This is a genomic window from Niallia sp. FSL R7-0648 (assembly GCF_038007005.1).
Classification (GTDB): Bacteria; Bacillota; Bacilli; order Bacillales; family Cytobacillaceae; genus Niallia; species Niallia circulans.
Genome location: NZ_JBBOWE010000002.1, coordinates 650,172 through 707,842 on the forward strand (window position 1 = coordinate 650,172; position 57,671 = coordinate 707,842).

Consider the following 57,671-nt stretch of genomic DNA (forward strand, 5'->3'; position numbering starts at 1 on the left):
AGCTTCTGTTAAAGAAGAGAAAGAATTGTATCAGGCACAATTAGATATTTTCTTAGATCCAAATGACCCAGAAGTAGTGAAGGAAGCGAAAAAAGAAGGCATCCCAATGGATTGGATTGAAGCGGCGCAGCAATCTCCATTATATAAAATGATCATCGACTGGAAGATTGCTTTACCATTACACCCTGAATACCGAACAATGCCAATGGTGTGGTATATTCCACCACTTAGCCCAGTTATGAATATGATAGAAGGAAAAGGCAGTCAAGCAGATACAGAAGATATCTTCCCGGCTATTGACGAAATGCGCATTCCGATTGAATATCTAGCTAATTTATTAACTGCTGGGGATACGGCTCATATTCGTACTGTATTAAAGAAAATGGCAGTTATGCGTAGCTATATGCGGGCCGAACAAACAGGGAAATCCTTTGATGTCTCTATTATTGAAGAGCTGGGGCTCGAGGAAAACGACATTAGAAAGATGTACCGACTGCTAGCTATTGCCAAATATAATGATCGCTTCGTTATTCCTAAAAGCCATAAGGAAGATATAGCAGATCTTTATTATGACCAAGGCGCTTGTGGATTGGATTTTGCTGGCGGGCCTGGCGCCTGTGGCGTCTTATCTTGATAAATGGTTCCACCCTTTCACGAGGAGAATAAATGATTAGAGCAAATATGAATGAAGGGATTTGCGTGGGGAAACCACAATCCTAGGAATCTGTAGCTGCTAGAATTTCGCGGGAAAAGCATAAGCATAAGCTGGGACAGGGCGCAACAATCTATAGCAGCGCCCGCCCAATTCGAGATAGGCAATGGATTACTAGCCACACAATAAACCTGCTTTGCGATAATAAGTAACCTGACAAAAAGGATGAACAAACATGAAACAAACAGAGCTTTATCAAATGCTAGCATTTTTATTACGCTATCCAAATGAAGAATTTAGGCAGATTCTACTTGGATTAACAGCAGAAATACAGGAAGTGGGCGACACGAGAATTCGTCAAAAACTACTTCAATTTATAGAGCTGGTAGAGCAAACACCATTGGATGATTGGATTAACCATTATGTAAGCCAATTTGACTTCGACCGGAAAACGAATCTTTACGTTACGTATTTCAAAAATGGTGAACAAAAAGAGCGAGGCCTAGAGCTTCTAAAACTAAAAAAATTTTATCAAGCAGCCGGCTTTGACATTGTTGAAACAGAACTGCCAGATTATATACCGTTAATGCTTGAATTTTCTGCACAGGTTTCAGCTGATATCAGACAAGAGCTTTGGAAAATGCATGAACAAGCAATTTGGGAAATTAGAGAATCTCTCTTATCAATTAAAAGCTTTTATAGCTTACTTTTTGATGTTTTGATTCAGCTGTTTGAACAAGATGGCCTCGAGCATCATCTGACAGCCGAAAAGCAAACTCCTATAACAAATTTAGAAGATCAAGCTATTCTTGCAAAGATGCGAGATCAATTAATTAAGAACCAGCTAGGATAAGAGATATTAGCTGGAAGAAAAGGAGTAACCAATATGAACTCACTCAATTTATTACTTTGGGGAGTTTTCCCTTATATTGTCCTGACCATTTTTATTGGCGGTTTAATTTATCGTTATCAAAAGGATCAATTTGGTTGGACAACAAAGTCTAGTGAAATTTTTGAAAAAAGGAGACTGCGAATTGGATCGCTCATGTTCCACTGGGGATTATTTTTTGTCTTGGGCGGCCACTTTGCAGGGCTGATTGTTCCAGTGTCTTTCTATAATGCATTTGGTATTTCCGAGCACTTTTACCATAGAATTGCCCTAATCTTTGGTTTACCTGCAGGAATTGTTGCTTTTATTGGGATTCTGTTGCTTGCCCACCGCAGGTTTAGTGTGAAACGTATTAAAGCGACCTCTTCGATTGGCGATTGGGTAGCATTAATCTTGGTCATCATCGTTATTTTTACAGGGTTATTAGCAACAAGCATGAACGTCGATTCACAAGGATTTGATTACCGGACAACGATTGCACCATGGCTAAGAGGTTTATTCGTTTTTCGTATGCAGCCTGAGCTAATGGCTGAAGTACCCATTTGGTTTAAAATCCATATTTACACAACATTTGCTTTATATGTTTCTTGGCCGTTTACTCGATTAGTTCATGCATTTAGTTTTCCGCTTCGTTATTTAAGTAGAAATTATGTGATTTATAAACGAAGAGTTCAACGTAAGGCTGGATGAGATGGGAAGCACCTATCATAGTGAAATAATTTTACAAATAAGGTTGGGATGAGGATGAACCATCAGGACATTCTTTTATTGGGGGCAGAGCTCGATAAAACACTCCAAGAGAATAACATGGCACAAGCAAAAGATATCGTGAGCCAATTGGAACCTCATTACGAGGCGAGATCACAGGAGTTTGCCGTATCGAATCAATTAACCATTGCGTTGTCACTTGCAAAGTATTTTCGAAAAAGGAACCAGTATGATAAATCGGCTCATTATAGCAGACAGGCAATTCAACAAGCAAAAATAGGAAAGCTCGGACTAACTAGACCGCTGGTTGACGCGTATTTAAACTATGCAAAACTAGAAAAAGATTATAACCAGATTGACAATGCTAGAAAACTATTAGCAACACTGTTGATGCAGCTAGAGAAAAATAAGGTAGAAGATAACTATATATTTGGTCTCGTCTATCATTTGTTAGCACAAATTGGCTTTCAAGATCTGGCTTTTGATACGGCTGTTGAACAATTTAAAGAAGCATTAACCTGCTTTCGGAAAGCAATTCCTGAAGAGCATCCTATTATCTATCAGACTATTAATGAATTAACAGAGACGTATATTCGCATGGAGCATTATCAGGACGCCTTGTATCTTCAAGAGAAGACCTTACAAGACTACCAAAAGACAGATGACAAGTTAACCCAAGCCTTGATCCTGCTACGGATGGGAGAAATCTACTTTTATCTTGATTTGAAAAAGGCAAGGAAAGCAATAACGCAATCGCTGGGATTATTGAAAGCCCTTGAACAGCCAGTGTTGCTTTACCAAGCAAAGGCGAATTTGCTATTAGCAGAGCTGGAGGAGAATCTAGCAAATGCTCCACGTTCTATCAATTATTATAAGAGAAGCCTTAAACAGCTGGAACAAGTTCATGAGCAAGAGCACTTCATGGTTGTCTATGCCTATTCAAAAATCGGAACGTTACTTATGAAGGTAAACCAATTAGAGGATGCCAAATACTACTTGGAGAAAGGGTTGCCGTTAACGAAAGGCCATTCCCGTATTCAAATGCAATTCCTTTATGCACTCGGGAAGATTTATTCGAAAGAACAGTCGTATGAACAAGCGAGAAATCTATATCAAGCTTTCCTAGATCAATTGGAAAAGGCAAATAAAAAACAATCGAAGGCATATGCAGATACATTACAAGCAATTGGATTTAATTTTATTCAACAAAACGATATGGAAAAAGCTTTTATCTGCTATCAAGAAGCCATTGATATTTATCAAGGCCTTAGACCGGTTAGTAAGGATTCCTTAGGCTTTGCAAGTATTCGTCTTGCTTATTGTTATGAACAAAAGGCTGAAAAGGACATTGCGAAAGCAAGTGAGTGGTACCAGTATGGCGTAGAACAGATAGAAAAGCTAAAAGATAAGGCGCTCTCTGAAGAGGCACTCGCAGCAGTAATTGATTTTTACCAGCGTCATGATTTTCCAAAGCAGCAGTCTTACTATGAAAACAAGCTAGTCAAATTGCAAGTAAACAGCAGAGAAGTATTATCGTAGAAAAGAGAAGAAAGCGATCAAATATGAGGTTACAACCAACAGAGGAGAATTTAGCATGTTACAGGATAGGCTCGGTCGTCCATTACAAGATTTACGTATATCAGTTATTGATCGATGTAACTTTCGTTGTACGTATTGTATGCCAAGGGAAATCTTCGGTAAAGACTTTTCTTTCTTACCCAAAGACCAGTTGCTAAGTTTTGAGGAGATTGAACGATTAGCTAAACTATTTGTTCAATTAGGCGTAAGAAAAATTCGTTTAACAGGCGGGGAACCTTTATTACGAAGAGACATTGCAACCCTAATTGAGAAGTTAGCTGCTATTGATGGGTTAGAGGATATTGGCTTGACAACAAATGGAATACTGCTAGGGAAAATGGCAAAAAGTTTGAAGCAAGCAGGTTTAGAACGTGTGAATGTGAGCTTGGATGCATTAGATGATAAAGTTTTTCAATCAATTAACGATAGCGGTATACCTACTAAAAAAATATTAGACTCCATTGAACAGGCACGAAAGGCTGGACTCAGTGTAAAAGTGAATATGGTTGTCAAAAAAGGAATGAATGATCAACAAGTAATCCCAATGGCAAAATACTTTAAAGAACAGGAAATACCATTGCGATACATTGAGTTTATGGATGTTGGCCAAACAAATGGTTGGGATTTCAGCCAGGTGATAACGAAAAAACAGCTGTTTGAGCAATTAAGCCAACATTTTGAGCTGGAACCTGTGGATTCTGCCTACATAGGAGAAGTGGCAAAGCGTTATCGTTATGTTGGAACTAATGCAGAGGTTGGATTCATTACGTCAGTTTCTGAATCCTTTTGTTCTACGTGCACACGAGCCAGGCTAGCAGCAGATGGGAAGTTTTATACCTGTTTATTTGCAAGCGGCGGGCTCGATCTTCGAACATTATTACGATCTAATGCAGATGACCAGACAATTTTACAATCAATTGTGCCAACATGGAAAAACAGAAACGACCGCTATTCAGATGAACGGACGGAAGAGTCAGCGAAGCATAGAAAGAAAATGGAGATGTCCTATATTGGTGGATAGATAAATAAGGGAGAGCAAAGCGATGAATAATCGATATTCCAGACAAATACGTTTTCAGCCAATTGGCGAGCATGGACAAGAGCAAATTGCGAAAAAGCACGTATTAATAGTAGGGTGTGGAGCTTTAGGATCGGCTAATGCAGAAGCACTTGTCCGCGCGGGAGTTGGGGAAGTATCTATTGTGGATCGAGATTATGTAGAAGAGAGTAATTTACAACGCCAGCATCTGTTTACGGAAAAAGATGTAGAAAAGCAGCTCCCTAAGGCAATTGCAGCTCAAAAACACTTGCGGGAAATAAATCAGTGTATAAAGATCCATGCACATGTGATGGATGTAACAGGTGAAACGCTTGAGCCATTAATAAAAGATGTGGATCTCGTAATTGACGCAACTGACAATTTTGATACTCGATTTATCTTGAATGATGCGTTGCACCAGCATAGGATACCTTGGATTTTTGGTGCCTGTGTCGGTGCTACGGGAATGAGCTATACGGTTATTCCAAATGAAACGCCTTGCTTACGTTGTTTGCTTGACGCGATACCTTTAACAGGTGTGACATGTGATGCAGTTGGAATCATTGGTCCTGCCGTGCAAATGGTTGTAGCACATCAAACAGCTGAAGCATTGAAGCTCCTAACAGGTGCAGCAGATAAACGACGAGCCACCTATTTAACGTTTGATCTCTGGAATAACCTTTATCAAACGATTAGAGTGGAGGGAGTAAAGCGGGATGAGTGCCTTACTTGTGGGATGAACCCGACATATCCAGCATTAGCATACCAAAATCAGTTGAAGACGGAAGTCTTGTGTGGAAGAGATACGGTCCAGCTTAGGGCAAATACATCACACTCCTTAGCAGCATTAGCAGCCCGATTTCAAGTATTTACAAGTGTAAAACAGAATGAATATCTAGTATCGATTACGTACCAGTCCTATCGAATTGTCTTTTTCCTTGATGGGAGAACATTAATACATGGCACTAATTCCGTTACAGAAGCGAAAAAAATATACTATCAGCTAGTAGGTTAAGGGGGGATAATGATGGAACGGCGAGAACCAATAAAAGTTACAGAAGCAATTGAACGAGTCATGCAATATGGGGCAGCAGGCGGCATAGAACATATAGCATTGGAACAAAGTATGGATCGAGTTTTGGCAGAAGATGTTCTGGCCGATCATGATGTGCCCCCATTTGATCGTTCGCCATATGATGGATATGCTATTCGCTCCAGTGACACTTGCAGAGCATCAACAGAAAATCCTATCGCACTATCTGTTATCGGCCATATTGGCGCCGGGGAAGTTTTTGCAAGTACCGTTGGGGAAAATCAAGCGGTCCGGATTATGACAGGAGGTCCGATTCCTGTTGGATGTGATGCTATTATCATGCTAGAACTAGTAGAGGAAGTATCCGAGCACAAGATTTGCATAAAACGTAAAGTGAAGCCGAATGATAACATTTCCTTTCAAGGCGAAGATACAACAAAGAATGCTGTCATTGTTAGAAAAGGAACTCGAATTAACCCAGGAAATGTCGCATTACTTGCCACATTTGGCTATAAGCAAGTCCCTGTAGCGAAAAAGCCGACTGTAGGAGTGATTGCGACAGGCAGTGAATTACTAGAAGTAGATGAACCACTTGTACCAGGGAAAATTAGAAATAGTAACTCATATATGATTATGGCTCAATTAGAACGAGCTGGCGCAAAGGCAATCTATTTCGGTCAATTTATCGATGATTTAGAAGTATGTTATAACCAAGTAAATACAGCGATTGAACAGGTGGACTTTTTAATAACAACAGGTGGTGTGTCAGTAGGGGATTATGATTACTTGCCAGAGATTTATCGGAGAATGGGAGCAAATGTATTATTTAATAAGGTAGGGATGCGACCGGGCAGTGTAACAACTGTTGCCGAATTAGCTGGCAAACTGTTATTCGGGTTATCTGGTAATCCATCTGCGTGCTATGTCGGCTTTGAGCTTTTTGTAAGACCGGTGCTCCAGTTCTTTTTAGGAAATCCACTAGCCTATAATAAAGCAATCCAAGCTAGGCTTGGCTCGGATTTTGCAAAGCCAAATCCCTTTGATCGATTTGTGCGCGGCAAGCTTTATTTTACCGAAGCACAACCTGTTGTCACGCCGATCGGGCTAGATAAATCAAATGTCGTTTCCTCATTAGGAGAAGCAGATGTATTGATTGTATTACCAGGAGGCACAAGGGGATATGAACAAGGAAGCAGTGTGGTTGCCTTATTGCTCGAATATGCAGAAGGGGATGCAGTGTTCTTAAACAATTATCAATTAAAGGAGAGACAGCATGGACACTAAGCGTTACAAAATCGTGGATCAGCCTATTGCAATCGATGAACTTATTGACAAAGTAACGCGTCCTGAGGCAGGTGCCATTACAACATTTATTGGAACGGTAAGGGAATGGACGAAAGGAAAGCGTACCATCTATTTACAATACGAAGCATATATTCCAATGGCGATAAAAATGATGGAACAAATTGGACATGAGATAACGGAAAAATGGCCGAATACCGAAATTGCAATCACCCATCGAATTGGTAGATTGGAAATTACGGATATTGCCGTCGTAATAGCGGTTTCTTCCCCGCATCGTGAAGCTGCATACCATGCAAATCAGTATGCGATTGAACGAATTAAGCAAATAGTACCAATATGGAAAAAAGAGCATTGGGAAAACGGCGAAACATGGATTGGAGATCAGCTCGAGCAAATCCCCTATCATGATCCATGGCCAACAAACGAGGGAGGCATTTAAAATGAAAATATTGGTGTTTGCACATTTACAAGAGCAGATTGGCACATCAGAATTAGAGCTGGATTGGGAAGCACAGACCGTTCAGACATTCAAAGAAGCCTTTCAACAAAGCTACGGGATTGATTCTTTAGACCAGGTCATGATTGCCGTAAATGAAGAATTCGCAAGGAGCCAAGCTATGATCCAAAAAAATGATGTGGTGGCACTCATTCCGCCAGTCAGCGGCGGGTGAAGCAGTTAGTTCAATTGATATTAAAGGATGATAGCCCATGCAATGTGTACAAATTATCGGTTATAAAAATCGCGGGAAAACCACTTTAGTAGAGCATTTAGTAGCGTTTTTTTCAAAATATCATTACCAAGTGGCAGCAATCAAGCACCATGGCCATGGAGGCCCTCCTTTAGGGTGGGAGAAGACAGATAATGCGAAACATCTTCAAGCAGGAGCAGATTTTGCTGGTGTGCAAGGAGAAAACCTGTTGCAAATTGCGACAAATAAGGAATGGAATCTAGATGTAATTATACAATTATACACGCTATTAAACGTAGATATTCTATTTATAGAAGGATACAAGCATGAACCGAAGCCGAAAATTGTGCTAATTGGGGAGCAAGAGGATACCCATCTATTAAATAAAGTATCTAACCTGAAAGCGGTAGTTTCTAGTATCCCTTTAGAAGATATATCTGTTCCGATATTTAAGCCTGTTCAATTAGAAAAATTGGCCTATTGGCTTCTGGAACAATACAAGCAAAATCTGCTTCATTAATCAATATTACACATTTCCAGCGGGCAGTTTTCACAGCCAATCGCCTGACGTAAATACTCAATGTCGTGAAGGATTATTTTTCCTTGTGTATTCAAAGAAATAACACTGTTTTTCCGAAGGTCACCGAGCATGCGGTTCACACTTTCCCTTGTAGTTGCACAGAACCTTCCTAGCTCTTGATTTGTTAAGGTCATGTCGATAAGGATGCCATCATCCACAGGGACACCGTAACTATTGGATAAGCGAATTAAGGTAGAGTAGACAGCGCCTTTTTTTCCATTTAATAGTAAATCACGCAGCTTTGATTGGAATTTTCTCATGTGGTCACTTACCCAACGCATGAATTCAAAGGTGAGGGCGCTGTTCGCCATTAATTCTTTTTCTAATTTGCTTCTTTTTATCACATAGACCTCACCGGTTTGGAGCGTTTTACAGCTTAATAAAAACTTTGGATTATCAGCAAACAGCGTTAGCTCACCGACGATATCATCTTGTTTACAAAGCCGCAGCAATAGTTCGTTTCCTTCTGCAGTAAGCTTGCTAATTTGAACTAAACCGGATTCAAGTAAATAAATTTCTTTTGCTTCTTCTCCTTCGCGGAATAGATAATGGTCTTTATATATTTTTTTCTTTGTACCAATAGACACAAGCAAATGCCGCAGTTCTGGAGAAATCATTCTTTTCCTTGATGCTTGTATTGGAATTTTCACGTGGAGACCCCCTTATCATGGTTTCATTTCCATGATAGCATGAAAAAAATGCAAGTAGCTCGTTGAAAAACTAAAACTTAATGACAATTTTTAAACAATAAGCGTCTAAGTATGGAGTGATGACATGCAGCAACCTATCGTTGGTATTTTGTTGGCAGGAGGAAAATCAAGCCGCTTTGGTTCGCTGAAGATGTTTGCCGAGCATAATGGAAAAGCTTTTTATCATCATAGTCTGGATGCTATTACCCCTTTTGTTAAACATGTATACATGGTAACCCAGCCGCATTATGTAGATCAGATAAAAAGTGCAGAGGCAGATGTTTCTATCATGATAGATTTGCCTTCTGTAAAAGAAAAAGGCCCGCTTGCCGGGATGTATTCCGTTATGCAGGAAAATCGAAGTACATGGTATTTGGTCATCCCTACCGATGTCCCATTTATGACAGAAGCTACGATTCATTTGATCGTAAAGGAAATCCAGCCTGGATATCAGGCAATTATTCCATCTTGTAAAGGAAGGTTGCAACCCTTAATCGGTGTATATCATGCGACCGTTGCTCCTCTCATTGAGGAAATGCTGCAAGCTGGGGACTATGCTGTTTATCAGCTCCTTCAAAAGCTAAAGGTAAAAACAGTTGAGGTGGAAGATGAAGAGCCCTTTTATAATTTGAATTATCAAGGGGATTATGATTATCTAATAAAGAAGTAGCCATGAGTATAAATGCATGGATTGGTGCTATAAATTAGAGACAAGGAATATAAGGAAATGAACATAAATAAGGATAAGAAGCAGCAATTACAGAAGCCTCTTTATAAATGGACAGTTCACGATTTATTATTGTTAATTAAATGTAAGGTATTATTAGCTAATGTTTTGCCAGTACTGACTTCCTTTTTATTAGCACTGAGTATTCTTAGAGAAGGATTTTTAGATTACTGGATGGAATTTATTTTTGTTTTACTTGGTTCGACTTTAGTAATGGGCGGGGCATTGGTATTGAATAATTGGTATGATGTGGATATTGATTCCATCATGGAGCGTACGCAAAAGCGCCCAACCGTAACAGGTAATGTGCCACTGCAGACGGTGCTTATTTTAGGAATAGGCTTCACGATAGCTGGCTTTATTTTTTTATTGATGGTGAATATGAAAACTACGTTATTTGCGTTCATCGGTTGGTTTACGTATGTCTTTTTATATACGATGTGGTCTAAACGCCGCTATGCTTTTAATACATTGATAGGCAGTTTATCAGGGGCTGTGACCCCATTGATGGGATGGGCGGCAGTGGGGTCTATTTTTCATAAAATCCCACTTGCCTTATTTTTGCTTTTGTTTATTTGGCAAATGCCTCACACCTATGCCATCGCTATTAAAAAGTATCAAGAGTATGCGGACGCGAAGGTAGCAATGCTGCCAGTTGTATCGGGAATAACCAAAACAAAATATCACATGTTATTTTATATTGCATGTCTGTTACCAATTCCCTTTCTCCTTGCTTCATTTGGAAAAGTGTTTGTGATTGTGACAATTGTTTTCACAATGGGCTGGCTTATTTTAGCTTTATCAGGATTCTTTGTAAAAGATCAATGGAAATGGGCGCATTGGAATTTTTTATACTCTGTGAATTACTTAATGATCATATTTATTTACATGACTATCCTCACTCTTTGATTCAAAGTTAAGCAGAGAAAAAATAAGAAGGCGAAGGATGATAGTAAATCATGGTCCTTCGCCTTTATACTTATATGGACTTAAGCGTTTCTCTTCCTTTTTGCTGCGCTTAAATCGTTAAATATCCCGACATAATACCGGACTTCCCCGACATTATTTTTGATGGCACTAATGGTCAACCATTGTAAATAAAAGGAGCCATCTTTTCTTTTATTCCATATTTCACCCTCCCAGAAGTCATGCTGATCAATCGATTTCCACATTTCTTGGTAAAAGGACTTGTCGTGTTTGCCCGACTGGAGGAGCACAGGAGTATTTCCTAAGGCTTCCTCTGTTGTATACCCAGTAATCCGTGAAAATGCAGAATTTACCCGTTGAATGACACGTTTTTTATCCGTTAACATAATCGCTTCAGCTGTGTTTTCTATGATCTGCTTCTCGATGTTTTTCTCATCTTGATAATACATCCAAACTACAATAACGAAGCTGACCAATGCAAATTGGGACAATGCCATAAATCCGATCGAATATTGCCCTGTCATTTGTTCAACCGCAGTCAAAATAAGAGGTGGGAAGAAACCGCCTAAACCACCAATGGCAGAAACTATTCCATTCACAATCCCAGCTTGCTTCGGAAAGTGCAATGGAACTAATTTAAAGATCGTTCCATTCCCGATACCTGCTGTTACAGCGACAGATAAGGTTCCAATCGTGTATAAAGCCAAGGTTGGGGAAAAAGATAAAATGATACCTGAAGCAGTGATGCCGATAAATGTTATCATTAAAATAATATACGGGTTAAATTTATCAGCAAGCCAGCCACCAACTGGTCTTAGGAAAGTCGCAAGCGCTATAAAACCTGCCGTTCTCATTCCTGCATCAACCGTACTCAGTTCAAAATGAGTGGATAAGAAATTAGGTAAATAAACGGTAAATGCCACGAAAGCTCCAAAGGTAATAAAATAGAAAAGACTTAAAGCCCATAATGTCGCATTTTTGTATACAGCTCTAAATTGCTTAGATAAAGCGACATGCTCTTTGCTTTCCTGCTTATCTCCTAAAAAAATAGTTAATGCTATAAACAATAGTAATAAGATAAGATACATCTGAACCGCTTTGTTCCAACCGAGCATTGCTGCCATAACAGGGGATCCGAAGGAAGTAACAGCTGTTCCAATGTTACCTACCCCATAAATTCCGTTAATAAAACCATGTTTTTCTTTTGGATAATATTTTGGTAAAGAGGTAACACCAATGGAAAAGACAGCTCCGCCGACTCCAAGAAATAATCCACCAATTACTAAATCTGAGAATGAATTAGCTATACTAATAAAGTAGACGGGAAATAGAAGAATAAAAAAACTAATACTAAATAATAGTCTTGCTCCATAGCGGTTTGTATAAAAGCCTATGGGAATCCGCAGGATAGAACCTAAAATAACAGGAAGCGCCGTCACTAATGACACTTGTGATGCTGTTAATGAAATATCTTCTCGAATACTAGGCATTAGGGAGGATAAGATCACCCACACCATGAATCCAATGACAAGATTAAACGTTTGCAGATTTAGTTGAATCGTTTGTTTTTTCATATGCCGATATCCTTTCTTATGATTTCATATTTGTCCTCTATACAACAATAAAAAAAATTTTGCTGTCTACGTGTGATTTACTTCACATATAGGCAGCAAAATTTTGTTTTTTTTATTATATTTCCTTTTAATGGGAGCATTTCAATCTCTGGCTGTAATGAAGGCGGCATCAGATAAACTTTGTCCAAATATTTTTAAATGGGGATAATAACGACTTGAACATATCCTGCTGTAAAAGAAAAAAGAATTACCATTGAAGTAGAATGGATAATTCTTTTTTTATAAATAGTTATTTATTTGTTTTATCTCTTTCTTGCATTTTCCTTACATTATCTGAGTGGAAGGGAGAATTACTCACTTCATTAACGACACTAAATGGGTTACCATCCAAGTCAAAGAAATCAAAGAATTTCATTCCGCCAAAATCATCGATTTCTGTAGTAACGATGCCATTGTTTCTAAATTGTTGATGAGCAGCTTCAATATCATCAACGACAAAATTAAAATAGGAGTTCTTCTGCTCCCCTTTAATAATAAATTCAGTAGGCTGGGGGGATTCTACTTTTACTAAGGCTAATTGTGTTGTCCCAGCTGGTAAATAAAAGCCGGCACCATCCTCCCAACTATCGATTATCTTCACACCAAGAAACTTTACATACCAATCGGTAGATTTCTTCATATCTGTAACGGGAATAAATATACTACCTACTTTAAACATAATTTTCCTCCTTGAAATGAAATTCTTCCTTATAACGAATATAATAGTGGAAAAGTTACACTTATATATAAATTTATATAAAGAGGGGGAAACATGGTTTTTGAAGATATAGAGGTTGTGATTAAAAAACTTTATAAATATTGCTTAAGGTTGTCAGGGTCACCTTGGACAGCCGAGGATCTAGTACAAGAAACAATCCTAAAGGTTTATAAAATAAAAAAAGCAGAGCCGAAAAGGGAGTTTACATTTTCTTACTTATGTACGGTGGCAAAAAATCAGTTTATCGATGAGACAAGGAAATATAAAGAGAGTATTTTATTTAATGAGGATCTTTTCGGAGAGGCCTGCGATTTTATAGATTACGATGGTTTAATAGAAATTTTACTTACTACCTTACCTTTAAAACAGGCTATGCTGGTTATATTGAAGGATGTATTTGGCTACACTTCAAAAGAAATGGCATCCATGTTAAGAATAAGTAATGAGGCGATTAAAACAGCACTTCATCGGGCGAGAAAGAAACTAAAATTACAAAATAATAATAAAGATATGGAAATCCCTTTTTCTAATCAAGAAATGATTATTGCACTCACTAAAGCAATACGGGAAGCGAAACCGATGCAAATATTTTATCTTTATCGACTATTAGAGTCACAAAATTTTAAGGTAAGAAGAGGTTCTATCCATTCTCTATTCTATGTTATAGACCCAGATGGAAATATTTTAGAAATTACATCCTAATAAGTTGAACTATATTCATACTAATAAAACGTGGTATATTAGTTTTACCCACAATTAGAACGGAGACTAATTATAATAATATAATAAAAATTCTGGAGGCAAATATGCTATCATTTGAAGAAAAACTAAACATTATCGAGTCGTTCCCTCAATTAGAACGAAAGAATGTTTCATTAAAACGCGTTAATTTTCATTATGCGGAAAGTGGAAGTGACAAAAAGAACGTCGTGTATCACTTACATCCCAATGGAAACGGATTTGTATATGCGAATAAGCTGAATGAGTATGAGACAGACGAAAAAGGGATGGTCAATATTAGAGATTTTTCAAAAGAAGAACTAAAAGAAATTATTGAAAAATCCATTCAATCATTAAGACCGAATATACAAGAAGAAGAGATGGTCGAGGAAGAAACAGTGGAAGAAGAAACATGGATTGATACGGAAAATAATACACTCCTTCTTTTTCAAGAAGAAGGGTTTTGGAATATATATGCAGGAGTCAATCTAGAAAATAGTTTTTCCAGTTACGAGGAAGCTTGTGAATACTTAAGGGAAGAAGGCTTTAATAAATCTTCCATTTAAATATGTAGGAAAACAATGCAGCCATACTCCATATGTAAGAGTATGGCGTTTTACTATTTTCATGAAAGAATGGAACAGCTCAAGGGCTTATCCAAAAAGGAGGAGAAAGGACTTGAGTCAAAATAGGTTGATCCCCAATACCTTCTTATATACCTTTAATTATGCGGAGGAAGAAGAACATTTATGTAAATTAGAAGTTCGTTCTCTATTTCATGCTGACTTACATGCCTTTGTATTAGAGAGCAGAATAGATAGAGACCCAAGCAGGAGTCCTTTTATAAAAGAGAAAATAGCGGTTCTATTTACAGGTGATACGTTAGAAGAGCTAAAACAAAGGGTAGAGGCAATGCCTTCTTTGCCTAGTACTTATAAGGTAATCGGCATCAATTATCGGGACATAGATCCCCTTGATAAAATGGATTTTGATGAAAGGAAAGGGATTGCTAGACAAATTGGATGCTTGATTCCAGGTGCAGCGAGTCTTCATGATCCAGAGATAGTATTCGCTATTACCAAGTTAAAAGGAAAATGGTATTTCGGATACTATTCGGAAAATCAGGGTATGTGGCTTATTCACCAACAAAAGCCTCATAACTACTCAACTGCGCTAACTACCCGAGTGGCTAGAGCGCTAGTGAATATTGCAGTTCCAGAATTAAGAGGAGTGAAGGTGATTGATCCATGCTGTGGCATCGGGACAGTATTGGTAGAGGCTTTATCGATGGGAGTTAATATAACAGGCAGTGATTATAATCCTTTAGTCCTGAAGGGAATTCGGAACAATCTCGACCATTTTGGACTTTCTGGTCCTGTATTTTTAAGGGATATCAGAGACATAACAGAAATGTATGATGTGGCAATTATCGACATGCCATATAATCTTTGCTCCGTTGTTTCCGATGAGGAAAAATTTGCAATGCTGCAAAGCGCCCGTCGCTTTGCTAAAAAAATGGTTATCGTAACGACTGAAGATATAGATGGAATACTGGGTGAAGCAGGTTTTGAAATAGTAGATCGGTGTGAAGTCCCAAAGGGAAAGTTTATACGGCAAATAATCGTTTGCCGCTAAGGCATAGGGATGGAATAGATGAGGATTAACTTGTAGTTTAAATACCAGATGAACTAATATATGATAACAAACAAAACGATTGGATTTATTACCAATCGTTTTGTTTGCAAAGTTGTCTTCTTCAACGAAGCCCCCATTACTTTAAGTATATTTCTTAACAGGCTAATTCCTTTTTAATTCAATTATTATGGAAATCTTCCTATTTCTAAAGAGATATATCAACATCAGATTATTTTTATTATACAAATTCACTTAACTTCCTTTACTTATTTTTGAAATCCCTTTCTTCTCAAATTAAATCTAATTTGTAATTTTTCTAAATTAAGATGAATAAACGATACCCCTGCTAATATTAGTAGTCCCCCTAATAGAGATACCTGTGTTGGTTTTTCACCAAGCCAAAACCACCCAATCACGAATGAAAGTGCTGGAGTTAAATAAAGCGAACTAGTTGCTACAGAGGACCCAACACGTAAAGTTAAGTAAGCTAATATTATATACGGAATAATGGTAGGGAAAATCCCTAAATATATGACGCTTAAAGTGGACGCTAATGAAGAATTTGTAATTTCTCCTACTAAACCTGGGAGAAGAAAAAGCATACAAATAGTCCCAGCAATAATGGTATAAACAGTAAAGGCGAAAAAACCATACTTCTTAATATAATACGTTTGAAAAACAAAATAAAAACTTTCTGATATTGATGCAATAAGAATAAATAAAATTCCACTGCCAGTTCCAAAACCCCATGTTCCTAAGGAAATCAAAGCTACTCCAAAAAAGCTAATAATAGATCCAATCCATTTTGATATTCCGAATTTTTCCTGGAGAAACCAACCAGCTAAAAAAGCGCAAATAATCGGTGTAGTTGAGACCAGTAAACTGGCAATTCCTGAACTAACTGTCTTTTCTCCTATATTTAATGCCAAATGGTATACAGTAAAGCCTAAAAATCCAAACAATAATATAATGGGAATATCTTTAAATTCAGGCAATTTCATTTTAAAAATAATAGCAATTCCTATGAGTAATATGGAACCCACTAACATTCTAAATAGGGCAAGGTGTTCAGGTGTATAAGATTGTAATCCGACCCGAATCCCTGTAAAAGCTGATCCCCAAAGAAAAATTATAAGACAATTTGCCACTACTATCCTAATATTCAATTTATACGGCATATGTTCACATCCTCGATAAAATTTCCAACCAATTCTATTTTTCTTTCCCATAGTATTTAAGATTTGTTAAAATGTCTGCAACCAGTTAAAAAAGAAAAAAACCAACCACTTAAGTGATAAGGGAATTTTATATGGAGGTAAACGGAATTGGTATTGAAAATTAAAACTCCAAAATATCAACAAATAATCGATTTTATTAAAGAGAAAATATCTAATGGAGAGTGGCCGATCGGAAGTAAAATACCTAGCCAAAGAGTATTAGCAAAAAGATTCGAGGTTAATAGAAGTACAATTATTACTGCTTTGGAAGAGTTAATGGCTGATGGATTAATTGAGGCTAAAATTGGATTAGGCACATACGTAGCGAATAACACATGGACTTTATTGGCTACAAATCCACCGCCTGATTGGGATGAACATGTAAAATCTGGATTACTTAGACCAAGTCAATCAACTGTACAGGAAATAAATTTGGCCGAATCTAATGCTGATCTTATACAACTTAGCAAAGGGGAGTTATCTAAAGATTTATTTCCCTTAGAAACAATGAAATCAGTGTTAAGAAGAGTATCTGACCAATTAGAGGCTTTTGGGTATGAAGAACCAAAAGGGTTTCTTCCTTTAAGAGAAGCTGTGAGTGCTTATCTTAAAACTATCGGTATTCAGGCTTCCCCTTCTTCCATTTTAATTGTGTCTGGTGCATTACAGGCTCTGCAATTAATTTCAGTGGGGCTACTCCATAGAGGTTCAAGTGTTTTACTGGAACAACCTTCCTATCTTTATTCCCTTCGTGTTTTTCAATCTGCTGGGATGAAGCTTACAGGACTACCAATTGATGAAGATGGACTTATACCTAACTCTATTTCCATCACAAATAAACAACGCAACAGAGCCATTTTGTATTCCATTCCTTGTTTTCATAACCCTACAGGTATCTTAATGCCTGACAAACGACGCCAAGAGCTCCTTAGCATTTGTAAAAAGGAACAACTTCCTATGATTGAAGACGATATTTATCGAGAATTATGGCTTGATGAAATTCCACCTTCTCCTATTAAGGCAAATGATAAACATGGTCATGTATTGTATTTAGGCAGTCTATCTAAATCGTTAAGCCCTGGTTTAAGGATTGGATGGATTGTTGGACCAGAACCAGTCATTGAACGATTATCCGATATAAAAATGCAGACAGATTATGGTTCCAGCTCCATATCTCAAAGAGTAGCAGCTGAATGGTTTAAAAGTGGGTTATATGAACAACACCTTGGCTTGGTACGAGAAGAGTTAAAAAAAAGACGGACAGTTATGTTAGAAACATTAGAATATTATTTAAGCGATATAGCTTCTTGGTATACACCAAAGGGTGGATTCTTTATTTGGTTAAAAATAACTTCAAAAATTTCCATGAAAGAACTTTATGTAAAAGCCTTAGAGAGAGGCATATTACTGAACCCTGGAAGTATATATGGTCAAGATTCTAACCGTTATCTTCGCCTTTCTTATAGCTATGCCTCCATCGCTGACTTGAAAAAGGGAATTTACCAGTTAAGCAAGATTATAAGAGAACTTGTAGATAGTTAGATTGTAAATATTATGCTGTGAAAAAAATGGCTTCTCATTCTAATAGTTACTTTACCTTGGTTATCTATTCCGCTTATAGGCAAATAAACAATTAAGAAATATGTACTTACTGCTCTAACAATGAGTGTATATCTTGTTTCTAGAAGGGAAATTTGCAGTAAAGAAAAAATGGTGATGGTTCCTTATAATATAAAACATATTGTCTTGGCCGAACTATCATTAATTAGTGAACCATTCTTTACTGGTTCTATTTGGATTCTCAAATCACATATGGAAATATATACAAGCATATTAGGTTTAGGTAATATTATTTCTCATTACAATTTCTAAGCGTTAATAGAAATAAGTTTATCAGTAATAATTTAGGAATGTCGTTTTATAGATATTCCTATTTTTTTCTATTAGTAAAAATGTATCCCTTTATTTAACAGACGGATCTTTTTGTTTAAGTAGTATTATTTACAAGCTTTCTTGTTTCTTACTTATGCTTTGGCTATTTAAATACTTCAAAACTTTCTAGCTAAACAAGCAATAACAAGACAGAATAGCTCACCAAACCAAGGAAAAAAGCAACGAAACTGCTCTCTCTTTCTTCTGGTAACTCTTCCTTCAGTACATTTAAAATTATCCCCCCTGCCAAGAATGCTGTGAGCATGGAAATATAAATTTCTTTTAATTCAGTAAATAAGCCAACCATCCATCCAAATAATATTGCTAATGTTAGTAACCATCTACCAAAATGGTCATATATTTCTTTGTGATCTTTTCTTAAACTGTGATCATTGGTAACAAAATGAACCGCCATTGCTAAGAAGTAGAATAACATTCCCCAATTGCTTCTATATGTTTCTCTAATCAAAAGATAACCAATTAGCGCGTTATATACAAAAAAAGATGTTATATGAATCCAAAATACACCGGTTTTCGATTTTTTCATCCCACTTTCTTTTTTTGATTTTTTAACCATCTTTTCTAGTCCATAGAAAATAGTTAATCCCAGCAGAGCTATCAGATAGGCGTGATTCTCAAATAGGTGAAAAATTCCTTTATCTCCTAATTGCTCTAATACTCTTTGATGTTTGCTTAACTCGGGCATTAGATGGATAAATACATAAGAAACTGCTATACCACCAGCGATTGAGAGAAATCTACTTCTAGGTGAATCTTTGATAAACTTCATTGTTTTAGAAAAGAAATGAATAAAAATAAATCCAATTACAAAAACAAGACTTAGACTAATCGTCATTTTAATCCCACCAAATTTTTAGGTTATGTACAGTAAATAACCTAAATCTACATAACAAAACCATACTCAGAGATTTTGAGCCAGTTATCTGCTAAATCTAATATAGTAAAACATTGGAATATTGGTAGTAGGCATGGACATCTTTCTCAGAAATATCACATCAATTCCTATTTAACTGCAAACACAAAAAATCCATTTTGAATAGGGATTGAACAAAATGGATTTTCTTCTGAATCTTGTCTTTTATGTGAACTCATTTATTTAAGTGTAAAAATATATTTCTTGTAGCAGGCATCAGAATTAAAACTATTGAAATTTCCTGAATGAGATAAAAATGACATACCAAATAACAAGCAAAATAACACCCCGATTGCACCATGACAATATCTATTGTTAAGAAGCAGTTAGGGGTGTTATTTGCTATATTGCAAGCTAGCAAATTTACATGTATTTATAGTTTTTTTCCACAAAAACAGAACTACCTACTATTAAATCTACCTGACTTTTTTGTTTTATCAGAAGGATAAAGGGTATATATTTCCATAAGCAATATATCAAGTTAGAAGTAATGGTAAAAAGTAAATGAAAAAAAGGATGGATAGCCAACATGTTGTTGAATAAAAAGATACTACTGTTCTTCAGTTTAATCGGGCTCTGCCTTTTATCTGCTTGTGCCGAAAAGGAGAAACTTGCAGATGGATCTGAACTGATTAATAAAAATCAATTTGTTTTTGCTGCTTCTGGTGAGTTTAAGCCATTTAGTTATATAAATAACGATCTCACCATGTCAGGGTTCGATATTGAAGTTGGCGAAGCACTTGCAAAAGAAATGGGGCTTAAACCAGTTCAGAAGCGAATTAAATTCAAAGGGATTGTAGAAGGGGTGAAAACAGGACGTGCAGATGCAGCCGTTGCCAGTCACACCATTAATCCGCAGCGGAGCAAACATGTTGCCTTCAGTACCCCTTACTACTACTCGGGCCCGCAAATTTTCACCAGACCAGATAGTTCAATTAAGACGGTCAAAGATTTAAAAGGAAAGGAAGTAGCCGTTGCAAAAGGTTCTACATATGCCGATACTGCCTCCAAGTATACAGACAAAATAAAAACATATGACAGTGATATTACGGCTTTACAAGCGTTAAGCAGCGGTCGCCATGATGCAGTAATCACAGATTTTGTAACAGGGAAAAGTGCTGCACAGGAAGGGTTTGAGATTAAAGCACAGCAGTTAATTGATCGCAGTGAACAAGCGATAGTTCTTCCCCAAGATAATCCAAAACTATTGAAGCGAATAAACCAAGCCTTGGAAAAACTCCGAGAGGACGGGACACTTACTCGAATTAGTATGAAATATTTTGGAGAGGACATTACCACTAAACCAGAATAAATTTATACCAGAATAGAAAGGAAGTAATACTTTGCCAAGTTTTTCACATTTTTTTAACATACTAGCGGAAACAAAAGGTGTATTCCTAAAAGCTATGCTTTTGACATTAGAGCTGACAGCTGTTTCGATCGTACTCGGAATCGTCATTGGGCTTATCTTTGCCTTATTAAAAATTTCTAAAATCAAAGTGCTGGAGCTTATTTCCGATGCATATGTCTATTTGGTTCGCGGGACACCGCTGATTGTTCAAATATTTATTCTCTATTTCGGAATAAGTGGAATTTTCCTTCTTCCTGATTTTTGGGCTGCTTCCCTTGCGTTAGCATTCCATAATGGAGCTTATATTTCTGAGATTCTTCGTGGAGCAATTCAGGCAGTTGACAAAGGTCAGTTAGAAGCAGGACGTTCTTTGGGAATGACAAAGGCACTGACATTAAGGAGAATTATTCTTCCACAGGCATTTAGACGCGCGCTGCCACCTTTAGGTAATCAATTTATCATTAGTTTAAAAGATTCTTCGCTAGCTGCATTCATCTCCATGAATGAGCTGTTCAATGTAGCAACAACACTAGGATCCAATAATTTTGACGAAATGACCTATTTACTCATTGTAGCTGTCTACTATTTAGTACTAGTAGCACTGTTGACATTTGTAGTAAACCGAATTGAATTAAAATTAGCAGTAAGCGACAGATAGGGGCGAAGAAATTGGACAAGAAAGAAATGATCAGAATAAACCAATTGAATAAATCATTTGGAGACTTACATGTATTGAAGAATATCGATTTGACTGTTTATGAAAGTGATGTCGTTTGTTTAATAGGATCAAGTGGTTCAGGGAAAAGTACCCTCCTTCGCTGTTTGAATTTTTTAGAAAAAAAGGATAACGGCAGCATTATCATTGAGGGGAATGAGGTTAACCCAAGCACGGACAACTTGAACAAAATTAGGGAAAAGGTAGGAATGGTATTTCAAAATTTCAACTTATTTCCACACAAAACCGTACTGGAAAATATTATTGAAGCACCTATCATGGTAAAGGGTGTAGACAAAGATAAAGCTATCTCCAAAGCAAAACAGTTACTGCAAAAAGTAGATTTAGAGGATAAGGCAGATGTTTATCCTAGTAAACTATCAGGTGGGCAAAAGCAGCGGGTAGCCATTGCCAGAGCACTTGCAATGGAACCAGATATTATGCTCTTTGATGAGCCGACATCAGCACTGGATCCCGAGCTAGTGGGAGAGGTATTAACAACGATGAAAGACTTAGCAGAAGAAGGAATGACCATGGTGGTTGTAACCCACGAAATGGGATTTGCTAAAGAAGTAGCAGATAGTATTGTGTATATGCATGATGGAAAAATTATTGAACACGGTACAGCTGAGCAATTTTTTAACAATCCAAAAGAAGAAAGAACACAAGAATTTTTAAAAGCTACGATGCTTAAATAACAAAGAAGTCCTGTCTATACTTTAGGCAGGACTTCTTTGTTATTGTATTTGTAAATTGGATAAATTTCGTAGTATACGCTTGTAAATCTAAAGAAGACAGCCACTCATGATTCATTTTAATAGAGCTAAGAAGAGCATAATATTCCTTCACTTTTCTTTTCCAAAGACAGACCATAAAAGCAAGAATGAGGACGAAATGGTGGTAGATTACTTGTTAAAATAGGTCCAATAAAAGATTTGGAGGACAATAAAAATGAATAAGATGAAGGAATTCAAGGAACTACACTTTTCAGATGATTTATTATTTCTTGGAAACGCCTGGGATCTTCTTTCAGCTTTAACACTAGAAAAGGCTGGATTTAAAGCAATTGGTACAACTAGTTGGGGAATTGCTAACTCCTTAGGATATTCAGATGGAGAATTAATTGATTTTGATCGACACTTAGCTATAATCCAAACGATTACAGAGAATGTAAAAATCCCTGTTTCCGCTGATATTGAAGCTGGATACAGTGAGGATCCTGATCAGATTATTAATAATGTATTAAGGACAGCTGAGATTGGAGTCGCTGGTATCAATATAGAGGATTCATTGAAAAAATCAAATGAATTGAGAGAAATAACGCAGCATTGTAAACTAATGGAAAAAACGAGGGCAGCCTTAGATAGAAGTGGTTATAAAGACTTTTATATCAATGCCAGAACGGATACTTACTTAAAGGGGAAAAATCCCTTGCTGGAAACAATGGAACGAGCTCATGCATATGTGGAGAGTGGTGCCAGCGGGATTTTTGTTCCTGGGTTAAGAGAGGAAAAGGAAATTAAAGAAATTACAAAGAATGTTAGCGCTCCACTAAATCTATTATCTTTACCTGGGCTGACGAATTGTAATATGCTTAAAGAATTAGGAGTAAGACGATTTAGTTTTGGAAATGCCCTATCTGATAGTGTAATTGCTTATTTAGAAAAAAAGGCTGGCAAATTATTAGAGCTTAAGGATACGTCCTCTTTGTATGAAAAAGAAGCACTAGGATGAAAGGATAGTGGTTTATATGTCGACTAATCTCAATCTTTCATTTGAAGAGATGTGGGAGAAGATCATCAGTTGTGATCGTAAGTATGATGGGATATTTTTTACCGCAGTAAAAACAACAAAAATATATTGCCGTCCTTCCTGCAGATCACGGAAGCCTAAAAAGAAAAATGTTGAATTTTACCATGATAGGAATGAAGTTGAAAAAGCTGGGTACCGTCCTTGCAAAAGGTGCCAGCCAGAAGTTGAGCATTCTCCTCATATTGAACTTGTCAGAAATATCATTACCTTCCTAGTCAATCATTATAAACAAAATTTGATATTAAAGGATATAGCAGCCCATGTCGGTTTGAGTCCCTTTTATTTGGAACGATTGTTTAAAAAGGAAACTGCTGAAACTCCACGTGCTTATTTAGAAAAAATACGCATTGATAAAGCGGCCCACCTTCTCAAAAGCACTGCTATGACAAACCTAGAAATTTGTTATGAGGTGGGTTTCCAGAGTTCCTCTAATTTTTACAAAGTATTTAGAAGCATAAAAAACTGTTCTCCTAGTGAATATCGCAAGGGATACCAACATGAATTGGATTGATTATGAATCTTATATAGAGATTTATCCTCCAAAGGAATTTAATTTTGAAGAGTGTTTAGTTTTTTTAGGCAGATCCAATCAGGAAGTGCTTCATCGGATGGAAGAGGGATTTTTATACAAATTGATAAAAGTGAATGAATCGTTGATTTTATGTAAAGTTGGATCAATCAATCATGCCATAAAGGTCGAATTTCCATTGAATCCTGAATCCAATGACATCCACAAAAAAGTAGCGGAGTATATTTGGGAATGGTTTGATTTGGATCAGGATTTGGAGAGCTTTTACCAAGTCGCAGATAAAGATAAGGTGTTAAGGACACTTACCCATAAATATCATGGTTTAAGAATTATGTGCATTCCCGATTTATTTGAGGCGATCGTGTGGGCAATTATGGGTCAGCAAATTAATTTAACATTTGCTTATACTTTAAAGAAACGTTTTGTTGAAAAATACGGAGAAAGCCTGACATTCCAAGAGGAAACCTTTTGGTTATTCCCCTCATTTGAAAAAATTGCGTCCATCCATGTCGATGATTTAAGGGAACTTCAATTTACTACAAGGAAGGCTGAATACATCATTGGCATTGCTAAAGATATGCAAAGCGGCAAATTAACAAAAGAATTATTACTTATGAAACAAGATGATCATCAAGTAAAAAAATCTCTTCTGTTGATAAGAGGGATAGGAGCATGGACGGCAGAGTATGTCATGATGAAATGCCTCCACTACACCTCCTCCTTCCCAGTTTCAGATGTCGGCCTTCATAATGCATTAAAGAATGTACTAGAGCTTAAGAGTAAACCGACTATAGAAAAAACAGAAGAATTAGCAGAAGGTTGGAAAGGCTGGCAGGCATATGCAACTTTTTATCTTTGGAGGTCATTATATGACAAAAATACATAAATTAGATTATGAATCGCCGATTGGAAAGATAGAAATAATTGGTACCCATGAAGCAATTATTTCTATTTTATTTTCTGAAGAAAATGATAAGAGCGTGAATTCATTACAACCAGAAACTCCTTTCGTTTTAGTAGAATGCTATAACCAGCTCGACGAATATTTTAAAGGCAAGCGTCATGAATTTTCCATCCCATACCAATTGGAAGGAACAGATTTTCAAAGCGCGGTATGGAACGCTTTAATAAAAATACCGTATGCTGAAACGGGGTCCTATAAGGATATAGCCATTTCTATCGGGAATGAAAGAGCGATTAGAGCTGTAGGAAGTGCAAATGGAAAAAACAAGTTAAGCATTGTCATTCCTTGTCACAGAGTAATCGGTTCAAATGGGACATTAACTGGCTATGCAGGAGGTCTATGGAGGAAAGAATGGCTTCTTCAACATGAGAGAACTTATCAAAAGTAATTAAAATGTTTAATAATAATCCACACCAATCATGATAAAGATTGGTGTGGATTTTGTATTTTTATCATAGAAGAGAGTAATAATAGTTCCTTTTATTACTCAATAAGGTAATGGTTTCAGCTATCCTTTTTACTCCTAATCTTATTTGATGATCTTGTGCTTGTGATATACATAAACGGATGAGATTGTCTTTCTTGTAGTTGGACAAGAACATTCTATCAGTATCATCAATTAATATGTATGGAACCTACTTTCTATATAAGTTGCCCTACGTTGTTTACAGATTGTTAATTAATATAATTTCAAAGAACGGCATATATTTTTTGCCGATTATCTTTTAAGGCATTCTTTTTACTTCTTCTAGTTGAACATCATATAAAGCAATTTTATAATTTATCTTTTCTAAATGTTCTACGGTTTTATTAATATGCTCTTTTACACTTTTTTTGTGTTGAAGCATCATCTCTTTTCTTTCTCTTAATGTTTCATCACCATGATTATATAATTCAGCGTAACTTCTTATTTTTTTCAGTGGCATCCCAGTTTCTTTTAAACTTATGATAAAATCTACCCACTCAACAATTTCATCTGTATAAATTCTATGCCCATTCTTATCTCGTGGTGCTCTTGGTATAATCTTTTCTTTTTCATAATATCTCAATGTAGATTCAGTTAAATTCCTTGTTTTTGCAATTTCATCTATATACTTCATTTTTCCTCCTTTAATTAAAGTTACTTTAATTATGATTTTTATTTAAAATCTTTTGATGGGTTCTAAATATTGATATGAAAGCACTTTTGTTTTAGCTTGCGTTAAACCAAAGTTTAATTGATATACTTAATTTACATCAAACAAGGAGGAATTACAAATGAACAATGTAGAAAATAAAACCGTTATTATTACTGGAGCTTCTAGTGGAATAGGGAAAGCTACAGCGATAAAGTTGGCAAATAATGGAGCGAACGTTGTATTAGCTGCACGTCGTAAAGACTTATTAGAAGAAATTACTACTACTATTAACGAAAACGGTGGCACGGCTGTTTACAAAGTTACTGATGTTACTAATGCTCATCAAATGGAAGAACTTGCATCATTTGCTTCAGAAAAATTCGGAAAAATTGATGTCCTTATTAATAATGCAGGGGTAATGCCTCTATCTGAACTTAAAAATAGAAAAATTCACGAATGGGATTTAATGGTAGATGTAAATATTAAAGGTGTCCTTTATGGTATTTATGCTGTTTTACCTTATATGCGTGAACAAAACAATGGTCATATAATTAATCTATCAAGTATTGCTGGCCATATTGTTTTTCCTGGTAGTGCTGTTTACTGTGCTACAAAATCAGCTGTGAGATCAATAAGTGAAGGATTACGTTTAGAAGAATCTTTAGATAGCAATATTAGATCTACAATTATTTCACCAGGATCTATCCTTACTGAATTATCAAAACATATTACAGATCAAGAACAAAAAAATGCGATAAACCAAATTGAAGAGGCTGTGGGTATTGAGCCAGAAAATATTGCTGAAGCAATTTATTATGCAATTAATCAGCCAGAAGAAGTAGGAGTAAATGAAATATTAGTACGTCCAACAAGGCAACAACTTTGATAGTAAAAGAAAAAATAACATTTTATATGGATAGTTAACATATTCATTCCCATAGACAGCAATCATGAAAACAAAGACGGAATTTGTCCATATTTGGGCAAATTCCGTCTTTTACGTTTAGTAAATAACTAGAAGAAGCTTTTACGTATGTTTCCAATTAGGTTATCTCCATCGTTAAAAAGTTTCTAAAATCCCACTATCTCTACCTTACAACCAATCTAGTACTACGCTAGTTTATAGTTCTATAGGTCATTAATGGTCCCCTTTTAGCTTTCCTCCCTAGTCTCTATTGAATAATTACTGTACAAAAAAAGGTGATTTCTGCTGGACAAATAAACTATGTCACTAAAATACAGCATATCGCCATTACTTAATCCAGATTCGTTTAAACTATGATTTCTTCTTTTTAAATAAGAGAGATAGATAAAAAGGGGTTCCCTAACTTGAAAAAAATGGTTACTATATGGAGGATTACATGTGGACACACAAAAAACATATCCATAGCTTAAGTTTAAGTTAGGAATAAACTGCCGTATGAAACAAAGGAGTATAACATGAGAAAACGCAGTATTACTGTCAAGTTATTCGCTGTAACGTCTATATTCTTTTTGGTGTTTTACGCCATGATTATGATATTTCAGTTAGTATTCTTTGACCGTTTTTATCAACATCATAAAACGAAAGAAGCAGCAAGGCACATCCATCAGTTAGCAGAGGGATATGAGCAAAATTCTTGGAGTGAAGCAGAACTGACAAAACAGACCTTGTCCTACATAAAGAAGACAAAAAGTCCGTTGACGATTGTGGACACAGAAGGTTATCAGTTGGTACAAGATCCTTTTAATATCATGTTGGAGACAGGGGATGGCGAAATTGTGGAAGTATCCCTTTCGTTACTCATCACAGATTACGGAAAACAAGTACAAGCATTGAATATTGCAAAGGGAGATAAAGTGATTGTGCAAGGGGAAGTAGATGCTCTAGTTCCTTCAGTCATTTATCCATCTATTATTACGAAGGATAGCTCTAGTGTCGGAGAAAGTCAGGCTGAGAATGAAGTGACCATCAAAGGGAAGGTAAAAAGTATTTCGCTGCCTAAGGGGAAAGTGGCAAGTAGAGGGTTAGGAATTCTCTATGATGCACTATTGGAATGGTTTCCTCTTCAAGAGAAGCAGATAAAGCAGCTTTCCGAAGGAGAAAGCCTGCAGCTAGACTGGGTGGAGTCATGGAGTGGAAAACATTATTTAGTATTAATGGAGCCAATTAAGAAAGACGGAGAAATGCAAATTATGTTCTCTGTCACATCTCTTCAGGAAATCAGAGATACTAATGAATCACTCCGAATATTTTATGTATATATCGGGATTGCTGGCTTTATTCTCATTCTTTTATTGTCGTTGTTCTTCTCTCGTCTTGTTAGTAGACCACTAATTAAGCTAAATGAAATGGCAAAAAAAATGGTGCATCTAGACTTTTCATCGCTGAAGCCGATTAAGCAGAAGGATGAGCTGGGGAGTTTGGCGAACAACATGCTAGTTATGGCGCAAAACTTGGATATTGCATTAAATGGTTTGAAAGAAGCCAACGGAAAGCTGAAGGAAGATATGGAAAAACGACTGCAAATGGAGAAGGAGCAACGTGAATTTTTCGAACATGCTTCCCATGAACTGAAGACCCCTCTTAGTATTGTTAAAAGCTTTGCAGAGGGACTGCAAGATGGAATCAGTCCTGATAAACAAGATCACTATATAGAAGTAATTATTGAGGAATCAGAAAAGATGGAAGTGCTGATTAAGAATATGCTGGATTTGGCTAAGTTGGAGAATGGTGCAATCAAACTACGGAAAACATCTTTCTTGCTTAGTGAAATGATTGAGGATTTGGCAAATAAACTATTTTGCATAGCCAAAGAGAAAAATGTGGTAATTGAAATTATGCCGAAGAATGAACAGCATATTTTGGCAGATTATGAGTGGATGGAACGGGTAATGAAAAATCTTCTTATTAATGCAATCCGCCACAGCGAACCTGACTCTGTCATTAGGATTCGTATCGAATTAGATCAGGAAAATGGCAACAGTGTGTTCCAAATCGAAAATACAGGTGCACAGATACCAGAAGAACAGCTGGATAAAATCTGGAAACGTTTCTATCGGGCTGAATCTTCTCGCAGCCGAATGACGGGTGGGACAGGATTAGGATTGGCCATTGTTCAGCAAATACTTAGCCTGCATGGCTTTCATTATGGAGCAGAAAATATACCAGGCGGTGTGCGTTTCTATATTTACTTTTGTTAATGGTAATAATTTCTTATTAGGACACATGAAAGACATATAACCTTGTTAATATCTTTAAATTGGAAGGAAGATTCACGATGGGGAAGAAAGTATTGCTTGTCGAGGATGAAGTGAGAATTCGAGAAGTCGTAGCTGATTATTTTAAAAAGGACGGCTGGGAAGTATATGAAACGGATAATGGCAGCAGTGCAATAGATTGGTTTGATGCTATATATCCTGATTTAGTTATTCTTGATATTATGATGCCGCAAATGGATGGGTTTGCTGTGACCAAGCAGGTTCGCATGAATTCTGGCGTACCCATTATTCTGCTGACAGCGAAATCCAGTGATGATGATAAAATCCATGGCTTTGAACTTGGAGCTGATGATTATGTTACCAAGCCGTTCAGTCCAAAAGTGTTAGTAGCACGCGCTAATTCTTTAATGAAACGGGCAAAAGAGCATTATCTGCCGACTGGCCATATGATAAGCTTCGGTGAGGCAATTGTTAATACAAAGTCTCATCAGCTTCAGCTTGCAGGCCAACAAGTCGAATTGACGCCAAAAGAATATGAATTATTAGTTTTCTTGCTTCAGCATAAAAATAATGTCCTTTCACGTGAAACAATTTTGAATCATGTATGGGGATTCGACTTCGATGGTGATAGTCGAGTTGTGGATACACATATTAAAAAGCTTAGGGCTAAATTAAGCTTTGAATCCCATCATATCCGGACTGTTATTGGAACAGGCTATAAGTTTGAATAAAAGAAAGGAGAGAGAAGATGAATAAGCTTAAACAGTTGTATAGGCATACTGGCGTCCGGTTTGCTTTACAGACTTGTTTTTATTTTGCCATCCTCATTACCTTATTCTTGATGTATGGCTTCCATACGGCCAATACAGGCAACTATATTTATAATGATTTCTAAATGGAGAAGATAATAAAATGAAACTTTTAACTCGTATTGCGCAGCATGCGGTAAGAAAATCAGAACAGATAGCATATCGTACAGAAGGCCAGATGCTGACTTATGGAATGCTCTGGGATAAATCAAGAAGGCTGGCAAGCTTATTACATGCTATTAAGCTTGAGCGGCAGACGCCAATTGTAGTGTATGGACATATGGGAATAGATATGCCGGTATCGTTTCTCGCTTGTGTTCAGGCCGGCCATCCTTATATACCGGTAGATACGTCGATTCCAATCGAACGGGTACGTCTTATTGTCGAAAAGTCCGGTGCTGGAGTGGTAATTAATACGACAACTAGCAAGCTGGATTTTGATGGTGTTATAGTTTTACAAATGCTAGAAATGAATTTGGAACAAATAGAGCATATTGGAGAAGAGTACTGGGTCCAAAGTGATGAGGTTTTTTATATCATTTATACGTCCGGCAGTACTGGAAATCCTAAGGGAGTTCAAATAACTGCAGCGAATCTACAATCCTTTACCGATTGGATGACAGGGGACTTTCCGTTAGGGGAAGGAAAGGTATTCTTGAACCAGGCACCCTTTTCATTCGATTTGTCTGTAATGGACTTTTATCCAGCCTTACAGAGTGGGGGTACCATTCATACGCTGGATAAAGAAGTAAGCAATAAACCGAAGCTTTTGTTTGAGAACTTAAGTCATTCGTCTATACAAATATGGACCTCGACACCATCCTTTGTGCAAATGTGTTTTCCTAATCCTGATTTTAATCAAAAGATGCTTCCACAGCTTGAACTATTCCTTTTCTGTGGGGAAGTATTGCCACTTGCTGTAGCCAAGGAGCTGAAGGAGCGTTTCCCAAGAGCGAGAATTTTTAATACCTATGGACCTACAGAAGCAACAGTAGCGGTGACGTCTATTGAAATCACGGAAGAATTGCTTACGAAAGAGAAGGCTCTGCCAGTAGGCTATCCAAAATCGGATATGAGGGTTTTCGTTTTAGATGAATTGGATAATCCGCTCCCAGAAGGAGAAAAAGGCGAACTTATTCTTGCGGGGCCAAGTGTATCAAAAGGATATCTCGGTGAGCCGCAACTGACAGAAAAGGCATTTGGCATGATAAACGGAATGAATGTATATCGTACTGGAGACGCAGGCTTCATTCAAGACGGTGTGGTGTACTGCCAAGGAAGAATGGATTATCAAATCAAGCTGCATGGCTATCGGATGGAACTGGAAGAAATTGAGTTCCACCTGAATCAGTCTGAATATATTAAGAATGCCATTATTATTCCTTATGCACCAAATGAAGAAATTGAATACTTGATTGCGGCAGTTGTTCCAGAGGATCATGATTTTGATAAGGAATTCAAACTGACAGCTGCTATCCGTAAGGATCTTGCTTTGCGCTTGCCAGCATATATGATTCCTCGTAAATTTACGTATCATTCTTCTATTCCAATGACGATAAATGGAAAAGCAGACCGTAAGAAGATGAAGGAAGAGGTACTCGCATGACCCCGTATAGCTCTTTCCTTTTCTTCATAATTCTAGGTATCTTGCTGCTGCCGACGATAATCCTCGGTATAAAGGGCAAGAACCTGCGTTTTTACAATGTATTTGTTTCTATTGTTGTATTGGCTATTATCTTTTCTGGTGGGAATGCAGGCTTTTTCTCGTTAGTAGTTTTCACTATCCTTCAAGTGATATTGGTAAAAGGCTATATTCATTATCGCCAGGAAAAGAATAGTAGTCTCGTATTTTATGTAATAAGCTTTCTATCCATTCTGCCTTTAATTTTATCTAAAGTCTTGCCTATTTTGGCAGTGGATAATTGGGCGAGTTTTCTAGGTATCTCTTATCTGACATTCCGAGCTGTCCAAATTATTATTGAAACAAGAGATGGATTGATTAAAAATCAGCTTTCGATTTATCAGCTTGTTAATTTTATGTTATTTTATCCGACCATTTCATCGGGGCCGATTGACCGTTTCCGTCGATTTGAGAAGGATGAGAATAAGCGTTGGACACCAGAGGAATACAGAGATCTGCTTTATAAAGGGATTAACAAAATCTTCCTTGGTTTTTTGTATAAATTTATAATCGGCTATTGCATTAATGCGTATTTCATCATGAATTTAACTTATATAGCAGATGGTAAGCTTTCTTATCACCTGCTATACATGTACAGCTATAGCCTATACCTATTCTTTGACTTTGCCGGCTATACGGCATTTGCAGTCGGAGTCAGTTATATAATGGGTATCCGGTCACCGGAGAACTTTAATAAGCCATTTATGAGCCGTAATATAAAGGATTTCTGGAATCGATGGCATATGTCTTTGTCATTTTGGTTCCGTGATTATGTGTTTATGCGCTTTGTTTTCTTAATAAAGAAGAAAAAATGGATAAAGAACAATATGCTCGTTTCAAATTTAGGGTATATTCTCCTGTTCCTTTTGATGGGTGTATGGCATGGATTAGAGATTCAATACATCATTTATGGAGCATATCATGCCCTGATGATGAGCGGTTTTAATTTCTTCGATACTTGGAATAAAAAACATAAACGCTGGCCAACAGGAAAAGCGATGACAGTGGTTTCTATCATTATTACTTTCCATGTCGTTTGTTTCGGTTTTTATCTGTTTTCCGGCAAACCATTTCAATAAAAAGGGGATCTATCTATGAATTTTAAAGAAAAAGTACTACAAGTTATTGCAGAAGTTTGTCAAGATGATGTGGTGAAAGAAGAGCATGATTTGGATTTATTCGATTCAGGATTGATCGATTCATTTGGGACTGTAGAATTACTTGTTAAATTTGAGGAACAACTTGATATCAATGTACCAATTACAGAGTTCGACCGAGATACATGGAATACACCAAATGCTATCGTTGAACGTCTGAATGAGCTGAAATAATGAAGAAGAAATATTTATTTGGACCAATCATTCTTGCATTGGTCCTGTTTGCCGGGGTTGTATTTATACCCACATCATGGCTGGCTAAGCTAGTTCCTGCTGATCGGTTAGAGGAATCTGCAATCAGTTTAGAGCCAAGTATGTTCCAAGGAACATACTTACAAAATGAGATGCTCAAAAGTTCGACCTATGTTCCGATTTATGGCTCTTCGGAGTTGTCACGCTGGGATCCATTTCATCCATCAAATTATTTCGAAATGAATTCCGCCCCATTCACACCTTATTTAATAGGAAAAGGCGGAATGACATCTATTATTCATGATTTAAACTTTGCAACACATGCTGCTCAATTGAAGAACAAGCAAATGGTCATCATAGTATCGCCGCAATGGTTTGTAAAGCATGGGACAGACGAACAGCATTTTGCACCAAATTATTCTGCCCTGCAAGCGTACCAGCTTCCGTTTAATAAGGATGTGGATGAGCAGGTGAAACGAAAATTGATGGAGCGGCTGATGTCATATAATGCGGTCAAGAATGATACGGTACTCTATCAACTTTATGATGCTTATCTAAATGACAAGAAGACAATGTTTAAAATGTTATCCGTTCCTGCAAAGGGGTATATATCCATCCTTAAGAAAAAGGATTTATATTTTACACTTTTGAAAGATAAACCAACCAATCGACATCAGTCAGCTGAAGTGAAGGATAAGACTTGGGAAGAATTACGTGCACAAGCTGATGCCTATGGCAAAAAACGGACACAGCATTCTAAATTTTACATTGATGATAAAGTATATAAGCATAAGAATGATTATATGAAGAGTATGAAAGGAAAGAACAAAGGCCATTCCTATGCTGAATCGCTGGAGTACGATGATTTTCAGCTGATGCTTGATATTCTAAAAAAGGCAGAAGCTGAACCGCTTTTTGTTATCATTCCAGTTAATGGTGCTTATTATGATTACACAGGCTTTCCTAAAAAAGGGCGGCAAGGTTATTACAATCGTATAAAGAAACAGATAAGCGATAACGGCTTTAACTATGCTGATTACTCCGGCCATGAGCACGATCCCTATTTTATGAGGGATACGATTCATATTGGCTGGAAGGGCTGGGTTTATGTAAGTGAGGATATGCAAAGATTCCTTGAATAGCATTAGGACGATTCACGTATGAAGTGGATCGTCTTCTTCTATTTCGACAAAGTGTATTTTGAAATTAAGATGAATGAATGACAATATAGTTCATTTAAGGCCGTCATTTTAAATATTCAAGGAGAATCAAGTGAAAAATAGCGTATAATAGGAGCTTACGGAAATAATAAAAGAATAATCCAAAATAAAAGAGGCTTTGTTATGAGTGGAAAAGGTTTTCATGCATTTAATTTAAGTAATCAAATAGTAAAAGCTCTAGATAGTTTAGAATATAAAAATCCAACAGAGGTTCAAAATAAAGTTATCCCCCTTGTGTTAGAAAAGATTGATCTTGTTGTAAAATCCCAAACTGGAAGTGGTAAGACAGCTTCCTATGGAATTCCTATTTGTGAATTAGTGGAATGGGAAGAGAATAAACCACAAGCGTTAATATTAACACCAACAAGAGAACTTGCTGTTCAAGTCAAAGATGACTTTATTGATATAGGAAGACTGAAGAGGATTAAAGCAACAGCTGTATATGGAAAACAGCCGTTTGCCATCCAAAAAACAGAATTAAAGCAAAAAACACATGTAGTAGTTGGTACTCCAGGTCGCGTATTAGATCATATCGAGAGAGGAACATTGACCTTAGAAAAATTGAACTATCTTGTGATCGATGAAGCGGACGAGATGCTAAACATGGGATTTATTGAACAGGTAGAGGCAATAATCAAGGCTTTACCAAAAAAAAGAGTAACTATGCTGTTTTCAGCAACGTTGCCGGAGGAAGTTAAAGAGCTATCCCAGCGCTATATGAAGACACCTATTGACATTGAAATCAAGGCAAATGGACTGACTACCGATAAAATTGACCATACGCTTATAAGAGTAGAGGAAAAAGAAAAATTCTCTCTTCTTCAAGCTATAACGATTGTAGAGAATCCTGATAGTTGTATTATCTTTTGTCGGACAAAAGATAGGGTGGACATGCTGAGTGATCAATTAACGGACTTAGGATATAACTGTGATCAAATTCATGGCGGGATGGTACAGGAAGATAGACTGGATGTTATGAATGATTTTAAAAGGGGAGAATTCCGCTACTTAATTGCGACAGATGTAGCTGCAAGAGGAATTGATATTGATAATATCACCCATGTGATCAACTATGATATTCCTTTAGAAAAGGAAAGCTATGTTCATCGTACTGGAAGAACTGGACGAGCAGGTAAACAAGGAAGAGCCATTACCTTCATGACACCATTTGAAGAGAAGTTTTTACAGGAGATAGAAGAATATATCGGCTTTAAAATTCCTACAAGGGCTGTTCCTGCAGAGGAGGAAGTTGCCGATAAGCGATCTGACTTTGAGGCAAAAAAGAAGGTTGAGCCGGCGATTAAAAAGGCAAAAAATGAGAAATTAAATAAACATATTATGAAATTATACTTTAATGGCGGTAAAAAAAAGAAGCTTCGAGCAGTGGACTTTGTTGGAACAATTGCAAAAATTGAAGGGGTATCAGCAGAGGATATTGGGATTATAACGATTATGGATACTTTTTCGTATGTAGAGATTTTGAATGATAAAGGACGTATCGTGCTCGAAAAGATGAAGAATACACCAATTAAGGGTAAATCCTTGAAGGTATATGAAGCAAAGAAGGACTGACAAAGGCTTTAGAACAGTTCGCAGTCAAGATTAATTTAAAAAAAATGGAGCAGACTGAATACGCATAGACTCTTAGGGGAGCTGTGAGATAGTTCGAGCCCCCCTACAAAGCTCGTCCCATGAAACCAAAGTGTATTCAGTCTGCGGATGATTACTACTAACTTCTTTCTTAAAATGAATAAAAAACGCGAACAATTGTCCTAATCAAATTTACACAGATTACTAAAGTATTTATACTACTTTTTCTTTTAAAAAGAGGGAAAATATCACACTATAAAAGCCTGGGAAAAATAACCACCTAAATTTCGACAAAAACTTCAAAAAGTAGTTTGACATTCATCTTAATAACCCCTATATTAATAGAATGCAAAAAACTAAACTATCTGAATCTTTTCAAAAAATAGTTTAATTGGAGGTCATCTTATGGAACAACGTCAGCAATGGGGGTCGCGCTATGGCTTTATCATGGCGGCTGTAGGCTCAGCAGTTGGTTTAGGAAATATTTGGAGGTTTCCAGCAGTTGCTTATGAGAATGGGGGAGGAGCATTTTTCTTACCTTATTTATTTGCGATCTTAACAGCAGGTATCCCAATATTAATATTAGAATTCACTATCGGACAAAAATTTCGTGGTTCCGCACCACTTTCTCTATTCCGTTTAAATAAAAAAGCAGAGTGGCTTGGCTGGTGGCAGTTGTTAATTGCCTTTGTCATCTGTACTTATTATTCTGTCATTGTCGCATGGGCTATTAAGTTCACTATTTATTCATTTGGGACCCAATGGGGTTCAAATCCGGAAAGTTTCTTTTTCAATGATGTTTTAAAGAGAGCAGATACAGCTGGAACGATTGGCGGGTTAGTTCCTGGTATTGTCATTCCAGTACTTTTTGTATGGGTTGTAGCGTTATTTGTATTGTATCGTGGAGTTTCTAAAGGCATTGAAAAATTAAATAGGATATTCCTTCCTGTTCTTATTGTGATGTTTTTGGTAATCGTTATTCGTGCCTTAACATTAGATGGAGCTGCCCAAGGCTTGAATGCTTTCTTTAAGCCAAACTGGGATATGATTTTGGACGGAAAAGTTTGGATTGCTGCATATGGGCAAATTTTCTTTTCTTTATCGATTGGTTTTGCCATCATGATTACTTATTCTAGCTATCTACCAAAAAAATCAGATATCAATAATAATGCGTTTATTACAGCATTTGCAAATTCTGGATTCGAATTATTAGCAGGGATCGGTGTTTTTGCTGCTCTTGGATTTATGGCTAACCAACAAGGTGTGGAGGTCCAAGATGTAGTCAGCAGTGGAATTGGACTAGCATTTGTGGTTTTCCCAAGCATCATCAATGAATTTCCTAGTATGAACGGATTATTTGGGGTATTATTTTTCCTTTCTCTTGTTTTTGCCGGTTTGACATCCATGATATCAATCGTGGAAACCTTCATAGCAGGTGTGCAAGAGAAATTTAATGTATCAAGAACAAAAGCAGTATTAACAAGTGGAATTGCTGCAACAGTTATCTCCCTGCTTTTCGCAACAAATGGTGGTTTATATTTACTGGATGTAGTGGACTACTTTATTAATAACTTTGGGATTGTTACGGCAGGATTTGTAGAAGTAATCTTAATTGCATGGTTCTTTAGAGGGTTAAACGGATTACAGTCACATACGAATGCTATTTCTGACTTGCGTATTGGTGCATGGTGGAAGTTCTGTTTAAGTGTTATAACACCCATTGTTCTAGGCTATATGATGTTTGATAATATTCGCCAAAACTTAAGAGAAAATTACGGAGGATATCCAACAGAATTGATTCTGACTGCCGGTGTACTTGTTGTTGTGCTGAGCATTATTATTGGAGTTCTTCTATCTAGAAAAAAATGGAATGCGAATATAGCTCTAGAAAGAAATAAGGAGGTTGCTTGATATGTCAGCTAGTGCAATCACTATGATGATAGTGGGTATGATCATCCTCTGGGGTGGTTTAGCAGCCAGCATTTTTAACGTCGTAAGAGTATCCAAAAAGGCTAAATAATGATAAAAGGATTGGTCTATCATAGTGGCCAATCCTTTTTAAATAAAGCAACAGAAAAGCTGGTTGGTAAGAAGGGTATATCAATTAGAAATCCAAGCTTGTTTTCGCTGCTCTAGCCTTTGATAAATCAGTGCAACCATCATTGCTGGCAGACTGCAAGCTAGCATACCAAGAAAGGCATATCTTGGTTCTATTTCGTATAAAAAGCCTCCAAGCATGGTGAATACGGCAGTGCTCCAGCTCAGAGCGAGAGCTGAGTATATGCCTTGTGCTTTTGGGATTTGTGCCTGTGGAATATTGTTGATCAAATATTTCATAAAGGCGTAATGTCCCATCGCAAATGAAAAGGCGTGTAAAGTTTGCGTTAGGCAGAAAACAATGACATTAGGAAACGCAAAAATGATTATCCATCGCAGAGAAGAACCAGCTGCTGCTATTGCCAATAACGTACCGACAGAGAATCTACTAAAGTGTTTATCTGCTATGGAAAAAAAGATGATTTCTGCAATGACGGCTATGTTAATGATTACTCCAATGAGATAAATAGGTGCATGTATATCCTGAAGAAAAATATAGCCATAATTATAGTAAGCAGCATGGGCTGCTTGAAGCAAAATGACAATAATAAGTACTAAAATAAAATGCTTGATGCGAAATAGTTGAGACAAACCTATTTTTTCTGTTGGCTTAATTTGTGGCTTTTTCGCTAAAATAGCAGGTGCATTCATAAAACTAAGACCTACGAAGCCAATAATCCCTAGTAAGAGCGCCCAAAAAATGATCTCATCCCCAAACTTTCCGGTGAAAATAGTTAATATGACTCCTACTGAAACAAACCCAATAGATCCCCATTGGCGGCTTCTCCCATAGTGTTTTAATTGTTTATTCTGCACAAGGACACTCGCGGCGCTATCTAAAGCTGGCATTAAAGTTGGATAAAATAGATGTAAAATAACCGTTACGAGTAATAGACCGGAAAAAGAGTCTGTTAGCATATAACCACAAATAGAGACAAATGTGCCGACTCCCATGATATTTAATAACGATTTACTACTAAATTTCTCCGACAAATAAGGAAAGGCAAATAATGTTGACAGCCCTCTAGCGATTAAGCCAAGACTCATAATGAAGCTGGCTTGTGAGACGGAGATTCCTTTTGTATAAATTAACCAGCCAGACCAATAAGGCAGGAATATTCCCCAAGTCATAAAAAAACTAAAAAAACGTGTACTCATCCATCGTTGTGTATTCATTCTTATCCTCCTCATTCATTAGCATGGTATCATAGAAGTAAAGATAAATAATAGGAGATATCTCTTATTTATGGAGGCAGAAGATGCAAATTTACAAAGAAGATAAAAAGCAGCAATTTTTAACAAGGAATTCAATTGCTGATCTATTTTCTTTCCAAGTAGAAGAGTATATAGAAATTCATGAATACCAGCTGGATGAATGGATTATAAAAGAAGGAATGAGACCGGATTATTTATTTTTTGTAATGGAAGGAAAAGCGAAAATATATGTAACACATCAAAATGGAAAGGTATCTTTAATAAATTTCATTAATGCAAATGATTATATTGGTGAAATGGAATTACTGCATGATGTGTATTATACAAAGGGCATACAAGCATCTACTAAAGTTATTTGTTTTGCTCTTCCATTTTATTATTACCGAACAAAATTGTTGGAGGATGCTAAGTTTTTGCGTGAGCTTACAAGGTTTTTAAGTGAAAAGGCAACAGTAATGGCAGCTAAGTATTCGCAAACTCTCGCTTTTCCCCTTGAAAATAGACTTGCAGATTTTATCTTGCAAACGGCAGACAATGGAATTTATAAAGAGAAACATGTGATTGTTTGTGATTATTTAGGGGTATCTTATCGCCATTTATTATACATGCTTACAAAATTTTGTGAAAAACAATATTTACAAAAGGACGGAAGAAATTATCAAATAAAAGAATATCAGTCTTTAAGGAAACTTGCAGAGGCGTTAAAGAATAAATAATCCACAGGAAAAATTTTTTTAACGAGACCGGGTGAAATTAAATAAGGAAAAAACTAGAAAGGAAAAACGTGTTGACGAATCTTGCCAAAATACGGTACTATTAAAATTAATTGAATAAGACCTCACTTTTTTACAGTGAGGTAGAGGCGCGATATTTAACAGTCTTTAGTGGAGTTTGAGAAGCTATGATGCTAAGGAGAAGGAAATGTCGCCGAAGTTTGTAATATTTCTCCGTATTACATGCTGGGTCTGTAGTTAAGAGCTGCAGGACTGTCTCAATAAACGCCTAGTTTATTGAGTTGTGCTATCTCATTTGGGATAAAGAGAGGACTTTAGGGCTATTGCATATACTACGACCTGAGTTGATCTCAGGTCGTTTTTTTGTTTTAGTAGATTGAAAGAAAAATAGGAGGAGAGACAACATGAGAAACAAATTATTAATGATGATGGTTTTAATGGTCTCAGCCATTCTTTTATTGGCAGGCTGTGGAACAAGCGATAAGTCAGCTTCTGGATCATCAGATGACAATACATTTAGAGTAGGACTGGAAGCGGGATATGCTCCTTTTAACTGGACACAAAACAATGATTCCAATGGAGCTGTTAAAATCAAAGGCTCTTCAGAATATGCTAGTGGATATGATGTGGAAATTGCTAAAAAAGTGGCTGAAGGTCTTGGAAAAGAATTAGTCATTGTGAAAACAGAATGGGACGGACTAGTACCAGCGTTAGTTTCAGGGAAAATAGATGCTATTATTGCAGGGATGTCACCAACTGCAGACCGTAAAGAAACTGTTGACTTTTCAGATAGCTATTATAAATCAAATTTAGTAATGGTAGTAAAAAAAGGCAGCAAGTATGAAAAGGCTACTTCTATTCAGGATTTTAAAGGTGCTAAAGTTACAGCACAGCTAAATACCTTTCACTATTCTGTCATTGACCAAATTGAAGGGGTAGAAAAAAAGACAGCTATGGATAACTTCCCAGCCATGAGGGTTGCTTTAGAGTCTGGTGTTATTGATGGCTACGTATCAGAACGTCCTGAAGCAGTTAGTGCGTCAACTGCAAATGATAAATTTGCAATGGTTGAATTTAAGGAAGGATTTAAAACATCAGAAGAAGACACATCCATTGCTGTAGGGCTGCAAAAGGATAGTGATTTAACAGAGAAGATTAATAAAATCTTAGCAGATATCCCAGAGAAAGAACGTACAAGCTTGATGGATAATGCAATCAAAAATCAACCAGCAGCAGAATAAAAAAGAACAAAACCGGCTGTATATCTTAATACAGGCGGTTTTATACAGTAAGTGAGGAGAAAAAATGAGTCTTGAGTGGATCATTAAAATAATTTCAGAAAACTGGCCGATGTTTCTTCGTGGTGCTGGGTTAACACTTATCATTGCCTTGATAGGGACCATTATTGGAGCTGCTATTGGATTGATTGCGGGGGTTATCCGCACTATTCCAACACCGGAACGCGGCATAAAAAAGTTTATTTTAAAAGTAATTAATATCATCCTGTCTATCTATATTGAATTCTTCCGTGGAACACCAATGATTGTTCAAGCAATGGTTATTTATTATGGTTCTGCGCTAGCATTTGGTATAGACATGAATGTTTTTGCTGCAGCAATCATTGTAGTCTCCATTAATACAGGTGCCTATATGGCAGAAATCGTTCGAGGGGGGATTATTTCTGTTGATAAAGGGCAGTTTGAAGCAGCACATGCGATTGGAATGAATCATGTGCAGACAATGTGGAACGTTGTATTGCCACAGGTCATCCGTAATATTTTACCTGCAACTGGTAACCAATTTGTTATTAATATTAAGGATACATCTGTATTAAATGTTATCTCTGTTACCGAATTATATTTTGTAACAAAATCAATTTCTGGAAATAACTTTAAGTATTTTGAATCATTCTTTGTAGCTTGTCTAATTTACTTTGTAATGACCTTTATTGTTACGAGAATATTGTTATATATGGAGAGAAAGTTAGAAGGGTCCGATAGCTACACTGTTATCGGAACAGATGCACAACCATTAAGGGGTAAACTAAAATAAGGAAGAAGGTGAATAAGATTGGACAACAAAATTATTGATATCAAGCATTTGAATAAATCGTATGGGAAACATGAAGTATTAAGAGATATTGATTTTTCTGTTAATAAAGGAGAAGTAGTTTCGATCATCGGTTCCTCTGGTTCTGGTAAATCAACGCTTCTTCGGTGTATAAATCTATTAGAAAAGCCAAGTGGCGGGGAGATACTCTACCATGGCGAAAATATACTGGATGAGAAACATGATGTTGCGGTCTACCGAAAAAATTTAGGAATGGTATTTCAGCAATTTAACTTATTTAACAATCATAACGTACTGAACAATTGTGTAGTAGGACAAATAAAAGTTTTAAAACGCTCCAAGGAAGAGGCCGAAAAAGTAGCAATGCATTACTTAAATGTTGTGGGAATGGACAAGTATATTAATGCAAAGCCAAAACAATTATCAGGCGGTCAAAAGCAGCGTGTGGCAATCGCAAGAGCCTTATCCATGAATCCTGATGTGATGCTATTTGATGAACCTACATCAGCTCTTGATCCAGAAATGGTAGGAGAAGTATTAAAGGTTATGAAAGAGCTCGCACATTCTGGCCTAACGATGATAGTGGTAACACATGAAATGGAGTTTGCAAAGGAAGTGTCAGACAGGGTTATCTTTATGGACAAGGGCGTTATTGCGGAAGAAGGAAGTCCGGAACAAATCTTCCACCATCCTTCACAAGAACGTACGAAGGAATTCCTAAAGCGCACCATTGTACAACCACAAGTTAGCTTATAATACTTGCATGGAAAGACTTGTTAAAGTGGGGTCTCTTTTGTAAGTCATCTGTAAAAGAATCGGATGCAATCAGTATAATTTTCTAATGTCTTCTATGATGAGAAATGGGTTCCGATGATTTAAAGAGAAAAATGGTGATTTCTAGCATGACAGCAGCAGTGACAAGGTGGAGTAGATAGCATAACTAGATAAAGAGAAGTCATACAAAGGGCTTCTCTTTTTTAGGTCCATTTATAAATAAAATTATAGTTTTGATGTTATTTTTATATAATAATTTAATGGTGGTTTTTCACTTTGTATGAGTCATTTGACCTATTTAATAAATAGTTAATTATGAATAGTATTTATAATAAAATGGCTTTTTAAATTATACTAATATATATTAATGAGTCTATTTACCTATTGATAAAATGGTACAATAGTTATAAAAATACAATATCATACAAACAAGGAGATACCTCATTATGCCCTTATTAGGAAAGAAAAAGGAAGAATTATATTTTTCCTCTTTAGGAACCGTACAAGTTGATTTTAACTTGCCCAAAGAATTGCAAACCCAAATTGAAATGATTGGATTAACAGAGCTAGATGTGAAGCGATTATTTGTTTTGCAGCCAATTATAGAAAGAGAAGCACAGCAACTAGTAGATTCATTTTATGAAACGATTAGGAAAGAACCTTCCTTGATTTCGATTATTAATACCTATAGTAATGTTGAAAAACTTGGAAAGACGTTATACCACCATATCACAGAAATATTTTCCGGCAAGGTAAATGAAGCATACGTCATACAAAGAAAAAGAATTTCCCATGTCCATGTCAAAATCGGATTAGGAACAAAGTGGTATGTTAATGCCTTTCAACAGCTGCTGAATACAATTATAGAAGTTTTCTACAAAGAAATTCAAAATAAAGCGGAATTATTTGAAGCTGTTAGTTCTCTCCAAAAAATCTTTAGTCTAGAACAACAACTGGTATTAGAATCCTATGAATTAAGGGAAGAGTCTCTTCGTAAAGTAAAGGAAGCAGAAAAAGAAAAAATACAGGGAACGATGAGAGAAACAGCTCATGAGTTATCAGCAATTTCGGAAGAAACAAGTGCCTCATTAAAAGAGCTCATCAGCCAATTTGAAAAAATCCAAATACTCACTAAAGATGGCGGACAAGCCATTCAAATAGTAGAAGAATTGTCCGAAGACGGGAAAATCAGAATGGGTCAAGAAAAAGAGTCTGCGAGCTCGATAAAAAATCAGATTTTTGTTCTGCAAGACGAAATCAGCAAAATGAGTATGGTTAGTCAAAGGATTGATAGTGTAGTAGATGTAGTAACTTCTATTGCCAATCAGATCAACCTTCTGGCTTTAAATGCATCGATTGAATCAGCTCGTGCAGGAGAACACGGCAAAGGATTTGCTGTTGTAGCAGGAGAAATTAGAAAATTATCGAGTTTGACTAAACAATCTACGGAAGAAATTGGTTCCTTAGTGAAGGATATTTCTCAACAAGTTAAACAAGTACATGCTTCGGTTACCGATTTTAATCAGGGTATCGTAGAAAACCAAAAAATCACGGAAGAAACAATCGAATTTTTTAATCAAATTGTCCAGGCAGTTCAACAATCAAAAGAAAAAACAGAAATAATATTTGCCGAGATAAAAAACAGTGATTTAATTGTAAATCAACTTTATGAAGCAACAAATGAAATAACCTATTCAGCTGAAATGTTAGTTAACTAAATAAAGCTATTCCTAAAGAATAGAAAATTTATTGATGAAAGTCAGTATTTTTATTGAGTCTATTAGAGAGACCATTAAAATATCCCTTTGTAAATTCCCTGAAATGTTAGTTCTATTTTGATAGATATCTATTTTTGGATCAAGCTATTCCAATTGTCCTAAGGCATTTGAATTCTGTAATATGAATCCTGTGGGGAAGCTGGTCTGATTGATAAAAGTAATGTAATTTCCGCAACAAACACAATGCTTAATTCTTGCTTGGCCAGATCCCCTATAATAATTGCAACATCGCCCTTTAAAGCAATATGAGGTGTAAATCCCGCTTCATAACAAAGCCGATCTGTTAAATTAGGGAAGCTGTAATTAGTATACATATACTAAATCATTTTGCTTCTTCTAATCTAAATGTAATCTGATCGAAACAGGGTGTCCGGAGTAGAATAATAGGATAACCTTTTTTTTTAATTAGGAGGTCCCAAAATAAATTTAAATTGCCCAGTTTTTATGTCAGAGTTTATCCCTCTTCTATAGCAAAAGGATAGTCAATCATGAAATTTTTCTGTAAATATGCTTTTGGTTATCTTCCGAGAACTAAACAAGGCAATAAGAAAGGCAATAAAACAAGTTCCTGCTAAAAATAGAAATGCTGATTGCATGGATAAAGTCTCATAAATGCTGCCGCCGACTATAGGAAAAGTGGTCATGCCTATAGCATAGACTGCTTGAAAGAAACCCATGGCAGTTGAACGTTTTTGCATAGGAATAGTAAGCATTGCTTCAGAAGTAAGAAGAGAAAATAATACACCTGTCCCCAACCCAGGAATTAGCTGTAAAAGGCAAATAAGAACAATAGAATTTGATAGAGGAACTAATAAACAGTATATTCCTAAAAATAAAAAGCTCAAACAAATCCACTGCTTTTTTGAGAGTAGTTCAAGAAATTTAGTGGAGGCAAGCTTGGCGAATAAGACAGCAGAGAGCATATAAATGATAGAGGAAAAACCAATAATTATATTGGTTGCTCCAAGTTCTTGAATGACTTGATTTGTAAAAGACATCGTTGTGGTCATCTGTACCCCTTGCTGTACTAAAGCTAAACAAGAATAAAGAATTAAGTTTCTATCTTTTAACCCCTGCATTAGTTCACCTACACTTATTTTAGGATGACTGGCAGGTTTTGATGCTTGAAGAAATAAAGAGAGCAAACAAGCTATAAGACCAGCTGCAAAACTAAAAAAGCAAATTACTGCCATGCCGACCAAATCATACAAGAAAGTACTGGTGACAAAGCCAAAAAGCATACCAGCGTTATTAGCCATGATAATTTTACTGGTGGCACGAGTTTGGTCATTCTTCGTAAAAAAACTCATATATAAGATCATAAAGGATATCCAGGTTGCACTTGCTGTGCCTGATAAAATATTTGCTAGGAGAAAACCTATATCCTCAGGTAATAATATTCGAAATAAGGAAGCTGTACCAGCAAATAGTGATCCTAAAATAATAAAAATCTTATGATTGCTGCTTAAGTCTGCAAGAATGCCTACTGGCAACCGAAGTAAAAGTTGTGAAATGCCGTATGCACCAATGATAGCACCAATTAAATTACTAGAAATATTTGCTAGAAATAGATATGTAGTTTGATAGGGGATATATACATATTGGGCGAACCAAAAAAACACCACAATCCATAAAATTAGCGATGTTTGCCTATCTTGAGTCGTGTTCATTTTGAAAGCTCCTTTCATTTTTATTATGTTTAGAGAGTTTCATTAGCTGATTATTGTAAAAATGTTCTTCATATAACCAGTCTTTAGCTATTTTTAAGTTGTTAGAAAACGGTAACAATAGGCCGAATATTAACTTATTTTAACGATTGAATTCTCTAATGCAGTATAATATCCTAAGATAGAAATTTGCACAAGTATAATTTTTTTTAGAGTTACACTTATGTAAAGGAAAATTAAAAAACACTTGCAGTGAAAATGAAAGCGTGTTAAATTATAACCAAAGCTTAATAACGGAATACAATTTGACGTGTTACTGATAATGCAGGCAAGATCAAATGTACACCGAATAACCAAGGGGAATTTATGTTTCTCCATGGATTATTTTGTGTGCGTTTGATCTTTTTTTGTGTCAATTTGTATTTCCTATCCGTTGGCCAGCGGACCAATTCAAACGAAGGAGTAAAAAGTATGAATTATCAGCAGGTTGCAAAAGACATTTTATATAATGTCGGAGGGAAAGAAAACGTATCTGGATTAACTCATTGCTACACTCGTTTACGCTTCAACTTACATGACACCAAAAAAGCTAATAAAGAAAATCTCGAAATGATGGATGAGATAATCTCTGTTGTGGAAAGTGGAGGTCAATACCAAGTTGTTATTGGAAATAAAGTCTCAGAAGTACATGATCGAATAATGGAGGAGCTAGGGGAATTAAGAAAAACAGAAAGCCCAAAAGAAGCAAAAGATACTATTGGGAACAGAATTTTAAACACAGTAACAGCAATATTTACACCAATTATTCCTGCGATTGCTGCATCAGGGATGCTAAAAGGGATTCTGGCTCTCGCAGTAATGATCGCCAACTCCTATTGGGGCGTTGATATCAAGGGGTATAATACTTATATTATTTTAAATGCAGCATCAAATGCACTGTTTTATTTCTTCCCAATTATTATTGGTTATGCTGCGGCAAAAGTGTTTAAGACAAACGAACTAATTGCTATGGTCTTGGCTGCAACATTGTGTTATCCAGACATTGTTACGTTAATGACAGGAGAAGCAACTGTTACTTTATTCGGAATTGGCGTTACACAAGCTAATTACACATCGACTGTTATTCCGATTATTATTGCTGTATTTATTATGGCTTATGTTCAACGCTTTTTTGAACGTATTACACCAGAAGTTTTAAAGATTATTATGGTTCCTACATTCACATTATTAGTGATGGTGCCGGCAACATTAATTGTTTTTGGACCGATTGGAATTTATCTAGGGGACTTTATAAACTGGCTCTATTACATCATTATGGATATTAGTCCAACGCTGTTAGGTGCCTTTATTGGTGGAATATGGTGTGTTCTTGTTATCTTTGGGGCTCATAAAGCAATTTTACCAATTGGTATTAACGATGTCGCTCAAACTGGCCAGCAGAATCTTTTGGCCTTTGCAGGAGCTGCTAATTTCTCGCAAGCAGGAGCAGCAGCAGGCGTTTTTTTAAAGACAAAGAATAAGAAATTAAAAACTTTAGCTGCTACATCAACAGTTACAGCCCTTTTTGGTATCACTGAACCTGCTATATATGGGGTTAACCTTAGATTAAAAAAACCAATGATTTATGCAGTCATTAGTGGAGCATTAGGTGGGGCTTTGATGGGATGGGGTGGATCCTACGGTACAGCATTTGCTAACCAAGGGATTTTAACAATACCCGTGTATATAGAAGCAGGAACGAAAGCGTTTTTATGTTATGTAATTGGAATTGGAATAGCATTTTTTGGAGCGGCAGCTATGACGATGTTGTTTGGATTTAAAGACATTCCTGTTGAGGAAGAAGAAGGTTCCCCAAAAAATAAAATTATTCCAAAACCAGTAAACACAGATTTAGAAGTAAATCTACCTTCACCAATTCAAGGTCATGTTATTCCTATATCTCAAGTAAAAGATGAAGTATTCTCTTCTGGGGCTTTAGGAGAAGGAATTGCAATTTACCCTGAGGTCGGGGAAGTCATTGCACCAATGGATTGTAAAGTATCGATTCTGTATCCAACGTTACATGCTATTGGGCTACAGTTTGAAAATGGGGTAGAGATGTTAATTCATATTGGATTAGATACTGTCGAACTAAAGGGAGAAGGATTTGAAGCGCATGTAAAGGTGGGCGATGTAATTAGCAAAGGAAGTAAGATAGTCTCTTTTGATATAAAAGCCATCGAAGCGAAAGGGTATGATCTTACCACACCAGTGATCATTACAAATTCTTCACAATTTCAAAGTATAGCATTTGTAGAAAATGAAAAAGCAACAACTCATGATGAGTTAATATTAATAAGTGCATAGGAGTGTCAAAAATGAAAAACAATTTTAAGAAAGACTTTTGGTGGGGAGCTTCCTCTTCGGCTTTCCAAATAGAAGGAGCATGGGATAAAGATGGTAAAGGAAAAACTGTAGCTGATCATAATGCCTTTCAAAAATCAGATGTACAAGCAGATACGAAAGTGGCAAGTGATTTCTATCGTAATTATAAAGAGGATATTCTCTTAATGAAGGAACTAGGATTAAAAACATATCGTTTCTCTATTTCATGGGCAAGAATTATACCAGATGGGGATGGAGAAGTGAATCAGAGGGGGATTGATTTTTATAATAAGGTCATAGATTTCTTATTGGAAAATGATATCATTCCATTTGTTACCCTGTACCATTTTGACCTGCCGTTCGCATTGGTTGAAAAGTACAATGGATGGGAAGATCGCAATTCCGTTTATGCCTTTGAGAGATACGCAAAGATTTGTTTTGAAGCATTTGGTGATCGAGTTAAGCATTGGCAGGTTCATAATGAACAAAACCTTATGAGTCGAGTTAATATTCGGATGAATATGTATAATGTGCCAAGTGATCAGATTGAGAAAACGAGGGCACAAATGGATTACCATATGTTCGTTGCCCATGCACTGGCAACAAATGCTTGCCATGCAATGCTTCCAGATGCAAAAATTGGTCCAGCTGTGTCTTCTACCATGACCTATCCTAGTTCTAATCGTCCCGAAGACGTTTGGGCGGCAAGAATGAATGATAACTTTAAAACAAACTATGCATTGGAAATGCACTGCTTTGGTGATTACCCAGGGTATTACAAAGAGTACTTGAAAAAGTGCGATATTTATCCAGAGACAAAGCCAGAAGATAAAGAGATTTTAAAGTCTGCAAAGCCAGATTTTATTGCATTGAACTACTATCGTACTTTAGTAGCGAGTTATCTTCCAGTTGATGAAAACCATCCATATGGAACGAAAGTAAATGATATTGATTTTGATTTATATGGATACTTTAAGATTGAAAAGAATCCTAATCTTGTAGTAACAGACTATGGTATTCAAGTCGACCCGTTAGGATTAAGACTTGTACTTAACGATTATTATGAAAAATATCGTCTACCAATGATTATTACAGAAAACGGATTAGGAACAGGTGATAAGTTAACAGAAGACGGAAAGGTACATGATGATTATCGCATTGAATACTTGAAGAATCATATTGCTGCTTGTAATGATGCCATTTCTGATGGTGTCGAGTTATTTGGTTACTGCCCGTGGTCCTTTATGGATTTGTTAAGCTCTCGTCAAGGGTTTATGAAACGTTACGGTTTAGTATATGTAGACAGAGATGATTTTGACCTCAAAGACCTGAGACGAATTAAGAAGGATAGCTTTTATTGGTATCAAAATGTAATTAAAAACAATGGATTAGACTAATCACTAAGGAATAGGAATGTAGCTATGCAGATCCTAAAAGTCATGAATAACTCTTTGATATTAGCAGTTAATGATTCTGGAAACGAATGTATTTTAATGGGAAAGGGAATAGGATATAAGAAATCTATTGGACATGATATACAAGAGTCAGAGGTAGAGAAAACGTTTATCTTAAAGGATAAAACAATTTTAAGAAATTTTATACAGCTGGCAAGTGAACTGGATGACATTTACTTTAACATTGTTAAAGAGATAATTGAGTATGCGCATAAAGAACATGAAATTGAAGTCATGGATTACTTGTATTTATCCCTGACTGACCATATTGCCTTTGTTACAAATCGTTTTCATGAGGGGCAAATTGGTGAAAAGTTTAACTATATTGAGGTTGTAAAATATCATCATAAGGAATATATGATTGGCAAGTATGCAGTAAACCTTATTAATCAAACGATGGGTATTGAGCTGCCTAAAAGTGAAGCTTCTGCAATAGGACTGCACTTTGTGAATGCACGTTTAAATTCGGAATCCTATAATAAGGAAGTCCAAATTGTAAAATTAATTGATCATATTGAAGCAATCGTGCAAAGGAAAGTGAATACTTATTTTGAAAAGGATAGTCTTTCCTACTCAAGATTTATTACTCATTTGAAGTTCTTTGCGGAGAGAATCATTAAAAAGGAAATTTTTGAAGACACAGATTCTGATATTTTATATGACCAATTGAGCAAGTCTATGGTGAAGGAGCATGAAGTTATTGAAAGTATTACAAGCTTTGTGAAGAAAAAATATGCCATAGACTTGACTAGGCAGGAGAAGATTTATTTAATTATTCATATTCATCGAATATTAAGTGGTAACCGGTAATTAGTAGAGCATGACAGAAGAATAATTATACAGATTCTGATTTGAAAATACACCGGTATAGGGTTATTGCCAGCAAAATAAACAGGCATTTTTTTTAATAGGGGATTTTCACCTGTGCATAGATAAACAACAATTTAACTGGCTGTATGTCACTGCTTTAATGAGTGAATAAGAAAGGTATTATGTCATAAAGTGTTGAATATAAGGATAACATCTCTTTTATACGAAAGTAGATTTAGCCGATGGCTTTTCGTAGAGAAAAGGATACTATTTTAATTATGGAGGCACTGAATGAAACAACTCTATATGAAGCAAAAGATTTTTAGCCTTAATGAAAAATTTACAGTCAAGGATCAACAGGAAAAAGATGTTTATTATGTGGAAGGAAGCTTTTTTAAAATCCCTAAAACCTTTTCCTTAAAGGATGCAAACAATAATGAAATTGCCCTAATTACCAAAAAGGTCTTTAGCTTTTTACCGAAGTTTTATATAGAAATCAATGGGGAAAATGTTTTAACGATTAACAAAGAGTTTTCTTTCTTTAAATCCCGCTATACCATTGATGCTGCTGGCATTGAAGTAAGTGGGAATTGGTGGGATATGGATTTTCGCGTTTTTCAGAATGGGGAAGAAGTCGGCAGGGTAAGCAAAGAGTGGTTTACCTGGGGCGATAGCTATAAAGTGCAAATACTGAAGGAAGAAATGGAAGCGATACTGATTGCTTTGGTTGTTGCAATTGATTGTGTAAAAGCAGACCAAGCTGCTACATCTTCTGCCTCTGTAGATTAATGAAAAGGGAAGCATAGGGGTGCTTCCTTCTTTTTGTTATAATAATATTTTTAAAGACAAATTAACCAGTGGAGGAATAAAATAATGAGCACCTTGCCTAATTGTCCAAAATGCGAATCTGAATATACATATGAAGATGGAACTTTTTTAGTTTGTCCGGAATGTGCACATGAGTGGACATTCAATAGTAATATGGAGGCAAATGATGATAGCAAAGTTATCAAAGATGCAAATGGAAATGTTTTGAATGATGGAGATACCGTTACGGTTATCAAGGATCTTAAAGTAAAAGGGAGTTCATCAGTTTTAAAACAAGGAACAAAGGTAAAAAGTATTCGCTTAGTAGACGGCGATCATGATATTGATTGTAAAATTGCGGGATTTGGAGCAATGAAATTAAAATCGGAATTTGTGAAGAAAGTATAGACTTTTAAGGCCAAGGCAGTCAAAAGACGGTTCTACTAGAGGGCAATTAATATTATTGCCCCCGGTAGAACCGTCTTTTTGCGCTTATTTCAAAAAAAGATACATTTAATATTGCCACTAAAAATAGATAGGTTTATTGATAATAGAGATCTATTTTCATTCACAAAAAGACTTCTGTCATTGCTTCGACCTATCTCTTTATTCCAGTTCATATTTAGTTCATATTTGTAATTTATTATCACTTTATAAGATGAATAGAGGAGGATTTACTTTGAATCAAGTGACTAATAATAAAAAGATTATAGATAGTAGAGAACTGGCTGTGGAAGCGGAAGGGCTGGTAAAGGTATTTGGTGATAACCGTGCTGTAGATGGAGTGGATTTACAGGTTCGCACAGGTTCTATTTATGGGGTGCTTGGTCCTAATGGGGCGGGAAAAACAACTACGATTAGAATGCTTGCAACATTGCTTAAGGCAGATGCAGGTTCTGCAAAGATTTTCGGCTACGATATAGGTAGGGAGCCGCAATTGGTACGCCAATTAATTGGTGTAACAGGTCAATATGCCTCTGTTGATGAGTCCCTAAGCGCGACAGAGAACTTAATTATTTTTTCTCGTTTATTAGGTTTAGGGCGGACAGAATCAAAACGTAAAGCAATGGAATTACTAGAAGAGTTTGGCTTAACAGAAGCAGCAAAACGTCCATTGAAAAATTTTTCAGGAGGAATGCGGAGACGACTAGATTTAGCTGCGAGCCTTATTGCACAGCCGCCACTTATTTTTTTAGACGAACCAACTACTGGACTTGATCCACGAACGCGTAATCAAATGTGGGAGACAATCAGAAAATTAGTAAAAGGGGGATCAACAGTACTACTGACAACACAGTACTTGCAAGAGGCAGATGAACTTGCAGATCGAGTTGCGGTCATCGATCATGGAAAAGTGGTCGCAGAAGGTACAGTGAATGAGTTGAAGGGATCTATTGGGACTTCCTCCTTACACTTAAGTATCCAAAACGAACAAAATATGCAGGATGCACGCCTGATTGTGGAACGTGTGCTTAACGTTCAATCAGCTGTATCAGCAGAAGGCGGAAAAATTACAGCGCCAATGGCTGATGCGGATAAAGTAACCGATTTGCTTATAACATTAAAGACAGCGGGCATTCCATTGGCTGAATTAAGTGTGCAAAAGCCAACATTAGATGAAGTATTTCTAGCTATTACTGGTTCTAATGCAAATGTAGATAAATCTAGTAAAGGGGAGGGATTAGTATGAGCAGTACTACATTAAAACCAACCAGAGAACAAAAAGTTTACAGAAACTCCACTTTTCGTCAAGCAGTGCGAAATTCATTAACAATGGCTTATAGAGGTTTGCTTAAGATAAAGCGTACACCTGAACAATTATCAGATGTTACCTTACAGCCGATTCTTTTTACTCTTATGTTTACGTATATTTTTGGCGGAGCTATTTCTGGCAATGTGCAAAACTATTTACCGGTTATTATTCCGGGAATTCTCGTTCAAACTGTTATTACAACATCAGTGGTAACAGGTGTCCAGCTCAGGGAGGACATGGATAAAGGCGTGTTTGACCGCTTTAAGTCTTTGCCGATTGCCAGAATTGCTCCTTTAGCAGGAGCATTGCTTGCTGATACTATTCGCTATACCATTGCCACAACTCTTACGTTTACGATGGGATATATTATGGGTTATCGACCAGATGGTGGTATAGGCTTTGTGATCTTGGCAGGAATTCTTGTTATTGTTTGTTCTTGGGCAATCAGTTGGATCTTTGCTTTCTTGGGTGTTATTTCACGAACTGCTTCGAGTGTACAAGGAATTTCTATGATTGTCTTGTTTCCATTAACATTTCTGTCCAATGCCTTTGTTCCAGCTGATACTATGCCTAATTTCCTTCAGTGGTTTGTAAAAATTAATCCTATCTCTCACTTAGTTACAGCAGTTAGGGATTTAACAAACGCGGGAACAATTGGCTTGGATTTCACTATCTCTCTTGTTGGAGCAGCCGTAATAGTAGCTATTTTTGCACCGATTACAGTACGGGCTTATATGAGACGCGCATAAGTTTTTGAAGGATTAAATGGTAGAATAAAGAGAATAATCTATGAAGTAGAACGGCTATGAAATTAGCGGTTCTCCTTATTTTTTTTAAAGGAATGATAATATGGCGAAAATACTAGTCGTAGATGATGATCCACATATTAGAGAATTAATCCGTGTCATTTTAATAAAGGAAGGCTTTTCTATTATGGAGGCAGAAGATGGAGAAGCCGCGATGTCTATACTCGAGCAAGCAAAAATAGATTTAATTATTCTTGATATTATGATGCCGAATATGGATGGCTGGACACTTTGCCGTGAAGTACGAACCTATTACCCAGAGACAATGCCAATCTTGATGTTGACAGCAAAAGGAGAAACAACACAAAAAGTGAGAGGGTTTGAACTTGGAGCGGACGATTACTTAGTAAAGCCCTTTGCTCCTGCTGAGTTAGTTGCTAGGGTGAAGGTACTTCTCAAGCGCTACCAAATTAATGTTTCCAATCAGATTGAGATAGGTAATGTCGTGATTAATCGAGACACCTATAAAATTTCTATTGGAGTTGATGAAATTACATTACCTTTAAAGGAATTTGAATTATTATTTAAGCTTGCAACCCATCAAAAGAAAACTTTTTCGCGAGAACAATTAATTGAAGATATATGGGGCTATGATTATGAGGGGGATGAGCGCACCGTTGATGTTCATATAAAACGTCTAAGGCAGCGATTTGCCCAAGAGGACTGTCCCTTTAAAATAACGACAGTTCGCGGTCTTGGTTATCGATTGGAGGTTAAATAGTGAAGTTCTCACAATGGATGAAAAGAATAGCGGGCATTTTTGCAATTATTATTTTTCTAATGGTATGCTGGTCCTTCTCCTATTGGTTAACAGCATGGTTTTATGAAGCAATCCAAGTATCTCCAAGCGAATTCATCAGACAATTAATTAATTCAATTGCCGGATTCTTTCTCTTTGGATGCATAATAGCAGTTATCTCAAAAATTCCGTGGATTAGATCCAAACAGGATAAACACTTATACCCAATCATTCAAGCAATCAAAATGATAGCAGAAGGAAATTTTAATATTGACCTTTCCTATTATAAAAATCAGTTTAGAGAAGGTGGCAATGATCATCCTTATTATCAAATAGTAACAAATATTAGTCATATGGCAGAAAAATTAGGAGAAATGGAGGAAATGCGTCAGGAATTTATCTCCAATGTGTCTCATGAAATTCAGTCTCCCTTAACCTCTATTAGTGGGTTTGCTCATGCTTTGAAAAATGATGATTTGAGTCCAAAAGAACGCAATCACTATTTGGACATCATTGAAATGGAAAGCATCCGCTTGTCCAAATTAAGTGAAAACCTATTAAAACTTACCTCTTTAGAATCAGAGCATTTACCTTTGGAGCAAAAAGAGTACCGATTAGATCGACAGCTTCGTCGAATTATTCTTGCCAATGAACCACAATGGACAGAAAAAGAAATAGATATGGATATCTCTCTTGCGCACATAACAATTATGGCAGATGAAGAAATGCTTGATCAAGTGTGGATTAACTTACTTCATAATAGTATAAAATTCACGCCAAAAGGAGGTACTATAACAGTCGAGGCATTTAAATCGGAGAATAAGGTTATTACTGTTAAAATAAGAGATACAGGAATTGGCATGGAACAGGATTCGCTCATGCATATATTTGAACGCTTTTATAAAGCAGATAAATCAAGAAATCGAAATATAGGAGGAAACGGCCTCGGTCTTTCTATTGTCAAAAAAATCATAGACTTGCATAAAGGCGAAATCCAAGTCAAAAGCCAAATAGGAAAAGGAACAGAGATAACAGTAAAAATAGGAAAGCAGAGGGACGGCTCTACGGAGATCAATTAGCCCGACCTCAGTAGAAACCCGTCCCTCATTTTTAAACAAGGAGCGATTAGAATGGTCAATAAGGTTTTCTTAAATGATTTTGCATTAACGGTTTCAAATTTTAAAGAGGAAAAGGTGAAAAGTAAAAAATCAGAGAAGCTGTTAACGGTAGTAAGCTTTGAGTTTAAAGTAAGAGGTGGGGAAGAATACCACGTAGTTACGAAGTTTTTATATGAGAATATATTCGATGTCAGCATTCCTGATAAGTCATTGGAATTTAGAGGGGAAATTAATCAGTATTCCACCTCCTATACCAATTTCTCTGATGAAGGCAGTACTAGTGATTTCTCTTTAAAATTAATGGAAGTGGAATAAATTTAGAAGGGGTTTGGCAAAACAGATCACCGTTAAGTGGATAGAGCGATCTGTTTTTTTTGCTTCTATAAACGGAAAGGGCGGTTATCTATATGAAATTAAGTATTTTAGATCAAGCACCTGTATTATCTGGGAAGAGCGCGCAGGAGGCACTTAAAGAATCGATGAAGCTTGCTCAATCTGGTGAAAAATTGGGATACACAAGATATTGGATTGCAGAACACCATGATTTCCCTGGTCTTGCTAGTTCTGCCCCAGAAGTGATGCTTGGGTATATCGGAGCCAATACAGAAAAGATAAGAATTGGGGCAGGAGCCATACTATTGCCACACTATAAACCATATAAAGTAGCAGAAACATTTAATATGCTTGCAACGTTATTTCCCGATCGGATTGATCTAGGAATAGGACGGGCACCTGGTGGATCGGCCGAAGCTTCGATAGCTCTTTCTGGGAATTTTTTAGAAAATGTCCGAAATATGCCTAACTCAATTAAAGATCTTCTCCATTTTTTATATAATAATTATCCAACAGATCAGATGTTTTCAAAAATAACAGCACATCCTCTTCCAGATATACCTCCTGTTCCATGGATCCTTGGAACCAGTGAAAAAAGTGCTATTCAAGCAGCAAGTTATGGGACTGCCTATGCATTTGGCCATTTTATGAGTGACAAAGATGGAATCGAGATTGTCAATACATACAGGAATGCATTTCGACAGAGCAGCGGTCTCCAAAAACCACAAGCTATCATAACTGTATCGGTTATCTGCGCTGAAACTTCCGAACTAGCAGAAGGGCTTGCTTTAAGCTGGTTCCTATCAAAAATCCAAACGGATAAAGGTGAAAAAAATAACCGCATTCCTACTATGGAAGAAGCAAGAAATTATTCGTTTACAAGCGATGAGAAAGAAAGAATACAAGAAATGCGCAAAAAGATGATGATTGGAAACCCAAAAGAAGTGAAACAACAATTGGCTGAGCTGCAAGCTGTCTACAGTGCTGATGAAATCATGATTGTAACCATCACTAATAGCTATGAGAGTCGAAGAAAGTCATATGAGCTAATTGCCAAGGAAGTTTGGTGAAAAAGTTTTTTAGATGAAAAGGAAAGGAGGTATTTAAGTGAAGTTAAGTGTACTTGATCAATCTGTAATAAGTAAGAATGGGAATGCAAGCATGACTCTCGCAAATACCATTAAATTGGCAAAACGAACAGAGGAGCTTGGCTACACTCGTTTTTGGG

The 57,671-nt window shown here is 36.5% G+C and carries 60 protein-coding genes and 1 riboswitch (2 of these 61 cut by a window edge); of the genes, 51 read left to right on the forward strand and 9 right to left on the reverse strand.

Features of this window, described 5'->3' with window-relative positions; translation table 11 throughout:
• The 10 genes from narH to mobB form a co-directional block, all read left to right on the forward strand.
• On the forward strand, nt 1-634 hold the final stretch of the coding sequence (narH, locus tag NSQ89_RS23265; RefSeq protein ID WP_303985689.1) for a nitrate reductase subunit beta. It extends 842 nt beyond the left edge of the window; only the last 634 of its 1,476 coding nucleotides appear in the window; the start codon falls outside the window, past its left edge; its stop codon occupies nt 632-634.
• Nucleotides 635-887: 253 nt separating this feature from the next.
• Entirely contained in the window at nt 888-1,505 is a 618-nt protein-coding gene (narJ, locus tag NSQ89_RS23270) for a nitrate reductase molybdenum cofactor assembly chaperone (protein WP_053215595.1), read from the forward strand.
• A 33-nt stretch (nt 1,506-1,538) separates the two neighbouring features.
• Complete coding sequence (gene narI / locus NSQ89_RS23275; protein WP_303985686.1) at nt 1,539-2,231, forward strand: respiratory nitrate reductase subunit gamma; 693 nt, start codon at nt 1,539-1,541, stop codon at nt 2,229-2,231.
• 54 nt (nt 2,232-2,285) lie between these two features.
• On the forward strand, nt 2,286-3,788 hold the full coding sequence (locus NSQ89_RS23280) for a tetratricopeptide repeat protein (RefSeq protein WP_341133338.1): 1,503 nt from the start codon (nt 2,286-2,288) through the stop codon (nt 3,786-3,788).
• A gap of 55 nt (nt 3,789-3,843) precedes the next feature.
• Nucleotides 3,844-4,848 carry a GTP 3',8-cyclase MoaA gene (moaA, locus tag NSQ89_RS23285; protein WP_047941007.1) on the forward strand — a complete coding sequence of 335 codons (1,005 nt, stop codon included), beginning with the start codon at nt 3,844-3,846 and terminating at the stop codon, nt 4,846-4,848.
• A gap of 22 nt (nt 4,849-4,870) precedes the next feature.
• Nucleotides 4,871-5,881, forward strand: a complete 1,011-nt coding sequence (locus NSQ89_RS23290; RefSeq protein WP_047941006.1) for a ThiF family adenylyltransferase — start codon at nt 4,871-4,873, stop codon at nt 5,879-5,881.
• Nucleotides 5,882-5,890: 9 nt separating this feature from the next.
• Entirely contained in the window at nt 5,891-7,183 is a 1,293-nt protein-coding gene (locus tag NSQ89_RS23295; RefSeq protein ID WP_047941005.1) for a molybdopterin molybdotransferase MoeA, read from the forward strand.
• The gene (locus NSQ89_RS23300; protein ID WP_047941004.1) at nt 7,173-7,643 is read left to right on the forward strand and encodes a molybdenum cofactor biosynthesis protein MoaE; all 471 of its coding nucleotides are present in this window, start codon (nt 7,173-7,175) and stop codon (nt 7,641-7,643) included. Before NSQ89_RS23295 ends, NSQ89_RS23300 begins: the two co-directional genes overlap by 11 nt.
• Before the next feature lies 1 nt (nt 7,644).
• Nucleotides 7,645-7,875, forward strand: coding sequence for a molybdopterin converting factor subunit 1 (gene moaD / locus NSQ89_RS23305; protein ID WP_047941003.1), 231 nt, complete (start codon nt 7,645-7,647; stop codon nt 7,873-7,875).
• A gap of 37 nt (nt 7,876-7,912) precedes the next feature.
• Complete coding sequence (gene mobB / locus NSQ89_RS23310) at nt 7,913-8,413, forward strand: molybdopterin-guanine dinucleotide biosynthesis protein B (protein ID WP_047941002.1); 501 nt, start codon at nt 7,913-7,915, stop codon at nt 8,411-8,413.
• On the opposite strand, the gene NSQ89_RS23315 is transcribed toward mobB, so the two are convergent.
• Nucleotides 8,410-9,090, reverse strand: a complete 681-nt coding sequence (locus NSQ89_RS23315) for a Crp/Fnr family transcriptional regulator (protein WP_047941055.1) — start codon at nt 9,088-9,090, stop codon at nt 8,410-8,412. The two genes, mobB and NSQ89_RS23315, sit on opposite strands and share 4 nt — an antisense overlap.
• A gap of 157 nt (nt 9,091-9,247) precedes the next feature.
• Between NSQ89_RS23315 and NSQ89_RS23320 the strand changes: the two genes are divergently transcribed.
• The gene (locus NSQ89_RS23320; protein ID WP_047941001.1) at nt 9,248-9,832 is read left to right on the forward strand and encodes a molybdenum cofactor guanylyltransferase; all 585 of its coding nucleotides are present in this window, start codon (nt 9,248-9,250) and stop codon (nt 9,830-9,832) included.
• Nucleotides 9,833-9,889: 57 nt separating this feature from the next.
• Entirely contained in the window at nt 9,890-10,798 is a 909-nt protein-coding gene (gene cyoE / locus NSQ89_RS23325; protein WP_341133339.1) for a heme o synthase, read from the forward strand.
• 80 nt (nt 10,799-10,878) lie between these two features.
• On the opposite strand, the gene NSQ89_RS23330 is transcribed toward cyoE, so the two are convergent.
• Nucleotides 10,879-12,390 (reverse strand): nitrate/nitrite transporter, encoded by a 1,512-nt coding sequence (locus tag NSQ89_RS23330; protein WP_336044908.1) that lies wholly within the window; start codon nt 12,388-12,390, stop codon nt 10,879-10,881.
• 289 nt (nt 12,391-12,679) lie between these two features.
• Nucleotides 12,680-13,108, reverse strand: a complete 429-nt coding sequence (locus NSQ89_RS23335) for a VOC family protein (protein WP_095258331.1) — start codon at nt 13,106-13,108, stop codon at nt 12,680-12,682.
• A 93-nt stretch (nt 13,109-13,201) separates the two neighbouring features.
• Between NSQ89_RS23335 and NSQ89_RS23340 the strand changes: the two genes are divergently transcribed.
• The 3 genes from NSQ89_RS23340 to NSQ89_RS23350 all read left to right on the forward strand — a co-directional run bounded on the left by NSQ89_RS23340 (nt 13,202) and on the right by NSQ89_RS23350 (nt 15,502).
• Nucleotides 13,202-13,849, forward strand: a complete 648-nt coding sequence (locus tag NSQ89_RS23340) for an RNA polymerase sigma factor (protein ID WP_341133340.1) — start codon at nt 13,202-13,204, stop codon at nt 13,847-13,849.
• A 104-nt stretch (nt 13,850-13,953) separates the two neighbouring features.
• The gene (locus tag NSQ89_RS23345) at nt 13,954-14,433 is read left to right on the forward strand and encodes a hypothetical protein (RefSeq protein ID WP_095321906.1); all 480 of its coding nucleotides are present in this window, start codon (nt 13,954-13,956) and stop codon (nt 14,431-14,433) included.
• Between the two features lie 112 nt (nt 14,434-14,545).
• The gene (locus NSQ89_RS23350) at nt 14,546-15,502 is read left to right on the forward strand and encodes a TRM11 family SAM-dependent methyltransferase (RefSeq protein WP_341133341.1); all 957 of its coding nucleotides are present in this window, start codon (nt 14,546-14,548) and stop codon (nt 15,500-15,502) included.
• 266 nt (nt 15,503-15,768) lie between these two features.
• On the opposite strand, the gene NSQ89_RS23355 is transcribed toward NSQ89_RS23350, so the two are convergent.
• Nucleotides 15,769-16,680: a DMT family transporter gene (locus tag NSQ89_RS23355; protein WP_172866953.1), complete on the reverse strand. Its 912-nt coding sequence runs from the start codon at nt 16,678-16,680 to the stop codon at nt 15,769-15,771.
• 147 nt (nt 16,681-16,827) lie between these two features.
• On the opposite strand from NSQ89_RS23355, the gene pdxR reads away from it, so the two are divergent.
• Nucleotides 16,828-18,261, forward strand: a complete 1,434-nt coding sequence (pdxR, locus tag NSQ89_RS23360) for a MocR-like pyridoxine biosynthesis transcription factor PdxR (protein ID WP_172866952.1) — start codon at nt 16,828-16,830, stop codon at nt 18,259-18,261.
• A gap of 520 nt (nt 18,262-18,781) precedes the next feature.
• Here the strand turns inward: pdxR and NSQ89_RS23365 are convergent.
• Entirely contained in the window at nt 18,782-19,507 is a 726-nt protein-coding gene (locus NSQ89_RS23365) for a hypothetical protein (protein WP_341133342.1), read from the reverse strand.
• Between the two features lie 607 nt (nt 19,508-20,114).
• Between NSQ89_RS23365 and NSQ89_RS23370 the strand changes: the two genes are divergently transcribed.
• The 7 genes from NSQ89_RS23370 (at nt 20,115) to NSQ89_RS23400 (ending at nt 25,344) form a co-directional block, all read left to right on the forward strand.
• A complete protein-coding gene (locus tag NSQ89_RS23370) occupies nt 20,115-20,897 on the forward strand; it encodes a transporter substrate-binding domain-containing protein (protein WP_095258325.1) in 783 nt (260 codons plus the stop codon).
• Nucleotides 20,898-20,928: 31 nt separating this feature from the next.
• Nucleotides 20,929-21,594: an amino acid ABC transporter permease gene (locus NSQ89_RS23375; protein ID WP_047940992.1), complete on the forward strand. Its 666-nt coding sequence runs from the start codon at nt 20,929-20,931 to the stop codon at nt 21,592-21,594.
• A 26-nt stretch (nt 21,595-21,620) separates the two neighbouring features.
• A complete protein-coding gene (locus NSQ89_RS23380; RefSeq protein WP_061797312.1) occupies nt 21,621-22,349 on the forward strand; it encodes an amino acid ABC transporter ATP-binding protein in 729 nt (242 codons plus the stop codon).
• Nucleotides 22,350-22,602: 253 nt separating this feature from the next.
• Nucleotides 22,603-23,385 (forward strand): isocitrate lyase/PEP mutase family protein, encoded by a 783-nt coding sequence (locus tag NSQ89_RS23385; protein WP_341133343.1) that lies wholly within the window; start codon nt 22,603-22,605, stop codon nt 23,383-23,385.
• A gap of 16 nt (nt 23,386-23,401) precedes the next feature.
• Entirely contained in the window at nt 23,402-23,974 is a 573-nt protein-coding gene (locus tag NSQ89_RS23390; protein WP_047941053.1) for a bifunctional transcriptional activator/DNA repair enzyme AdaA, read from the forward strand.
• A complete protein-coding gene (locus tag NSQ89_RS23395; RefSeq protein WP_061797156.1) occupies nt 23,961-24,878 on the forward strand; it encodes a DNA-3-methyladenine glycosylase family protein in 918 nt (305 codons plus the stop codon). Before NSQ89_RS23390 ends, NSQ89_RS23395 begins: the two co-directional genes overlap by 14 nt.
• Complete coding sequence (locus tag NSQ89_RS23400; RefSeq protein WP_341133344.1) at nt 24,862-25,344, forward strand: methylated-DNA--[protein]-cysteine S-methyltransferase; 483 nt, start codon at nt 24,862-24,864, stop codon at nt 25,342-25,344. The genes NSQ89_RS23395 and NSQ89_RS23400 overlap by 17 nt, the downstream gene beginning before the upstream one ends.
• Before the next feature lie 337 nt (nt 25,345-25,681).
• Here NSQ89_RS23400 and NSQ89_RS23405 read toward each other — a convergent pair whose 3' ends face one another.
• The gene (locus NSQ89_RS23405) at nt 25,682-26,056 is read right to left on the reverse strand and encodes a MerR family transcriptional regulator (RefSeq protein WP_061797150.1); all 375 of its coding nucleotides are present in this window, start codon (nt 26,054-26,056) and stop codon (nt 25,682-25,684) included.
• A gap of 157 nt (nt 26,057-26,213) precedes the next feature.
• On the opposite strand from NSQ89_RS23405, the gene NSQ89_RS23410 reads away from it, so the two are divergent.
• The 11 genes from NSQ89_RS23410 to NSQ89_RS23460 all read left to right on the forward strand — a co-directional run bounded on the left by NSQ89_RS23410 (nt 26,214) and on the right by NSQ89_RS23460 (nt 37,944).
• Nucleotides 26,214-26,960 carry an SDR family oxidoreductase gene (locus NSQ89_RS23410; protein WP_095321918.1) on the forward strand — a complete coding sequence of 249 codons (747 nt, stop codon included), beginning with the start codon at nt 26,214-26,216 and terminating at the stop codon, nt 26,958-26,960.
• A gap of 554 nt (nt 26,961-27,514) precedes the next feature.
• Entirely contained in the window at nt 27,515-29,257 is a 1,743-nt protein-coding gene (locus NSQ89_RS23415) for an ATP-binding protein (protein WP_144580552.1), read from the forward strand.
• Between the two features lie 77 nt (nt 29,258-29,334).
• Nucleotides 29,335-30,006: a response regulator transcription factor gene (locus NSQ89_RS23420; protein ID WP_047940984.1), complete on the forward strand. Its 672-nt coding sequence runs from the start codon at nt 29,335-29,337 to the stop codon at nt 30,004-30,006.
• Nucleotides 30,007-30,023: 17 nt separating this feature from the next.
• Nucleotides 30,024-30,170: a teichoic acid D-Ala incorporation-associated protein DltX gene (locus tag NSQ89_RS23425; protein WP_082138248.1), complete on the forward strand. Its 147-nt coding sequence runs from the start codon at nt 30,024-30,026 to the stop codon at nt 30,168-30,170.
• A 17-nt stretch (nt 30,171-30,187) separates the two neighbouring features.
• Complete coding sequence (dltA, locus tag NSQ89_RS23430; RefSeq protein ID WP_341133345.1) at nt 30,188-31,690, forward strand: D-alanine--poly(phosphoribitol) ligase subunit DltA; 1,503 nt, start codon at nt 30,188-30,190, stop codon at nt 31,688-31,690.
• Nucleotides 31,687-32,844: a D-alanyl-lipoteichoic acid biosynthesis protein DltB gene (gene dltB, locus NSQ89_RS23435; protein WP_341133346.1), complete on the forward strand. Its 1,158-nt coding sequence runs from the start codon at nt 31,687-31,689 to the stop codon at nt 32,842-32,844. The genes dltA and dltB overlap by 4 nt, the downstream gene beginning before the upstream one ends.
• Before the next feature lie 15 nt (nt 32,845-32,859).
• Nucleotides 32,860-33,096 (forward strand): D-alanine--poly(phosphoribitol) ligase subunit DltC, encoded by a 237-nt coding sequence (dltC, locus tag NSQ89_RS23440; RefSeq protein WP_047940981.1) that lies wholly within the window; start codon nt 32,860-32,862, stop codon nt 33,094-33,096.
• The gene (dltD, locus tag NSQ89_RS23445) at nt 33,096-34,256 is read left to right on the forward strand and encodes a D-alanyl-lipoteichoic acid biosynthesis protein DltD (protein ID WP_061797140.1); all 1,161 of its coding nucleotides are present in this window, start codon (nt 33,096-33,098) and stop codon (nt 34,254-34,256) included. The genes dltC and dltD overlap by 1 nt, the downstream gene beginning before the upstream one ends.
• Before the next feature lie 201 nt (nt 34,257-34,457).
• Nucleotides 34,458-35,906: a DEAD/DEAH box helicase gene (locus tag NSQ89_RS23450; protein ID WP_341133347.1), complete on the forward strand. Its 1,449-nt coding sequence runs from the start codon at nt 34,458-34,460 to the stop codon at nt 35,904-35,906.
• A 423-nt stretch (nt 35,907-36,329) separates the two neighbouring features.
• The gene (locus NSQ89_RS23455; RefSeq protein ID WP_341133348.1) at nt 36,330-37,835 is read left to right on the forward strand and encodes a sodium-dependent transporter; all 1,506 of its coding nucleotides are present in this window, start codon (nt 36,330-36,332) and stop codon (nt 37,833-37,835) included.
• Nucleotide 37,836: 1 nt separating this feature from the next.
• The gene (locus NSQ89_RS23460) at nt 37,837-37,944 is read left to right on the forward strand and encodes a methionine/alanine import family NSS transporter small subunit (protein ID WP_123258587.1); all 108 of its coding nucleotides are present in this window, start codon (nt 37,837-37,839) and stop codon (nt 37,942-37,944) included.
• An 80-nt stretch (nt 37,945-38,024) separates the two neighbouring features.
• Here NSQ89_RS23460 and NSQ89_RS23465 read toward each other — a convergent pair whose 3' ends face one another.
• The gene (locus NSQ89_RS23465) at nt 38,025-39,197 is read right to left on the reverse strand and encodes an MFS transporter (RefSeq protein WP_341133349.1); all 1,173 of its coding nucleotides are present in this window, start codon (nt 39,195-39,197) and stop codon (nt 38,025-38,027) included.
• Between the two features lie 83 nt (nt 39,198-39,280).
• On the opposite strand from NSQ89_RS23465, the gene yeiL reads away from it, so the two are divergent.
• The 5 genes from yeiL (at nt 39,281) to NSQ89_RS23490 (ending at nt 44,532) form a co-directional block, all read left to right on the forward strand.
• Nucleotides 39,281-39,952 (forward strand): transcriptional regulator YeiL, encoded by a 672-nt coding sequence (gene yeiL / locus NSQ89_RS23470; RefSeq protein WP_341133350.1) that lies wholly within the window; start codon nt 39,281-39,283, stop codon nt 39,950-39,952.
• Nucleotides 39,953-40,085: 133 nt separating this feature from the next.
• Nucleotides 40,086-40,267, forward strand: a riboswitch (Lysine riboswitch).
• A 107-nt stretch (nt 40,268-40,374) separates the two neighbouring features.
• Nucleotides 40,375-41,211, forward strand: coding sequence for a transporter substrate-binding domain-containing protein (locus tag NSQ89_RS23475; RefSeq protein WP_341133351.1), 837 nt, complete (start codon nt 40,375-40,377; stop codon nt 41,209-41,211).
• 64 nt (nt 41,212-41,275) lie between these two features.
• Nucleotides 41,276-42,022, forward strand: a complete 747-nt coding sequence (locus NSQ89_RS23480; protein ID WP_341133352.1) for an amino acid ABC transporter permease — start codon at nt 41,276-41,278, stop codon at nt 42,020-42,022.
• A gap of 18 nt (nt 42,023-42,040) precedes the next feature.
• Nucleotides 42,041-42,796, forward strand: a complete 756-nt coding sequence (locus NSQ89_RS23485; protein ID WP_095329345.1) for an amino acid ABC transporter ATP-binding protein — start codon at nt 42,041-42,043, stop codon at nt 42,794-42,796.
• A 464-nt stretch (nt 42,797-43,260) separates the two neighbouring features.
• The gene (locus NSQ89_RS23490; protein ID WP_341133353.1) at nt 43,261-44,532 is read left to right on the forward strand and encodes a globin-coupled sensor protein; all 1,272 of its coding nucleotides are present in this window, start codon (nt 43,261-43,263) and stop codon (nt 44,530-44,532) included.
• Nucleotides 44,533-44,690: 158 nt separating this feature from the next.
• Here NSQ89_RS23490 and NSQ89_RS23495 read toward each other — a convergent pair whose 3' ends face one another.
• Together NSQ89_RS23495 and NSQ89_RS23500 are read right to left on the reverse strand one after the other, a co-directional pair.
• Nucleotides 44,691-44,906 (reverse strand): hypothetical protein, encoded by a 216-nt coding sequence (locus NSQ89_RS23495; protein ID WP_341133354.1) that lies wholly within the window; start codon nt 44,904-44,906, stop codon nt 44,691-44,693.
• A gap of 168 nt (nt 44,907-45,074) precedes the next feature.
• Entirely contained in the window at nt 45,075-46,262 is a 1,188-nt protein-coding gene (locus NSQ89_RS23500; RefSeq protein WP_341133355.1) for an MFS transporter, read from the reverse strand.
• Between the two features lie 468 nt (nt 46,263-46,730).
• Here NSQ89_RS23500 and NSQ89_RS23505 point away from each other — a divergent pair, with 468 nt between their 5' ends.
• The 12 genes from NSQ89_RS23505 to NSQ89_RS23560 all read left to right on the forward strand — a co-directional run.
• Nucleotides 46,731-48,605: a beta-glucoside-specific PTS transporter subunit IIABC gene (locus tag NSQ89_RS23505; RefSeq protein ID WP_341133356.1), complete on the forward strand. Its 1,875-nt coding sequence runs from the start codon at nt 46,731-46,733 to the stop codon at nt 48,603-48,605.
• An 11-nt stretch (nt 48,606-48,616) separates the two neighbouring features.
• A complete protein-coding gene (locus NSQ89_RS23510; RefSeq protein ID WP_341133357.1) occupies nt 48,617-50,020 on the forward strand; it encodes a glycoside hydrolase family 1 protein in 1,404 nt (467 codons plus the stop codon).
• Between the two features lie 24 nt (nt 50,021-50,044).
• On the forward strand, nt 50,045-50,887 hold the full coding sequence (locus tag NSQ89_RS23515; protein WP_341133358.1) for a PRD domain-containing protein: 843 nt from the start codon (nt 50,045-50,047) through the stop codon (nt 50,885-50,887).
• Nucleotides 50,888-51,178: 291 nt separating this feature from the next.
• Nucleotides 51,179-51,676, forward strand: coding sequence for an LURP-one-related/scramblase family protein (locus tag NSQ89_RS23520; RefSeq protein ID WP_144580540.1), 498 nt, complete (start codon nt 51,179-51,181; stop codon nt 51,674-51,676).
• An 84-nt stretch (nt 51,677-51,760) separates the two neighbouring features.
• Complete coding sequence (locus tag NSQ89_RS23525; RefSeq protein ID WP_047940971.1) at nt 51,761-52,102, forward strand: zinc ribbon domain-containing protein YjdM; 342 nt, start codon at nt 51,761-51,763, stop codon at nt 52,100-52,102.
• Between the two features lie 271 nt (nt 52,103-52,373).
• Nucleotides 52,374-53,384 (forward strand): ATP-binding cassette domain-containing protein, encoded by a 1,011-nt coding sequence (locus NSQ89_RS23530; protein WP_341133359.1) that lies wholly within the window; start codon nt 52,374-52,376, stop codon nt 53,382-53,384.
• Nucleotides 53,381-54,196 carry an ABC transporter permease gene (locus NSQ89_RS23535; RefSeq protein WP_047940970.1) on the forward strand — a complete coding sequence of 272 codons (816 nt, stop codon included), beginning with the start codon at nt 53,381-53,383 and terminating at the stop codon, nt 54,194-54,196. Before NSQ89_RS23530 ends, NSQ89_RS23535 begins: the two co-directional genes overlap by 4 nt.
• Before the next feature lie 100 nt (nt 54,197-54,296).
• Nucleotides 54,297-54,974: a response regulator transcription factor gene (locus tag NSQ89_RS23540; protein WP_341133360.1), complete on the forward strand. Its 678-nt coding sequence runs from the start codon at nt 54,297-54,299 to the stop codon at nt 54,972-54,974.
• Entirely contained in the window at nt 54,974-56,071 is a 1,098-nt protein-coding gene (locus NSQ89_RS23545) for a sensor histidine kinase (protein WP_341133361.1), read from the forward strand. The genes NSQ89_RS23540 and NSQ89_RS23545 overlap by 1 nt, the downstream gene beginning before the upstream one ends.
• A gap of 51 nt (nt 56,072-56,122) precedes the next feature.
• Entirely contained in the window at nt 56,123-56,425 is a 303-nt protein-coding gene (locus tag NSQ89_RS23550; protein WP_095258312.1) for a DUF3219 family protein, read from the forward strand.
• A 92-nt stretch (nt 56,426-56,517) separates the two neighbouring features.
• Entirely contained in the window at nt 56,518-57,513 is a 996-nt protein-coding gene (locus tag NSQ89_RS23555) for an LLM class flavin-dependent oxidoreductase (protein WP_341133362.1), read from the forward strand.
• 37 nt (nt 57,514-57,550) lie between these two features.
• A protein-coding gene (locus tag NSQ89_RS23560; protein WP_341133363.1) for an LLM class flavin-dependent oxidoreductase crosses the window boundary here: on the forward strand, nt 57,551-57,671 show its start. It continues 860 nt past the right edge of the window; the window shows 121 of its 981 coding nt (coding positions 1-121); it begins with the start codon at nt 57,551-57,553; its stop codon lies off the right edge, out of view.

What these genes read in the sequence shown, in the direction of transcription:
- NSQ89_RS23295 (WP_047941005.1), top strand. Translation starts at nt 5,891, where the DNA reads ATGATGGAACGGCGAGAACCAATAAAAGTTACAGAAGCAATTGAACGA.
- NSQ89_RS23315 (WP_047941055.1), bottom strand. Translation starts at nt 9,090, where the DNA reads ATGATTTCTCCAGAACTGCGGCATTTGCTTGTGTCTATTGGTACAAAG.
- NSQ89_RS23490 (WP_341133353.1), top strand. Translation starts at nt 43,261, where the DNA reads ATGCCCTTATTAGGAAAGAAAAAGGAAGAATTATATTTTTCCTCTTTA.
- dltC (WP_047940981.1), top strand. Translation starts at nt 32,860, where the DNA reads ATGAATTTTAAAGAAAAAGTACTACAAGTTATTGCAGAAGTTTGTCAA.
- NSQ89_RS23510 (WP_341133357.1), top strand. Translation starts at nt 48,617, where the DNA reads ATGAAAAACAATTTTAAGAAAGACTTTTGGTGGGGAGCTTCCTCTTCG.
- NSQ89_RS23385 (WP_341133343.1), top strand. Translation starts at nt 22,603, where the DNA reads ATGAATAAGATGAAGGAATTCAAGGAACTACACTTTTCAGATGATTTA.
- NSQ89_RS23460 (WP_123258587.1), top strand. Translation starts at nt 37,837, where the DNA reads ATGTCAGCTAGTGCAATCACTATGATGATAGTGGGTATGATCATCCTC.
- NSQ89_RS23370 (WP_095258325.1), top strand. Translation starts at nt 20,115, where the DNA reads ATGTTGTTGAATAAAAAGATACTACTGTTCTTCAGTTTAATCGGGCTC.
- NSQ89_RS23480 (WP_341133352.1), top strand. Translation starts at nt 41,276, where the DNA reads ATGAGTCTTGAGTGGATCATTAAAATAATTTCAGAAAACTGGCCGATG.
- NSQ89_RS23380 (WP_061797312.1), top strand. Translation starts at nt 21,621, where the DNA reads ATGATCAGAATAAACCAATTGAATAAATCATTTGGAGACTTACATGTA.
- NSQ89_RS23320 (WP_047941001.1), top strand. Translation starts at nt 9,248, where the DNA reads ATGCAGCAACCTATCGTTGGTATTTTGTTGGCAGGAGGAAAATCAAGC.
- NSQ89_RS23515 (WP_341133358.1), top strand. Translation starts at nt 50,045, where the DNA reads ATGCAGATCCTAAAAGTCATGAATAACTCTTTGATATTAGCAGTTAAT.
- NSQ89_RS23355 (WP_172866953.1), bottom strand. Translation starts at nt 16,680, where the DNA reads ATGCCGTATAAATTGAATATTAGGATAGTAGTGGCAAATTGTCTTATA.
- NSQ89_RS23475 (WP_341133351.1), top strand. Translation starts at nt 40,375, where the DNA reads ATGAGAAACAAATTATTAATGATGATGGTTTTAATGGTCTCAGCCATT.
- moaA (WP_047941007.1), top strand. Translation starts at nt 3,844, where the DNA reads ATGTTACAGGATAGGCTCGGTCGTCCATTACAAGATTTACGTATATCA.
- NSQ89_RS23395 (WP_061797156.1), top strand. Translation starts at nt 23,961, where the DNA reads ATGAATTGGATTGATTATGAATCTTATATAGAGATTTATCCTCCAAAG.
- moaD (WP_047941003.1), top strand. Translation starts at nt 7,645, where the DNA reads ATGAAAATATTGGTGTTTGCACATTTACAAGAGCAGATTGGCACATCA.
- NSQ89_RS23415 (WP_144580552.1), top strand. Translation starts at nt 27,515, where the DNA reads ATGAGAAAACGCAGTATTACTGTCAAGTTATTCGCTGTAACGTCTATA.
- dltD (WP_061797140.1), top strand. Translation starts at nt 33,096, where the DNA reads ATGAAGAAGAAATATTTATTTGGACCAATCATTCTTGCATTGGTCCTG.
- dltB (WP_341133346.1), top strand. Translation starts at nt 31,687, where the DNA reads ATGACCCCGTATAGCTCTTTCCTTTTCTTCATAATTCTAGGTATCTTG.
- NSQ89_RS23400 (WP_341133344.1), top strand. Translation starts at nt 24,862, where the DNA reads ATGACAAAAATACATAAATTAGATTATGAATCGCCGATTGGAAAGATA.
- NSQ89_RS23335 (WP_095258331.1), bottom strand. Translation starts at nt 13,108, where the DNA reads ATGTTTAAAGTAGGTAGTATATTTATTCCCGTTACAGATATGAAGAAA.
- NSQ89_RS23450 (WP_341133347.1), top strand. Translation starts at nt 34,458, where the DNA reads ATGAGTGGAAAAGGTTTTCATGCATTTAATTTAAGTAATCAAATAGTA.
- NSQ89_RS23420 (WP_047940984.1), top strand. Translation starts at nt 29,335, where the DNA reads ATGGGGAAGAAAGTATTGCTTGTCGAGGATGAAGTGAGAATTCGAGAA.
- NSQ89_RS23405 (WP_061797150.1), bottom strand. Translation starts at nt 26,056, where the DNA reads ATGAAGTATATAGATGAAATTGCAAAAACAAGGAATTTAACTGAATCT.
- NSQ89_RS23390 (WP_047941053.1), top strand. Translation starts at nt 23,402, where the DNA reads ATGTCGACTAATCTCAATCTTTCATTTGAAGAGATGTGGGAGAAGATC.
- narJ (WP_053215595.1), top strand. Translation starts at nt 888, where the DNA reads ATGAAACAAACAGAGCTTTATCAAATGCTAGCATTTTTATTACGCTAT.
- NSQ89_RS23540 (WP_341133360.1), top strand. Translation starts at nt 54,297, where the DNA reads ATGGCGAAAATACTAGTCGTAGATGATGATCCACATATTAGAGAATTA.
- NSQ89_RS23410 (WP_095321918.1), top strand. Translation starts at nt 26,214, where the DNA reads ATGAACAATGTAGAAAATAAAACCGTTATTATTACTGGAGCTTCTAGT.
- NSQ89_RS23535 (WP_047940970.1), top strand. Translation starts at nt 53,381, where the DNA reads ATGAGCAGTACTACATTAAAACCAACCAGAGAACAAAAAGTTTACAGA.
- NSQ89_RS23330 (WP_336044908.1), bottom strand. Translation starts at nt 12,390, where the DNA reads ATGAAAAAACAAACGATTCAACTAAATCTGCAAACGTTTAATCTTGTC.
- NSQ89_RS23525 (WP_047940971.1), top strand. Translation starts at nt 51,761, where the DNA reads ATGAGCACCTTGCCTAATTGTCCAAAATGCGAATCTGAATATACATAT.
- NSQ89_RS23555 (WP_341133362.1), top strand. Translation starts at nt 56,518, where the DNA reads ATGAAATTAAGTATTTTAGATCAAGCACCTGTATTATCTGGGAAGAGC.
- mobB (WP_047941002.1), top strand. Translation starts at nt 7,913, where the DNA reads ATGCAATGTGTACAAATTATCGGTTATAAAAATCGCGGGAAAACCACT.
- NSQ89_RS23365 (WP_341133342.1), bottom strand. Translation starts at nt 19,507, where the DNA reads ATGACGATTAGTCTAAGTCTTGTTTTTGTAATTGGATTTATTTTTATT.
- NSQ89_RS23280 (WP_341133338.1), top strand. Translation starts at nt 2,286, where the DNA reads ATGAACCATCAGGACATTCTTTTATTGGGGGCAGAGCTCGATAAAACA.
- NSQ89_RS23340 (WP_341133340.1), top strand. Translation starts at nt 13,202, where the DNA reads ATGGTTTTTGAAGATATAGAGGTTGTGATTAAAAAACTTTATAAATAT.
- NSQ89_RS23465 (WP_341133349.1), bottom strand. Translation starts at nt 39,197, where the DNA reads ATGAATACACAACGATGGATGAGTACACGTTTTTTTAGTTTTTTTATG.
- dltA (WP_341133345.1), top strand. Translation starts at nt 30,188, where the DNA reads ATGAAACTTTTAACTCGTATTGCGCAGCATGCGGTAAGAAAATCAGAA.
- NSQ89_RS23520 (WP_144580540.1), top strand. Translation starts at nt 51,179, where the DNA reads ATGAAACAACTCTATATGAAGCAAAAGATTTTTAGCCTTAATGAAAAA.
- NSQ89_RS23550 (WP_095258312.1), top strand. Translation starts at nt 56,123, where the DNA reads ATGGTCAATAAGGTTTTCTTAAATGATTTTGCATTAACGGTTTCAAAT.
- NSQ89_RS23425 (WP_082138248.1), top strand. Translation starts at nt 30,024, where the DNA reads ATGAATAAGCTTAAACAGTTGTATAGGCATACTGGCGTCCGGTTTGCT.
- cyoE (WP_341133339.1), top strand. Translation starts at nt 9,890, where the DNA reads ATGAACATAAATAAGGATAAGAAGCAGCAATTACAGAAGCCTCTTTAT.
- NSQ89_RS23455 (WP_341133348.1), top strand. Translation starts at nt 36,330, where the DNA reads ATGGAACAACGTCAGCAATGGGGGTCGCGCTATGGCTTTATCATGGCG.
- NSQ89_RS23300 (WP_047941004.1), top strand. Translation starts at nt 7,173, where the DNA reads ATGGACACTAAGCGTTACAAAATCGTGGATCAGCCTATTGCAATCGAT.
- NSQ89_RS23345 (WP_095321906.1), top strand. Translation starts at nt 13,954, where the DNA reads ATGCTATCATTTGAAGAAAAACTAAACATTATCGAGTCGTTCCCTCAA.
- yeiL (WP_341133350.1), top strand. Translation starts at nt 39,281, where the DNA reads ATGCAAATTTACAAAGAAGATAAAAAGCAGCAATTTTTAACAAGGAAT.
- narI (WP_303985686.1), top strand. Translation starts at nt 1,539, where the DNA reads ATGAACTCACTCAATTTATTACTTTGGGGAGTTTTCCCTTATATTGTC.
- NSQ89_RS23505 (WP_341133356.1), top strand. Translation starts at nt 46,731, where the DNA reads ATGAATTATCAGCAGGTTGCAAAAGACATTTTATATAATGTCGGAGGG.
- NSQ89_RS23495 (WP_341133354.1), bottom strand. Translation starts at nt 44,906, where the DNA reads ATGTATACTAATTACAGCTTCCCTAATTTAACAGATCGGCTTTGTTAT.
- NSQ89_RS23290 (WP_047941006.1), top strand. Translation starts at nt 4,871, where the DNA reads ATGAATAATCGATATTCCAGACAAATACGTTTTCAGCCAATTGGCGAG.
- NSQ89_RS23500 (WP_341133355.1), bottom strand. Translation starts at nt 46,262, where the DNA reads ATGAACACGACTCAAGATAGGCAAACATCGCTAATTTTATGGATTGTG.